The following is a 56,176-nucleotide window of genomic DNA, read 5'->3' on the forward strand; positions in this document are numbered from 1 at the left end:
GCCTTCGTGGAGTGCGTAGCCGAGGGCGAGCGCCTCGCTCACGCGGCGGCAGAACGTGGCGTCGTCGGGGCCGGTCAGGACGCGGTAGACGGGCAGTCCGTCCGGGGGTGCGCTCATGAGGGGAAGGATTCCAGATGGGTCCGGCCGCGGTCCGGTGGGCCGACGTGTCCCGAATCCACCGCTTGCGAAGCCGCTACGGGAACGCCCCGGCCCGCCGTGCCCTCTCCCCCTCCGTACGGCCCATTTCCCCGACGGGAGGAGCTGATCCGGATGGTGCGTCGCCTACGCGCGCTGTTGCTGACCGCCGTGTTGCCGGTGACCGGGACGGTGCTGGCGGCCACACCGGCCGCCGCCGTCATCGGCGGGACGCAGAGCACGTACGGGCCGTGGGCGGTGCGGATGCTCGTCGACGGGAAGCCGGAGTGCACGGGGACCGCGGTCGCCCCGGAGTGGATCCTCAGCGCCTCGCACTGCTTCTACGAGCAGGCGCAGCCGATCGCCGACCGGCGGATCACGTTCCGGGTCGGCGACCTCGACATGCGCAAGGGCACCACCGTCCACCCGGTGCCGGGCGCCCGGAAGGGCGCCGCGGCGGCGGACATGATGCTGGTCAGGGTCCCGAAGATGAAGATCCCCACGGCCCGGCCGGCGACGAAGCCGGTCGTGCCGGGGCAACTCGTCCGCCAGTACGGGTGGGGCGCGACCTGCACCGGGGACGAGAACACCTGCCAGTCCCCGCTGCTCAAACAGTCGGACCTGCGCGTCGTCCGGCCGGACGATCCCCGGTGTGACGGGTTCAGCGCGCCGGGCGGCTCCGACTTCTGCATGGAGAAGGTGACCGGGGTGCCCGCCGGCGGCGACTCCGGCGGCCCGGTGATGAGCACCGCCCCGAACGGCACCGCGACCCTCCTCGGCGTCTTCGACACCTCCGACCGGGAGCGGATCGCCGGGGCGGGCGAGATCGCCGGGCAGCTGACGTGGATCCGGTCGGTCATCGGGACATAGCGGGGGAGCGGTGCGACCCCGGGCCGTCAGGCCATCCCGCCCCGCCTCATCAGGCCATGTGCCCCGAAGAACACCCCCGAGGGCGTGACATACCGCCTGGTACGCACCGAGAATCGCAGCGAGCGTCACTACTCGCCCGTAACAAGCGCCCGCAGCAGCGCCCGTACCACGCGGAGGCACCCGGTGTTCAGCACGATGCAGGACGTACCGCTCACGGTCTCGCGGATCCTGGAGCACGGTTCGACCGTCCACGGATCGTCGCAGGTCATCACCTGGACGGGCGGTGAGCCGCACCGGCGGAGCTTCGCCGAGGTCGGGGCGCGGGCCGCGCGGCTCGCGCACGCGCTGCGGGGCCTCGGCGTCCAGCGGGAGGACCGGGTCGCGACGCTTCTTTGGAACAACGCCGAGCACCTGGAGGCGTACCTCGCCGTCCCGTCCATGGGCGCGGTGCTGCACACCCTCAACCTCCGGCTCGCCCCGGAGCAGTTGACCTGGATCGCACACCACGCCGAGGACCGCGTCCTCCTCGTCAACGGCAGCCTGCTGCCGCTCCTTGTACCGCTCCTGCCCCACCTGCCGCTCCTGGAACACCTCGTCGTCACCGGCCCCGGCGACCGCGGCGTCCTGGACGGCGTCCGCCCCACCGTCCACGACTACGAGGAACTGCTCGCCGGGCAGCCGGAGCACTACGACTGGCCCGAGCTGGACGAGCGCGAGGCCGCCATCCTCTGCTACACCTCCGGCACCACCGGCGACCCCAAGGGCGTCCTCTACAGCCACCGCTCGCTCTACCTGCACTGCCTCCAGGTCAACACCACCGAAGCCTTCGCGCTCGGCTCCGGCGACCTGGCGCTTCCCGTCGTCCCGATGTTCCACGTCAGCGCCTGGGGCATGCCGCACGCCGCCTTCATGGCCGGGGCGTCGCTGCTGATGCCGGACCGCTTCCTCCAGCCCGCGCCGCTCGCCGAGATGATCGAGAAGCTGCGGCCCACCATCGGCGCCGCCGTCCCCACCATCTGGCAGGGCCTCCTCGCCGAACTCGACGCCCACGGGCGGGACGTGGCCTGTCTGCGGACCGTCATCATCGGCGGCTCCGCCTGCCCGCCCGCCCTGATGCGCGGCTTCGAGGAGCGGCACGGCATCCGCGTCGTCCACGCCTGGGGCATGACCGAGACCTCCCCGCTCGGCACCGTCGCCCACCCGCCCGCCGGCGTCACCGGCGACGAGGAGTGGCGCTACCGCACCACCCAGGGCCGCTTCCCCGCCTCCGTCGAGGCACGGCTGATCGGCCCGGACGGCGCCCGGCTGCCCTGGGACGGCACGTCCGCCGGCGAGCTGGAGGTCCGCGGCCCGTGGATCGCCGGCGCCTACTACGGCGGCGCGGACGGCGCCCCGCAGCGCCCCGACGACAAGTTCAGCCCCGACGGCTGGCTGCGCACCGGCGACGTCGGCACCATCACCCCGGACGGCTTCCTCACCCTCACCGACCGCGCCAAGGACGTCATCAAGTCCGGCGGCGAGTGGATCTCCTCCCTGGAGCTGGAGAACCACCTCATGGCCCACCCGGACGTCGCGGAAGCCGCGGTGATCGCCGTACCGGACGACAAGTGGGGCGAGCGCCCGCTCGCCGCCGTCGTCCTCACCGACGGCGCCACCACCGGCCACGACGAGCTGAAGACGTTCCTCGCCGAGCGCATCGCCCGCTGGCAGCTGCCCGAGCGCTGGGCGCGGATCGCCTCCGTCCCGAAGACCAGCGTCGGCAAGTTCGACAAGAAGCTGCTGCGCCGTCAGTACGCCGACGGCGAGCTGGACGTCACCCACCTGGGGTGACGCGGACGCCGACGCGCCGGAGCCCCCGCAGGGTCCTGCCCGCGGGGGCTCCGGCGCGTACCGGCTAGTTCGTCCCGATCTTCGCCAGCAGGTCGACGATCCGGGCCTGCACCTCGGCGGTGGTCGAGCGCTCGGCGAGGAAGAGCACCGTCTCACCGTTGGCGAGGCTCGGCAGCTGCGCCGGGTCAAGGTCGACGGAGGTGTAGACGACCAGCGGGGTGTGGTCGAGCAGCCCGTTCGACCGCAGCCAGTCGACGATCCCGGCGCGCCGGCGACGCACCTGCATCAGGTCCATCACCACCAGATTCGGCCGCACCTGATGCGCCACCGTGACCGCGTCGCTGTCCGCAGCGGCCCGCGCCACCTGCATCCCGCGCCGCTCCAGCGAGGCGGTGAGCGCCCCGGCGACGGCGTCGTTCTGCTCGATCAGCAGCACCCGCGGCGGATGCTGCTCACTGTCCCGCGGCGCCAGCGCCTTCAGCAGCACCGCCGGGTCCGCGCCGTACGCCGCCTCCCGCGTCGCCTGCCCCAGACCGGCCGTGACCAGCACCGGAACCTCCGCCGCGCCCGCCGCCTGACGCAGCGACTGGAGCGCGGTACGGGTGATCGGCCCGGTCAGCGGATCGACGAAGAGCGCGGCCGGGTACGCCGCGATCTGCGCGTCGACCTCCTCGCGGGAGTTGACGATCACCGGGCGGTAGCCGCGGTCGCTGAGCGCCTGCTGCGTGGAGACGTCCGGCGCCGGCCAGACCAGCAGCCGCCGCGGATTGTCCAGCGGCTCCGGCGGCAACTCGTCGTCCATCGGCGGCTGCTGCGGACCGAGCACCTCCACGGCGCCGTTCGGCCCGTCCAGCGGCTCCGGCCCCTCACTGCCCTCGTCCGGCGCGGAGACCGCGAACGCCCGGCCCTCGCTCGCGTCCAGCAGATGCGGCTGCGGCGCGCCCTGCCCGGACGGCGCGGCCTGCCGGCGCCCGGCGCCCGCCTCCGCGCGCGCACCCTCCTGCGGTGCGGCGAGCTTACGGCGACGACCGGAACCGGCGGCCGGGGTGCCGCCGGGCGGCGTGCCCCCGGCGGCCGGACCCTGAGCCTGCGGATCGGCCAGCTGCTGCGCGAACGGCACGCCCTGCCCGAGCGTGCGGACGCTGAACGCCCGGCCGTGCGACTGCCCCGGCCCGGGAGCGCCGTCCTCCTCCGGCCGCTGCTCCGCCTCCGCCTCGGCAGGACTGGGCCGCCCCCGCCGCCGTCCGGTCGGCGCGGGCGCCTCCCCGTCGGCCGGCACGGCCCCGGGCGCGCTGCCGTGCGCCGCCCGCGTCGGCTCACTGGGCGGCACGGGCGCACCCTGCGGCGGCACCGGCTGCCCCGGAGCGCGCGGCGGCACCGGCTGCCCCGCGCCCTGCGGCGGTACGGGCCCGCCGTGGACCGGGCGCTGCTGCGGCACCTCCGGGCGGGGCTGCTGCGGCCCGGACTCCTCGGGACGGCCGTGCTGCCCGTGCTTGCCACCCGGGCGTACCGGCTGCTGCCCCTGCTGCTCCGGGGCGCCCGGCTGCGGGGCGCCCGGCGCCGCGGCGCCTTCGGCCTCCTCGCCGGACTGCGCCACCAGCCCCTCGGGGCCCGCCACGAACATCCCGGACGTCTCGGAATCGGCCATCGCGGCCGCCGCCCGCTCCTCCGCCGCGGCCCGCCGGGCCCGCCGACGGCCGGTCGGCTCGTCCTGCCACTCACCCTGCGGAACCCCGGCGTTGACCGCCGGCTCAAGACCGGGCGGGCCCGCCGGGGCCTCCGCGGGCTGCGCCGGACCGTTCGCCACCGGACGCCGCGCCCGGCGCCGCCCGGTCCCCTCGGCCTGCGCGGGCGGCTGCCCGGCCACCGCGGGCAGCGCCGGCAGCGCCGACCCCGGAGCCCGGCCGGCGGTCGCGGAGCCCGGCGCCCGGTCGGCCGCCGCCGGCGGCAGCGCGAACGGCGACCGCCCGCCGCCCGCCGCCTGTTGCTGACCGGCGCGCTCCGGCGCCTCCGCCAGCGCCCGGCGCGCCCGCCGCCCGGAACCCTGCTGCGCGCTACCCGCCGACCGGGCATCCGGCGCCTGCTGCGGCTGCCCCGGATGCCCGACCGGCGTCAGCTGCGCCGCGCCCGTACCGGCCCCACCGGGCAGCGCCGGCAGCGCACCCGGCGCACCGTCCGGCTGCGGCGCCCGCCGCCGCCCGGAACCGTCACTCGCCTCCGCACCGCCGCCCGGCCGCCCGGCCCCGGGCCCACCGGACGTGCCGTCCGCCGTCCCGCCGTCACCGAGCGCGCGCCCGGCACCGTCCGAACCGGCCTGCTCCGTACCGCGCGCCCGCTGCGCCGGGACCGGCATCACCGTCGTCCCGTCGCGCTGCGCCTCCGGCGCCCGGCTGCCGCCCGCGGGCACCGTGCCGTCCGCCGACACCGGCAGCTCCAGCACCCACGCACTGCCACCCGCGCCCTGGCCGCCCGGCACCTTGTGGGTCTGCATCAACCCGCCGTGCTGCCGCACGATGCCCCGCGCGATCGGCGCGTGCACCGGATCGCCCCCGGCGTACGGACCACGGACCTCGATACGGACGACATCGCCGCGCCGCGCCGCGGCCACCACGATCGTCGAATCCTGCGCCACCGGGCCGCGGGCGCCCGCGCCCCGACCCGCCGTCTCCGCGGCCGGCATCCGGCCGGTCGAGTCGACGCCCGCCACATCCGCGATCAGATGCGACAGCGCCTGCGCCACCCGCTCCGCGTCGACCGTCGCCTCGATCGGCGGCGCATGCACCGCGAACTGCGCCCGGCCGGGACCGATCAGATCGATCGCGCCCTCCACACCGGCCGCCACGACGCCGTCCAGCTTCACCTTCTTGCGCCGCAGCTTCTCCGCCCCGGCGTCCAGCCGCTGATAGCTGAGCACGTTGTCGACCAGCGTCGTCATCCGCGCGTGCCCGGCCGCGAGGTGGTGCAGGATCTGGTTGGCCTCCGGCCACAGCTGCCCCGCCGGGTCGGACGCCAGCGTCCGCAGCTCCCCGGTCAGCTCCTCCAACGGCCCGCGCAGCGCCTGCTCCAGCACCGCGAGCAGCTGCGTGTGGCGCGCCGCCAGCGCGTCGTACGGCCGCCGGTCGGTGAACGTCATCACCGCGCCGACCAGCTGATCGCCGTCGCGCACCGGAGCCGTCGTCAGATCGACGGAGACCGACTTGCCGTCCTTCGCCCACAGCGCCTGCCCGCGCACCCGGTGCTTCCGCCCGGACCGCAGGGTGTCCGCCAGCGGCGTCTCCTCCCACGGCAACGGCGAACCGTCCGCCCGGGAGTGATGCATCAGCGGATGCAGCTCCTTGCCGCCCAGCTCACTCGCCCGGTAGCCGAGGATCTGCGCCGCCGACGGGTTGACGAGCACGACCTTGCCGTCCGCGTCCACCCCCACGACACCCTCGGCCGCGGCCCGCAGGATCATCTCGGTCTGCCGCTGCTGGCGCGCCAGCTCCGTCTCGGTGTCCAGTGTCCCCGTCAGATCCCGCACCACCAGCATCAGCAGTTCGTTGCCGGTGTAGCCGTTGCGGTGATCCGCGTACGCCGCCTCGAAGGCCGACTCGTACGGGGTACGGCCGTCCTCCAGGTTGGCGCTGGTCACCTCGACGAGCAGCTCGGTGCCGTCGGTACGGCGCGCCACCATCCGCGTCGGCTTCGTCCGCCCGCCCTCGGTCTCGGCGTCGTGCCGCCGCATCGAGCCGGGGATCCGCTTGGAGTCGAACGACGGCAGGAGGTCGAGCAGTCCGCGCCCCACCAGGGCGGTACCGGGCGCCTCGAACGTCTCCAGGGCGATGGTGTTGGCGTTGACGACCGTGCCGTTGCAGTTGACGAGCAACAAGGCGTCAGGAAGGGCATCCAGTATGGCTGCGAGGCGAGCAGCGCCTCGGGATGGCCTGCTGCTCACGACGACGCTTCCTCCCTGTTACCGCACAGTGCCGGCCCGGCTGGGCGGGCCGCTGGACAGGAGTCTACGGGCAGTTCCCGTGGACGCCGAGGCGGATGAGGGGGAGGTGATGTCAGGGCCGTGCGCGACTCGCCGCACGCCCGACATGTGCCCCGCGTCCTGACCTGACCGCCCACTCCGCCACGAAAGGGCTCGGGCATCGCGTCATGAACCGGTCGTCGGGAGCAGCGGCTCGAACCGGTCCCAGCGGGCGATCTCACAGCCGTTGGTCCGCCGGAACTCGGCGTCCACCGGCCGCCCGGCCCAGTAACCGGAGACATGCGCGGTGACCGGACCGCCGTACATCATCGTGCACTTCGCCGCCTGCGGAACGGCCGCGAAGGTGTCCTGCCCCCACCGCGTCATCCCGTCCAGCCGCTTGCACGCCCCCGCCGGGTCGAAGTGGTTCCCGCCCTCCGGGTGGCAGAACAGCTCGTACCGCCCGTCGACCCCCGCCGCCCCGGACCGCGTCACCGTCACGGTCAGATGATCCGCCGGCCGCAACCGCCCCGCGCCGCGCTCCGTGCCGTCCGTGTCGTCCGTGCCCTCGGTGTTCCCGTCCTCCGTCCGCGTGACGGGCCCCGCCAGGCCGGAGACGCCCCGGAGGTGACGGTGCCCGGTGGGCGGCCGCAGCCCCGTACGGTCGAGGACGCCGGCCGGACCGGTGGGGTTCGGCGCCGCGGCGCGCTCCCCGGGCAGCGGCAGCGGGATCGGCGCGCCCGAGGCGGCGGGCGCGGCCAGCGCCAGCGCGGCCGCGGCGGCCACCACCGGGGCGACGACGGTGAGCAGGGGCTTCCCGAGATACGGCATCGCGGCTCCAGACATGAGAGCGGAGCGGGCGCGCGGCACGCACCCGCCGGGGCACCCGCGGCCACGCCGCACCCGGCCCCACCCCCACTAACGCGCCTCCCGCCCCGACGTTTCGCTGCAGGAACGTCTTTGCCCGACGGCTCACCCGCCGGGTACCGTAGGGGGCGATTGGTGACAGCACCCTGAGCTGTGCCATCATCTGGTCACGCCGCGGCGCTCACGCGCCGGTGCGTGGGGAGGCGTCGCCTAGTCCGGTCTATGGCGCCGCACTGCTAATGCGGTTTGGGGCTTACCCCCCATCGAGGGTTCAAATCCCTCCGCCTCCGCTTCCGACCTCCGGGCCCTTTCCTTCAGCGGGAAAGGGCCCGGAGGCGTTTTTGCGTACGGCAGAAACGGGAGAATCGGGGGAGACGGGAAAGCCGGGAATCGGACCTCGCCGCGTCGCCGTGGATCAGGGCAGCGCGCCGCGGTGGCGTTTTCCCGGCGCCGATCTTCCCCGCCCTCGCGGGAGCGGTGCCGGGCCGTCCGCCGCACGGCACCGCCCACAGGTGTTTCCGCAGCTCAGAGGCGGTACGGGCAATGGATTTCGTGTCCCGGCGCGGTTCATGTAATGTTGTCCCCGCAACGCCGACCGGCAAGAAAAGCTGCCGGAAAGCCGAGCGCTCGTAGCTTAACGGATAGAGCATCTGACTACGGATCAGAAGGTTGCAGGTTCGAATCCTGCCGAGCGCACAGCAAGCCGGAGGCCCCGTCGAGAGATCGACGGGGCCTCCGGCGTTTGTGTGGATCGCGCCCTCCGGGATGCCGGTCGTGGTGTCGTCGTCCGACAGCGGAGAGCAAAGGCCGCGCGGCGGCCGGCGCCGGGCCGGTCGAGCGGGCGCAGCTTTTCACTTCGGGGGCTTCGGGGGCTCCGAGGGGTCTCCGGGAGATCCTCGGGAAGCTCCGGGGGATTTTCGGGGATCTTCGGGGAGTCTTTCCCGCAGCTCCGAGAGGTGCGGGAAGAGCGTTGCGGCGCGGGTCATGTAATGTTGTCCCCGCACGCCGACCGGCAGGAAGATCGCCGGGAAGTCGAGCGCTCGTAGCTTAACGGATAGAGCATCTGACTACGGATCAGAAGGTTGCAGGTTCGAATCCTGCCGAGCGCACAGCAGGCCGAAGGCCCCGTCGAGAGATCGACGGGGCCTTCGGCGTTCGGGCCGCCGGGCACCGGCGCCTGACGAGGGCGCCCGCCGGCGGCCGGCGCTGTGCCTGCCCTAGCAGGGTCGGCATTCCTTCCTCTTGCAGCGCGCTTCCGCTCCGTGACCTTGGCGGTGGCCTCGGCCGGATCGGAGCGGACGGAGCCGTTGTCGGCGGCCACTCCATCGGCGTCCCGTTCCTCAGAGGGAAGGGAATCCGTCGATTTCCCGGCACGAGTTCCCGGCGCGAGCGGGCGGCGGATGCGTAAGGGCCCGTATCGGCCTTCAGGAGAAGTCGATCGCCGCCAATACGGGCCCGGCAAAGGCCAGGGCGTATTGCGCGGCGACGGTGCGGCGTCGCGCGGTATCGCTCATCGCGGCGCTGGGGAGGCAGAGCGCCGACAGCCCCGTGACGGCGGAGAGGGCCAGGGACCACTGGGCCGCCCCCGTCAGCGGACCGGCCGCGCCGTCCCCGGTGTACGCCTGCCGGAGCACGACGACGGCGAACGCCACGTAGGCGACGCCGAGGAGCAGCAGGCCGATCCCGGCGAAGACGCGCACCGCGGTGGGGGACGGTGCGAAGGGGTCGGGCGTCGCGGGCGGGGTGGGGGTGGGGCCAGGGGTGGGCGTGGTCATGGCGGTCACCTTGGTGCGTACGGGTGTGCTGCGCATCGTGGGGCGTACTCATGCGGGGCGGGGGCTCGTACTCAGAGGTCCGGCGGCGGGCCCGGTGGCGGGGCGGCCGGGGCCGGGGCGGGCGAGCGGCCCCGGCGCGTGGGCTGCCCGGCTCGCTCAGGACGGCTGCCGGGGCACCACCACGATCTGGTCCGGGTCCTCGTAGACGACGTGGCCGGGGGAGTGGGAGTGGAGGCGGTGGCAGGGGATGCGGTGGGTGCGGAGGATGGCGAGGTAGCCGTCGACGCGGGTGATCAGGTGCGGGGACGTGGACTTGAACCAGGCGGCGGCGCCGGGGTGGCGGGTGCGGTCGTAGACGGTGGGGTCGACGTCGGCGGGGTTGGTGAAGTGGGTGTCGTACCAGTCGTTGGCGGTGCGGCGGAAGCGTTCCTGGTCCGGGGTGAGGAGGCCCTCGCGGGCGAGGCTGTTGACCAGGGCGAAGACGCCGGGGAAGTAGCCGTGGCTGTTACGGGTGGCGCCCTGGAAGCGGACGTAGTGGGGGACGGGGGCGGTGTGGCGGTGCGGGGGCACGGGGCTCCTGTGGGTGGTGGGGCGTTGGGCGGGCGGCTCTGCAGGTCCCCGGGTGGGCGCTTCGGTGGCGCCTGGGGCGGGGTGCGCGGGGCCGGGGGACGCGGGCTCGTGGCCCTGGGGGCGGGGAGGCGGACGAGGTGGTCGGGGGCGGGTGAGGAAAGGATTAGGCATTGGTGCGGAGTTCGCGTACTGTTCTGTTCACCGACGCGGGGTGGAGCAGCTCGGTAGCTCGCTGGGCTCATAACCCAGAGGTCGCAGGTTCAAATCCTGTCCCCGCTACTGACGCCGTAGGCCCGGTGGATCCGTCCACCGGGCCTACGGCTTTTTCGTGCGCGTTATGCGCCCGCGGCGGCTCATGGGGCGGGCGGTGCCGGTGGGGTCGTGTAGTGGGCCGCGGGGCCGAGGTGGCGTGGTGCTGCCAGGTGGGTGCGGAGAAGCAGGTCGTCGTCGTAGTCGTCGGAGTTCTGGCGCCGGAAGGCGAGCGGCGGCGTGGTGGCGAGGGTGCGGAGCCGCTCGCGGAGCCGGTCGGCGGCGGTGGCGTACGTGTCCGGGGTGAGGCGGTCCGCGCCGGGGATGAGGAGCGGCGGGAGGACGGCCATGCCGGTGTACCAGAAGGTGTTGTGCTGGAGGGGGAAGAGCAGGTCGTTGAGGTCTCCGCTGACGCCGCGTGGCCCGAGGGTGGCGGCGCGGGCTCCCGCGGTGACGACGACCATGGCGCGTTTGCCGGTCAGCGGGCCGTCGCCGTAGCGGAGGGGGCGGCCGGTGGCCGGGTCGTCGAAGCCGAAGGCGAAGCCCTTGACGAAGACCCGGTCGAACCAGCCCTTGAGCTGCGCCGGCATCCCGTACCACCAGAGCGGGAACTGCACGATCAGGGTGTCCGCCCAGTCGATTTTCTCCTGTTCGGCGCGGATGTCGGGGCTCAACGTCCCGTTGCGGTAGGCGCGTTCGGAGGCCGTTCCGACGTGGAGGCGGTCGGCCGGATCGTGGGCGTAGTCGGCCGCGTCGACGACCGGGTTCCACTTCATGGCGCGCAGGTCGGAGACGCGGTGCTCATGGCCGTACGCGTCGAGGGCGCGCAGCCCGTCCGCCTGGAGGGAGGCGTTCAGGGAGCGGGCGTCGGGGTGGGCGGAGACCCAGAGGACCTTCAGGGGGCGGGTCTTCGGGGGCTGCGGTGCGGCTGCCGCGTCGGTGGGGCTGGTGGAGCCGGTGGTGAGGTTTGTGGCCATGGGGCAACTGTCGGGGGCGGTCGCCCGGCGGGACGAGTGGCCTGATGGTCGTGATGCGTGAGGATCGGGCCAGGGGCGGGGCGGCGTGGAGGGGGGCTTGCGGTGGGTGGTGTGCGCCGGGGGGCGTACGGGCTCCGGCCAGGGGGGAGCGCGACGGGATGGCGGCGCGGGGGTGCGGCGTTGGGGGTTGCGGCAGGCGTTCCGGGCTCGGTGCGAGGACGCGGCCCCTGGGCGGCGCGTACGGCGGAGAGGCGACGGTTGTGGTGAGGGAGACGGGTGGGGTGCGGGCCTTCGCAGGGGGTGGGGTGCGGCACCGGGTGGCGGTGTTGGTGCGGGACGGGATGCTGCCCATCGAGGTCGGCATCGTCCACCGGATCTTCGGGGAGGCGCGGTCGGAGGCGGGGGAGCCGCTCTACACGGTCGTGACCTGCGCGCCGGTGCCCGGGGAGGTACGGACGGACGCGGACTTCACCGTGAACGTCGCCCATGGCCCGGAGGCGCTGGAGGAGGCGGACACCGTGGTCGTCCCGGCGTCCGCGGCGGACTACGCGGACGGTGGCGGGGGCCGTGGAGGGGCGCCGGGCGAGAGCGGCGCGGACGGCCCGGGGGCGGCGCGCGGTCCCGGGAAGTGCGCCGTAGGGGGAGCGGGTGCGCCGGGGCCGTCCTCGGCGGCTGCGGTGGCCGTCGGTACAGGTGGGGAGCGTGCCGAGGTGACGGAGGGCGCCCCGGGGACGGGCCCGGAGGCCGGTGCGCCCAAGGAGGCGGCCGGGCGGCCGGCGGAGGCGGAGCGGGCGGCGATGGCGCGGGCGTTGCGGCGGATGCGGCCGGGGACGCGGGTGGCGTCGATCTGTACGGGTTCCTTCATTCTGGCGGCGGCGGGCCTGCTGGACGGGCGGCGCGCGACGACGCACTGGAAGTCGGTGGACGACTTCCGGCGGCTCTTCCCCGACGTGGCGCTGGAGCCCGATGTGCTCTACACGGACGACCGCGGGGTGCTGACCGCCGCCGGCGTCGCGTCGGGGATCGACCTCTGTCTGCACATGGTCAGATGCGATCACGGGGCGGCGGTCGCGGGCGATGTGGCGCGGCGGACGGTCGTCCCGCCGTACCGGGAGGGCGGCCAGGCCCAGTACATCCGGCGGCCCGTACCGGCGCCGCGGGTCTCGTCGACGGTGGCGGCCCGTACCTGGGCGCTGGAGCACCTCGACCGGCCCGTGACGCTGCGCGAGCTGGCGGAGTGCGAGGCGATGAGCGTCCGCACGTTCACCCGGCGGTTCCGGGAGGAGATGGGCGTCTCGCCGCACCACTGGCTGACCCGCCAACGGGTCGAGCGCGCCCGTGAGCTGCTGGAGGAGACGGACCTGACGGTGGAACGGATCGCTGCGCAGGCCGGATTCGGCACGGCGGCGTCGCTGCGGGCGCATGTGCAGGCGGTGTTGGGGGTGTCGCCCAGGGAGTACCGGCGGACGTTCCGGGGGGTGTGAGGGCGCCCGCCCCGGGGTGGTGCGGGGGCCGGTGGCGGACCGGCGGGCCGGGGCGATGTCAGTGGGTGGCCGTACGCTTGCGGGGTGTGGCGATGTACGGGTCCGCGGTGGTCGTCGGAGGGGGAAGCAGGAGAGGAGCGGGGGTTTCGGCAGGGGCTCGGCTGGTATTCCGCCGAGCGTGGCGCGGAGCGCGTCAGCGCGCTGCCCGCGGGCAAACGGCTGGCGTTCTCCGTGGTGGGGGAGCGGCGGTGCCTGGGGGTGCGGCGCGGCGGGCGGTGGATCGTCTGCCCGTATGAGGCGGTGATCACGGGGACGGCTGCCCGGGATCAGTGCGAGGAGTGCGCCCGGCTGGACCGTTCGCGGTCGGTCGCGGCGGACACCATGGCCGATGATCCGCGTCCGTACGGCGTCTACCTCGCGTATTTCGGTCCCGGTCTGGTCAAGGTCGGGATCACGGCGGCCGAGCGGGGTGCGGCGCGGCTGGTGGAGCAGGGGGCGGTGGCCTATGCGTGGCTGGGGCGTGGGCCGCTGATGGCGGCGCGGCGGGCGGAGGCGGTGCTGGGGAGCGCGCTCGCGGTGCCGGACCGGTTCGCCAAGGAGGCCAAGCGGGCGGCGCGGGGGGTGTTGCCGGCGGTGGCGGAACGGTCCGCGGAGTTGGCCGAACTCCATGCGCGGGCCCGTGGGTTGCCCGGGTGGCCGGAGACGCTGGAGCCGGTGGACTTCGCGTTCGGCGATCACAGCGAGCTGTTCCGGCTGGACCGCATCCCGGCGGACGCCGCCGAACTGGGGGCGCTGACCGCGGGCGCCGAGGTCGTGGGGGAGGTCCTGGCGGGGGCCGGGGCGGATGTGTATGTGCGGACGCGGACGGCGGGGGCCGGTGAGGTGGTGGCGGTGCTCGATGCCCGGCTGCTGTCCGGGTGGGTGCTGGGGCCTGCGCGGGGCGGGGTGACGACGGTTCCCGTACGGAAGGCCCCGTACGGGAGAGGGGCGCGTCGGGGCGGGACGGAGGGGGAGGGCGAGCAGGAGGGGCTGTTCTGAGGATTTCCGAGGGCGTTCTGAGGAGGGGGCTGTGCGGCTTCGGAGGCTCTTCCCGGGGGGAGAGGTCGGGGCCTGTGCCGGAGGCCGGGGGCGGGCGCCGGAGCGCGGGGGAGTGCGTGCGGGAGCGTCGTCGGGGCAGGCGGTGGCTCCGGGCTCCCGGGGGCTGCTCTCCGGGGAGCCCGGAGCCGGAGCCCAGCGAGGGAGCCGGAGACGATGGCGGGGGCCGTGCGCGAAGTGGGCGGTCAGGTGGTTGCCGTCGTGGCCGCTGTCGCCGCCGCTGACATCGATGCTGTTGCCGCTGCCGTGAGGGCGTGGAGGGCGGTGCGCAGGTCGTTCAGGGTTGCCTCGTCGGTGACGCGTTCGGTGGCAGGGTCGATCTTCGGCCCGATGGCGGGGATTTCGCGGCAGGCGTCCGTGACGACCTGTCCCGTCATCATGCGGAGCACTTCCCGAAGTTGCGCGTTGGCGTGGTCGCCGCCGGTGGGGAACGGCGACGCGGTGATCACGGCCACCGGCTTGTCGACGCATTCGCCGCTGCTGACCAACCAGTCGAGCGCGTTCTTGAGGGCGCCCGGGACGCCGTGCGCGTACTCGGGGCTGACGATGAGCAGCGCGTCCGCGGCGGCGACGGCGGCGCGGAGGGCGGCGACGGGCTCGGGCGGCGTCGCGTCCTCGCCGTCCAGGTCGGGGTTGAAGTGGGGCAGGGCGGCGATGTCCGCGGTGGTGGCCGGTCCGTCGAAGAAAGCCAGCGCGGAGCGCAGCACGGCACCGTTCGAGGAGCGGGCACGCAGGCTGCCGGACAGGGCGACGAGTCTCATGGGGTGACCGTACGACGAGGGCTGGGCCGGCGCGCGGGGAGGGCGGGTGGCCGGAGGGCCTGATGCCGCGGTTGTGGTGCCGGGGCCGGCTGCCGGTTCCTGGGGCGGGCCGAGGGTCAGGCGACATCCGCGGGTGGCCGGTGGGGGGAGGCTGCCAGACGCGGATGGAGCGTCAGATCGTGGGGCATGGGGCGTTGTTGCAGGTCAGGGCGATTGTCAGTGGTGGGTGAGAAGGTGGGATGCAGTGATCGGGGTGGGCCGTGCGGGGGGGCGGTCCAGCTCGGTCGTGCCCGGGGTGTCGGTGACGGGGGAGTCGACGAAGGGGGGCGGAGAGAGGACGAGGCTCAAGCGGGGAGACGGGCGGGGAGCGGCGCGCAGGTTGTGACGGACCTGAGCCGGGAGGGCCGGCGGGCGCCGCGAGGGATGGGGCGGGCTACGGAGATCGTTGGTGGAGGGGGAAGCGGAGCGACGGTAGGCAGGAGTGAGGGCGGGGGCGCGGTAGCGGGTCTCGGGGGGGGGGCTTGTTGCCGGCCCAACGGCAAGGGCAGGCAAGCAAAGGAGGCCGAGCGGCCGAGCGGCCGAGCGGCCGAGCGGCCGAGCGGCCGGGGATTCTCAGGGGATTCACAGAAAGGGGAAAGGGGGCTCTCACGGGGGAGGGGCACGTTCGGAGCATGACCGTGACTTCATCGCCGTCGGCTGTTTCCGCGGGGCCTTCGGGTGCCCGGCCGTACCGGTCCGCCGTGGGGGGCGGCGGGGAGGCCCGTGCGCCCGGTGGGCAGCTGGGGGTGCGGCGGGCCGACGGGGGTCCGGTACGGGTGCTGGTGGTGGACGACGAGTCCTCGCTCGCCGATCTGCTGTCGCTGGCGCTCCGCTACGAGGGCTGGGACATCAGGGCCGAGGGCGATGGTGCCGGGGCGCTGCGGTGTGCCCGGAGTTGGCGGCCGGACGCGGTACTGCTCGATGTGATGCTGCCGGACATGGACGGGCTGACGGTGCTGTCCCGGCTGCGGCGTGAACTGCCGGATGTTCCCGTGCTGTTCCTGACGGCCAAGGACTCCGTCGAGGACCGGATCGCCGGGTTGACGGCGGGTGGCGACGACTACGTCACCAAGCCGTTCAGCCTGGAAGAGGTGGTGGCCCGGTTGCGGGGGCTGTTGCGCCGGGCGGGGGCCGCGGCGGCGAAGAGCGCCTCGGTGCTGACGGTCGGCGATCTGACGCTGGACGAGGACAGCCATGAGGTGACGCGGGGCGGTGACGACATCCGGCTGACCGCCACCGAGTTCGAGCTGCTGCGCTACCTGATGCGGAACCCGCGGCGGGTGCTGAGCAAGACGCAGATCCTGGACCGGGTCTGGAGCTACGACTTCGGGGGGCAGGCCAACGTCGTCGAGCTGTACATCTCGTATCTGCGACGGAAGATCGACGCCGGACGGGAGCCGATGATCCACACCCGGCGCGGCGCGGGATATCTGATCAAGCCGGCAGGCTGACGCGGCCACGGCCACGGCCACGGCCGCGGACACCGGCGCGCGTACGGACACGGATACAGGTACGGATACGGGCGGTGGCGTCGGGGCGGGTGAGAGGGAGCGGCAGAGGGAGCCGGGGACGGCGGCACGGCGCAGGAACGTCGAAGCGCCGATGCCCGTGGCCCTGCTCTTGCCGATACCCGTGACCCTGCCGGTGCCGGTGCCGGTGCCGGTGCCGGTGCCGGTGCCGGTGCCGGTGCCGAGGCCGCTGCCGAGGCCGGGGGCGAGGCGCGTCCTCGCGGCGGTGTTCTCAGCCGTAACGCTCCGACCCGAAGCGCCGAGCGGCCTGCGCACCGGCCCACAGGCCGCTCAGGGCGGGCCCGCCCAGGCTGCTCAAGATGGCGCGCCCAGGCTGCTCAAGGCGGCGCGCCCAGCCCGTCAAGGCACCCCGCCCAAGCCCCTCAAGGCGGCCCGCGTCCTCGAACTCGCCCCGTAGGTATCCCGTTTCGCGTGAAGCGGTCACCCTCGGACGGTTTCACGTGAAACCGTCCGAGGGTTTTCGTATCGGCTCGCAAAAATGTGTTGTACACCGTACAGGTCACCCTCGTACGCTCTACGACGCCGCCGCGGGCCCCACGCCCCACCTCGGCGTCCGGCGCGGGCAGGTCCGTGCCGGGCGACCGCACCGCTCCACCGGCGCCGGGCAGTTCGGACCCCTCCGGACCCCGGGCGCCGGCCCGGACCGCGCCTCCGCATCACCACGGGCCCCGGCGGCACGTCCCGTTCCGCTCACCATCCGCCCGGAGCCGCACATGCCTCCTTCCGCCCATGACGACGCCGCGCCCTCGCCGTCGTCCGCCCCGTCCTCCGTGCCACCCGCACTCCCCGGCCGTTCCGGCGCGCGGTGGCTGATCCTCGGGGTCATCTGTCTCGCGCAGTTGACCGTCATCCTCGACAACACCGTGCTGAGCGTCGCGATCCCCTCCCTCACCGTGGATCTGGGGGCCAGCACCGCCGACGTGCAGTGGATGATCAACGCGTACTCGCTCGTCCAGTCCGGGCTGCTGCTCACCGCGGGGAACTCCGCGGACCGCTACGGGCGCAAGAAGATGCTGGCCATCGGGTTGGCGCTGTTCGGGCTCGCCTCGCTCGGCGCGACGCTGGCGACCTCGCCGGGGATGCTGATCGCCGCCCGCGCCGGGATGGGGGTCGGCGGCGCACTGCTGGTCACCACCACGCTCGCCGTCGTCATGCAGATCTTCGACGACGCGGAGCGGCCCAAGGCCATCGGCATCTGGAGCTCCGTCAGCTCTCTCGGGTTCGCCGCCGGTCCGCTCATCGGCGGGGTGCTGCTCGACCACTTCTGGTGGGGCTCACTCTTCCTGGTCAACCTGCCGGTCGCGGTCCTGGCACTCTGCGCGGTGGTCGCCCTCGTGCCGGAGTCGAAGAGCCCGGGCGCCGAGCAGCCCGATCCGCTCGGTGCGGTGCTGTCGATGATCGGCATGGTCGGGGTGGTCTTCGCGATCATCTCCGGGCCGGTCGACGGCTGGCTCTCCGGCAAGGTGCTGGTCTCCGCCGCCGTCGGGGGCGCCGGTCTGGCGCTCTTCGCGCTGTGGGAGCTGCACACCCCGCATCCGATGCTGGACATGCACTTCTTCCGCAACCGCCGGTTCATCGGTGCCGTCTCCGGCGGCATCCTCGTCGCCTTCGGCATGGGCGGCTCGATGTTCCTCCTCACCCAGCACCTCCAACTCGTCCTCGGCTACGGACCGTTGGAGGCGGGCCTGCGGATGGCGCCGCTCGCCGTCACCGTCGTACTGATCAACTTCACCGGGCTCGGCGCCCGGTTGCTGCCCCGCCTCGGCACCCCCGGGATGATCGTCTCCGGGATGTCGCTGCTGGCCGCGGGCCTCGTCCTCATCGCCACGCTCGGCGGTTCCGGCTACGGCGGGATGCTCACCGGGCTGATCGTGATGGGCGCCGGGGTCGCGCTCGCCATGCCGGCCATGGCCAACGCGGTCATGTCGGCCATCCCGCCGGCCAAGGCGGGCGTCGGCGCCGGCGTCAACGGCACGTTGATGGAGTTCGGCCAGGGGCTGGGCGTCGCGGTGCTCGGCGCGGTGCTCACCGCGCGCTTCCAGGCGCTGCTGCCGGCGGTCGCCGCCGGGGCCGGTTCGCTGGCCGCGGCGCTGGCGCGGACCGGTGCGGAGGCGGAACGCACCGTCGTGCACGACGCGTTCGCCGCCGGTATCCGCACCGGTCAACTGACGGGCGCCGTCGCGGTGTTCCTCGGGGGGCTGCTCGCCGCGGTGCTGCTGCGGCGGGCGGAGCGGGTGTCCGGGGAGCCGTCCGGCCCGGCGGCGGAAGGGGCGGTCGCCGCGGCGGAATAGCATCGAAAGCGGAGCACGTCCCGCTCGGCGGGAGGCGAAGCGCGAGGGGAGAGGCGTCATGGCAGCGGCAGCAGGGGGCGGTGGGAAGCGGCCGAAGAGCGTCTGGCTGGCCGGGCGCCCGCCGCTCAAGCGGAAGGCGGACCAGCCGGACGGGCTGGACCTCGACAAGATCGTCGGGGCGACCGTCCGGCTGCTGGACGCCGACGGCCTGGCGAAGTTCTCGATGCGCCGCCTCGCCGCCGAGCTGGGCGTCACCGCGATGTCCGTCTACTGGTACGTCGACACCAAGGACGATCTGCTGGAGCTGGCCGTGGACGCGGTCGCCGGGGAGATGAAACTGCCGGACGAGGACGGCGGCGCGGACTGGCGCGAGCAGCTGCGGGCGCTCGCCACCGCCTACCGCGACATGCTGCTGCGCCACCCGTGGGTGGCCCGGCTGCTCGGCGAGTACCTCAACATCGGCCCCCGCTCCATGGCGTTCTCCCACGCCACGCTGCGGGTGATGGGCCGCAGCGGTCTGGGCCCCGAGCGGGCCTCCGGCGCCCTCGCCACGGTCTTCCACTTCGTCTACGGCTTCGCGACGATCCGGGCGCTGCACGAGGCCCGCTGCCGGGCCGCCGGGGTCTCCCTCGACGACTACTTCGCGCAGGTCGCCGCCGCGATGGCGGACCGCCCCGAGTACGCGGAGACCCGCGAGCTGTCCGCCCGCGCCGGGTACGCCCGCCAGGGCCAGGGCATCGTCGAGATGCTCGACCGGGAGTTCACCCTCGCCCTCGACCTCCAGATCGCGGGCATCGAGGCGATGCGGGACCGGGGCGCGGGCGGCTGACCCACGGACCGGCCCGGGGCCGGCCCCGTAGGGGATGCCCCGCGGAGGACGCGCCGTCGCTCCCGTAAGGGCTCACCCGCGGAACGGGACCGGGCCGGGCACGCGCACCCCCCAAGGTGCCCGCGCCCGGCCCGGTCCCGTACGCCGTCCGTCCCGCCGCCGTGCCGCTCGTCCTGTCGCCGCGTGGCGGCCCTGCTCAGCCCGCCATCGGCAGCGAGTCGCCCTGCACCGCCTGGATGTCGAGCTGGACCCGCAGGGTGGTGCCGATCGCCGCGATACCGGCGGCGACGACCTGGTTGTAGTTCATCTTGAAGTCCTCGCGCCGCAGCTCCGCGGTGGCGCTGAACGCCGCCCGCACGCCGCCCCACGGGTCGGGGCCGGTGCCGAGGTAGCTCAGGCTCAGGTCGACGGGGCGGACCACGCCGTGCAGCGACAGGTCACCGTGGACCGTCCAGCGGTCCGGTCCGGCCGGCTCCAGGCCGGTGCTGCGGTAGGTGATCTCCGGGAACTCCGTGACGTTCAGGAAGTCGTCGGACCGCAGATGACCGTCGCGCATACCGTTGCCGGTGTCGATCGAGGACGCCGCTATGACCGCCTCGACCGCGGACTTCTCCAGGTCCTCGGCGATCTCGATGCGCCCGCTGAACTCGGTGAACCGGCCGTGCACGCTGGTGATGCCCAGGTGCTGCGCGGTCGCCGCGACCGTCGAGTGCATCGGGTCGATCGTCCAGGTGCCGGGCGGCGGCAGCTCCGCGCCGCCCTGCCGCGCCAGCACGACGGTGCCCACGTCCATCCGGCCGCTCGCCGTCACGATCGCGCTGGAGGCGACCGGCGCGTAGCCGACGGCCGTCACGATCACCGTGTACGGACCGGGCCGCAGCGGCTCGGTGTCGCGGATGGCCCCGTCCTCGTCGGCCGTGGCGCGCAGCATCTGCGCACCCGTCATGTCGGTGACGGTCAGCACGGCGTGCTGAACCGCCCAGCCGTCCCGTGTGCGGACCTGTGCCCGTACGCCCGCAGGTCCCGCGCCCGTCGAAGTCATTCCCACTCCCGTTTCTTGCCTGGTACGTGTGCGGGCTCCGGCAGCGGCCTGCAGGCCGTCCCCTGCCTGTGCGCAGCGCCGCTGCCGGAGCCCTGGGGTCCGGTCCGGGGCGCGTCTCCGCTCAAAAAGCGCGCCCCGGTCCGGGGTCTGTCGTCGTCCGGGCGGGTGCCCGGACGGCGGGTCATTCGCCGGGGTGGGCGAGTTCGACGTCGTAGCCGTCGACCCCGCGGGCGTCGACCGCAAGGCCGTTGGCGACCGGCGGGTAGCCGCTCGCGATGACCGTGTAGTCGCCGGCGTCCAGGTCGGTGAAGGCGTACGCGCCGTCCTCACCGGTGGTGGAGGTCGCCACGACGTTGCCCGCCGCGTCGACCAGGGTGACACGGGCGTCCGGCAGCGGCCGCCGCGCGGAACCGGCCCGCACGACGCCCTCCACCTTCGCGCCGGAGAGCAGTTCGACCTCGATGCGGGTGGTGCCCTGGTTCCCGACCTCGACCGGCAGGGCCGTGGGGCGGAACTCCGCGGCGTTCACCGCGACGGTGAAGGAGCCCGACGCCAGCTCGTCGAAGGCGAAGTAGCCCTCGGGGCCGGTGACGCCGGTGGACAGCACCTCGCCGCGCACATCGGTGACGACGACCATCGCGCCCGCCACCGGCTGCCCGGTGACCGCGCTGCGGACCTGGCCGCCGAGGCCGCTGGTGCCGCTGAGGAGGATGTCGTAGCCGAGCGGCTGGTCGCCGACGATCACCGTCGACGCCTGCGGCTGGTGCCCGTCGGCCGCCGCGATCAGCACGTACGAACCGGCGCCGGGGGCGGTCAGCTCGTACGCGCCGTTCGCCTGGGCGGCGGCGCGGCCGAGCTGGCGGCCGCTGAGGGAGATCAGCGTGACCGCGGAGCGCGGCACGGGGTGGCCCTCGGGGTTGCGGATGAAGCCGGTGATCGACGGCCCGGCCGGGACGTCACCGCCGCCGGCCGACGCGAACGCCGCCAGGGGCTGGGTGGTGGCCGCCGCGGCGGGCTGCGCCCAGGAGGGCGTGTGCTCGTCGGTGGGGGCACCCGCGCCGACGAGGGCGGGCTCCCGCTCGTCCGCGGCCGCTGCGGCCGCCGGGGCCGGGGTGGCCGCGGGGGTGGCGGCCGGGGTGGCCGCCGGCTCCTCGCCGTCCGCGTTCTGGGCCAGTCCGCCGCGAGTCTTCAACGGGACCTCCTTGATGAACAGGGTGAACAGGAAGGCCAGCAGGGCGCACGGGGCCGCGATCAGGAAGATGTCGGCGACACCGTGCCCGTAGGCGCTCTCCATGACGGTACGGAGCGGGGCCGGGAGCGCGTCAAGGTCCGGGATGCCCCCGCCGCCGCCACCCTGGGCAGCGGCCTTGGCCGCCTTCGGGCCCAGCTCGGCGAGGCCGTCCTTCACGTAGTGGGTGACCCGGGTGGCCATCACGGCACCGAGCGCCGAGACGCCGACCGCACCGCCGAGGGAGCGGAAGAAGGTGACGACGGACGAGGCGGAGCCGAGGTCCTGCGGTGCGACCTGGTTCTGCGTGCAGAGCACCAGGTTCTGCATCATCATGCCGATGCCCAGACCCATCAGGGCCATGAAGATCGCGACGTGCCAGTAGGCGGTGTCGTAGCGGATGGTGCCGAGCAGGCCCAGACCCGCGGTGACCAGGGCGCCGCCGGAGACCAGCCACGCCTTCCACTTGCCGGTCTTGGTGATGATCTGGCCCGACACGGTCGAGGAGATGAACAGACCGCCGATCATCGGGATCGTCATCACACCGGACATCGTCGGCGACTCGCCGCGCGCCAGCTGGAAGTACTGGCTGAAGAAGACGGTGCCGGTGAACATCGCGATACCGACGAACAGCGAGGCCAGCGAGGCGAGGGTGATCGTCTTGTTGCGGAACAGCCGCAGCGGGATGATCGGTTCCTTCGCCTTGGACTCGACGAAGACGAAGAGCGCACCGAGGACGACGGAGCCGCCCACCATCGCGGCGGTCTGCCACGACATCCAGTCGTACTTGTCACCGGCCAGCGTGACCCACACCAGCAGCAGCGAGACCGCCGCGCTGATGAAGAAGGCGCCCGCCCAGTCGACCTTGACGCCCTCGCGCTTGACGACGGGGAGCTTCAGGGTCTTCTGCAGCACGATCAGCGCGATCACCGCGAAGGGCACGCCGACGTAGAAGCACCAGCGCCAGCCCATCCAGCTGGTGTCGGTGATGACGCCACCGAGCAGCGGGCCGCCGACGGTGGCGACGGCGAAGGTGGCACCGAGGTAACCGCTGTACCGCCCGCGCTCACGCGGGGAGATCATCGCGGCCATGACGATCTGCGCCAGGGCGGAGAGACCGCCGACGCCGATGCCCTGGACCACCCGGCAGGCGATCAGCATCCCGGCGTTCTGCGACAGACCGGCGATGACCGAACCCGCGACGTAGATGATCAGCGCGATCTGGACCAGCAGCTTCTTGCTGAACAGGTCGGAGAGCTTGCCCCACAGCGGGGTGGTCGCGGTCATCGCCAGCAGCGATGCCGTGACGACCCAGGTGTAGGCGGACTGGCCGCCGTCGAGGTCGTGGATGATCTCGGGGAGCGCGTTCGACACGATGGTCGACGACAGGATGGCGACGAACATTCCGAGCAGCAGCCCGGAGAGTGCCTCCATGATCTGACGGTGCGTCATGGGCGGCTGTCCGGAGGCGGGTATGCCCCCGTGCTTGGCGTGGCCGCCCCGCACACCGGCTGGTGTGGTCGTAGCCATGTGGTTCCTTTTCATCCTGCGGGTGTACGGGTGGTGGAGTCGTGATGCGCCCGGGTACGGCAGTCGCCGAAGCTCGTACGGAGTCGCGTGAGCAGTTCGACGAGGTGGCCGACGTCGCTGTCGGACCAGTCGTCCAGGTACCGGGCGAGTGTGTGGGTGTAGCGCTCGGAAAGCTCCGTCAGGAGTTCCTTGCCGCTCGGGGTCAGACGCAACAGACGCGACCGCTTGTCCGCCGGGTCGGGCTTGCGCTCGATCCAGCCGCGGTCCGCGACGTGGGCGACGTGCCGGCTGGTCACCGACATGTCGATCGCGAGCAGCTCGGCCAGCTGGCTCATCCGCATCTCGCCGTGACGGTCGAGGAGGGTGAGCAGGCCGGCCGAGGCGGGCGGGCAGTCCTGGGGCAGGATGCGCCCCATTTCACGCTTGACGGCTCCGATGGCGCTGAGCTGCCTGGCCAGTTCCTCGTACTGACTCTGGGCGGCCATGGGCTCCTCCACGCGGTTTTGTTGCTTGAGGCAACCATAGGGTCGGTTGGTTGCTGAAGGCAAACGAATAGGTGGCCCCTACGGTAAAGGGGAGGGCAAGGTGATCTCAGCCCGGGGTCAAGGGAATTGACGATCACCGGGAAGTCGCAGGTCAGCGCCGCCTGTCCGCGGTGTCCGGGCGGCTCCGGAATGTGGGCAGCGTCACGTGGGACGTCCAGGCGGGCGCTCCGGGCGCCTCAGTGGCGCCGGTGGCGGTGTGCGAGGCGGCGCCCGGGCCGCCGTTCCGCGCCTTCCGCCCCTCACTGCCCCCTCTGCCACAAAGGCCCCTTTGCCTCTCCCTTCTCCCCTCCTCTCCGTTACGTACCGGGAGGGCGCGGCCTTCGGGCGGGGCAGGGGCGGTCGGGCGGCGGGTGCGTGGTGCCGGCCGGCCGCTTCCGGGGGCGTTCCGGCGCCGCCTCGCGCACGGTCCAGGGGTGCTCCGAAGAGCGTGGTTCGCTAGGGTCCTTGCCCATGGCGACCAACCCGCAGAACCAGGCCGAGGGCAACTACGACCCGGCGGGCAGCACACAGATGTTCCGCGCCTTCGTCGACGAGGGCGGCACCCCGCAGGCCGGCGGCCGCCGCGCTCCGGCCCCCGAGCAGTCGGCCGGCCCCCGCGTCGGCCTGATCGTCGGCATCGTCGTCGCCGTGGTGGTCGTCGCCGCAGCGGTCTGGCTCGCCTTCGCCTGACCCCGGCACCACCCCTCACCCCTCCGTACAGCGCGGGGCCCGGAATCCTTTCGGGCCCCGTTTTCGCGTGCGGGTGCGGGTGCGGGCTCGCTCATCGGGCCTCGGGCCTCGGGCTGAGGGCGAGGTCGGGGGCGGCCGGTCCGTCCCCCGGTTCGTTACCCAGGTTTCCGTTGTGCCTTCTGTGCCTTCTGTGCCTTCGTCGCGGGGGCGGTGCCGGGCCCGGAGGCGGGGGCGTCCCCGGGGTGGCGGGTCCAGTCGAAGGTGACATCCTTGGTGTCGATGTGCATCCCCAGCGGGACCCGCCAGGCGTCCACGCAGATCCGGTACGAGGCGGTGCGGCGGGCGCCCGGTGCGAGGGGCAGCGGGAGCTTCCGGGTCGAGGTGCGGGTGTCCCAGTCGATGCCGAGGGCGCCGATGATGTGCGTCCCGAACGTGACCGTGCCGACGGTGACCGGCTCCGTACCGGTGTTCACCACGGGGAACGTGACCTTCTCGCACCACCGCTCCCCGCCGTCCGCCCGTTCCGGCTTCCCGATCACCAGACCCGCGGGCGCGCCCTCGCCCGCGGGGAGGGTGGGGGAGGGGAGCCCGGGAGGCGACGGCGTGCCCGGGTTGCCGGGTGAGCCCGAAGGGTCCGGTGTGCCGGGCGTCCCCGGCCGGGCGGGCGGCGAGGCGGACGAGCCGGCCCCGCCCGGTGCGCCGGCCCCACCCGGCATATCGGCCCCGCCCGGAGCGTTGGGGATACCGGGGATGCCGGAACCCTCAGGGTCCTTCCCTGAATGATCCGGAATGCCGGAACCCCCGCTGCCGGGCGTGGAGTTGGCCGGATCTTTGCCCTCGCCGGCATTCCCGGTTGCGTCGCCGCCATCCCCGCCGGACGAGCCGGATCCGTCCAGCGGGGTCAGCTCGACGCCCTTCCCGGAGGGTGTGCCGGACGGGACGCTCGCCCCGGCGGCGCCGACCGCCGCGTACCCCTGACCGGCTCCGCTTCCGCAGCCCACGAGTGCCGCGCCGCCAAGGCAGCACACGGCGACCGCCGACGCGGTACGGGAGGGGCGGAGGCGGCGGGGGGCCGAGGCGGGCCCCGGTGGGCGTACGGCGCCGGGTGCGGGGTGCGAGGGCGTGTCACGGGCGGCCGGGCGGGGTGACTGTCGCATCGGCCCAGTGTTGATGACGGGCCGTCAGATTCCTAGACCTCGGCGGGCGCCATCACCGAGGGACCGCCGGAGACCGGCGCGTCGACCCGGGGCGCGACCGTCAGGTGAGGGGAGAGGCCGAGGCGAGGAGCCGAGGGGCGTCAGAAGAGCCGCCACGGTCGAGAAGAGCCGCCAAGGGGCGCGGCGGAACGACCGGGCCCGGAGACCCGGGAGGGAGTCCCGGCGCGAACCCGGGAAGAGAAGCCCCGGTACGAACTCTGGGACGAAGCCCCGGTGAAAGCCCCGGGGCGCAATGCGGCAGGCGAGGGAGGTGACCGGGAAGAGAGGCGACCGGCTGACGGAGGTGTCGGGCCGATGGTTCTCTTCGCAGTCCGCCGAGTGGTGCGCATCGTGTGAACGGTGGTGCGCGTGGTGCTGGTGGTGCGATGACGCGGGAGGTCAACGACCGCTCGGCGGACCCGTCCTCATTCGGCGATCAGCCCTTCCCGCAGCTGGGCGAGAGTGCGGGTGAGAAGGCGGGAGACGTGCATCTGCGAGATGCCGACCTCTTCGCCGATCTGCGACTGCGTCATGTTGGCGAAGAAGCGCAGCATGATGATCTGCCGTTCCCGCGCCGGCAGCTTGGCCAGCAGCGGCTTGAGGGACTCGCGGTACTCCACGCCTTCCAGCGCGGTGTCCTCGTAGCCCAGGCGGTCCGCGAGCGAGCCCTCGCCGCCGTCGTCCTCGGGGGAGGGCGAGTCGAGCGAGGAGGCGGTGTAGGCGTTGCCGACGGCGAGACCGTCGACGACGTCCTCCTCCGACACCCCGAGCGCGCGGGCGAGTTCGGGGACGGTCGGCGAGCGGTCGAGCTTCTGTGACAGCTCGTCGCTGGCCTTGGTGAGGGCGAGCCGCAGCTCCTGGAGGCGGCGCGGGACCCGCACCGACCAGGAGGTGTCGCGGAAGAAGCGCTTGATCTCGCCGACGACCGTTGGCATTGCGAACGTCGGGAACTCCACTCCGCGTTCGCAATCGAAACGGTCGATCGCCTTGATCAGACCGATCGTGCCGACCTGGACGATGTCCTCCATCGGCTCGTTACGGCTGCGGAACCGGGCTGCCGCGTACCGCACCAGCGGGAGGTTCAGCTCGATCAGGGTGTCGCGGACGTACGTACGCTCCGCGCAGTCCTTGTCGAGCGTGGCCAGCCGCAGGAACAGGGAGCGGGAGAGCGTGCGGGTGTTGATGGCGTCGTCGTCGTGCACGGGTGACGCGGGCGCGGGAATCGCGGGAATCACCTTTGAGCTGTCCAGTTCTACGGACATGCCACCCCCTTGAGGTCGCGGGTCGGGTCGCTGCGGCGTCCCCGGACCGAGGCGGACCGGAGAGTGATACCTCCACCTGAATACCGGAGGCGGCGCCGCGGCAAACGCGGTTCCAGCAGAATGTCACATGTCGGCAACGCGCTGTAGCGTCATGTCGACATATCTGCGCAGGAACGCGGGGTCCCGTGTCGCCCCTGCCGGTTAGACCTCGATCCTGTTTGCGGATCTCAGCCGGGCGAAGCTCCGTGACAGTAGCCGCGAGACATGCATCTGCGACACCCCCAGCTCCGCGCTGATCTGAGATTGCGTCAAGTTGCTGTAGTAACGCAGCAGCAGAATCCGCTGTTCGCGCTCGGGAAGCTGGACGAGCAGATGCCGGACGAGGTCGCGGTGTTCGACGCCGGCCAGCTCGGGGTCCTCGTAGCCGAGCCGGTCGAGGAGTCCGGGAAGGCCGTCGCCCTCCTGGGCCGCCTCCAGGGATGTGGCGTGATACGACCGTCCGGCCTCCAGGCAGGCCAGTACCTCCTCCTCGCCGATCTTGAGGCGTTCAGCGATCTCGGCGGTGGTCGGGGAGCGCCCGTGGAGCACCGTCAGGTCCTCCGTCGCGCCGTTGACCTGCACCCACAGCTCGTGGAGGCGGCGCGGTACGTGGACGGTGCGGACGTTGTCGCGGAAGTACCGCTTGATCTCGCCGACGACGGTGGGCATCGCGAAGGTGGGGAACTGCACGCCCCGGTCCGGGTCGAAGCGGTCGATGGCGTTGATCAGGCCGATGGTGCCGACCTGGACCACGTCCTCCATCGGTTCGTTGCGGCTGCGGAACCGAACGGCGGCGTACCGGACGAGCGGGAGGTTGGCCTCGATGAGGGCGGCGCGGACCCGGGTGTGCTCGGGGGTGCCGGATTCGAGCCCGGCCAGTTCGGCGAAGAGCACCTGGGTGAGCGCCCGCGTGTCCGCGCTCCGGCTCTCGCGGGATGGCGCCTTGGGCGCAGTACGGGCCGTCACGGTCACGCCACCCTTCACAATGCATGTATCCGGCAAAGCGGTCATAGCATCACAAGACATGCGCAGTGTGTGCAAGTACCGCATTACTCCGTGTTGACCGGCGAGTTGACCGCCGTAACGCGGTGCGTCGCTGCCCGGTGGGAGGGCCCCGAACGGCGTACCGTCGCGCGCGCCGGGCGCCCGCGCGTACGCCGGTACCCGTGCGGGCGTCCGCAGGTGGGCGCGGCCCGTGCCCCGTTCGCCACGTGGGCACGGAAAAGCCCCCCGCCCGGCGTCGGAGCCGGGGGCGAGGGGCGCGTCAGGGGGTGCCGGGGGCGCTCAGAATTCGTAGTCGGCGATCACCCAGGTGGCGAACGCGCGCCACTGCGCGGCGGCGTCCTGGTGGGCCGGGTGCGCGAGGTAGCGGGCGAGGGCGTCGCGGTCGGCGACGGCGGAGTTGATCGCGAAGTCGCGGGCGATGGGCCGGTCGGTGATGTTCCAGCCGCACTCCCAGTGCGTCAGCTCCGGGATCTTGTCGCCCAGCTCCATGAAGGCGCGGGCGGCCTCCTGGACGCGCGGTTCGTCCGGCGAGACGCCGTCGTTGAGCTGGAACAGGACCAGGTGGCGGATCACTGGGGCCTCCGTGCGGCGGGCGGTGCCTGGCCGGACCGGCCGGCGGTGCCGGGGGCGGTCAGCTGACCAGCTGCGTCATGAACTCGCCGACGCCCTTCGCGGCGGACGAGACACCTTCGAAGCCTATCTTCACCAGGTCGCCGGCCCGGTCGGGGGAGGTGATGATCGTGTACAGCACGAAGACGATGAGCACGTACATCGCGATCTTTCTCGCCTGCGCCATCGAACCCGTCTCCCCCTGGGCAGTGCTGCCCGCTCCCCTGTGCGACCGGGCGAGTGTAACCACTCCGGGGCCCGGCGTACCGGGCGGAAGGCGGTTCCGCGGTCCGGGCTCCGGCCGCCCGGGGCCCGCCCGCCCCGCGCGGACGGGACCAAAGGCCCATCGACGCAGGCCCTTTGGCGGACCGCGGGGGCGCCGGGCGGGGGCAGCATGGAGGTGCGCCCCGGAGGGCCCGGCAGGAGTCCCCGGGGTCGAGCCGGGCCTCACTGCGGGGCCGGTGCCGCGTACACCCCCGAACGCGGCACCGACTCGGAGGCCCGGCCCTCAGGGAAGCGGCCGGCGAACCCCGCCCGGCCGCTTCCCTTTCTTCTTCTCCTTACGGAGGCGTCTCCTTACGGTGGCGTCCCCTCACGGAGGCGTCGCCCCGGGCGGTCCGCTCCCCTCGGGTGTGCGGCGCCGGGCGGTACGGTGCGTGCGCGCGGGCCGAGCGGGTGTCCGCGCCGCCGATAATGGCGTACGCCGCGGACGGTCTCCGGGTCGCGGCCCAGCGTCCGACGCACGCCCGAGGGGGATCACACCATGGACAGGGACATACGCCGCGCACCGGGAACCGGCGTGGCCGGGGGGACGGCCGCGGAGGCCGGTAACTCCGCACTCCGTAAGGGGGGTTCGCGCAGCGCCCGGCGCCGGGCCGCGACGGTGCTCGCGCTGCTCTTCGGTCTGCTGGGCGCGGCCGCCGGGCCCGCGACCGCCGCCGTGGCCCGTCCGGCCGCGGTCGTCGTGCACCACGCCGGGGCGGCCGTGGACGGGACGAAGTCCGGTGCGGATGCCGCCGGTTCACCGCGTCCGGTCGTCGCGGCTGCGGCCACGACCGGGGAGGCGGGGAACGCCACCGTCGCCACCGCTTCGAAGATCAAGAAGGTGCACTACGCCCACGCGAAGTCCGGGAAAAAGAAGAAGGGCTTCTTCAAGAAGCTGGGCATCTTCCTGATCGTGCTCGTGGTGATCTTCCTGCTCGTCGTGGTGCTGGTGATCTGGCTGATCGTCCACTTCGTGCGCAAGGCGTTCCGCCGCGGCCGGAGCTGACCGCCGCACCGCCGTCACGCCGACGTACCGCCCGCCGCCCGGAAGTGTCCGGACGGCGGGCGTTCGCGTTGGCGCAGGTCGGAGAGGTGCGGAGGGGCATTGGGGTGAGGAGGCGCGGGGTGGGCTTGCATGAAAATTCTAAACACTGCATACTCTTGCTATGTCCAAGGTCCTTACCTCCCTCCCCGTCGGTGAGCGCGTCGGCATCGCCTTCTCGGGCGGCCTCGACACCTCGGTCGCGGTCGCGTGGATGCGCGACAAGGGCGCGGTCCCGTGCACCTACACCGCCGACATCGGCCAGTACGACGAGCCCGACATCGCCTCGGTGCCCGGCCGCGCGCAGACCTACGGCGCCGAGATCGCCCGCCTGGTCGACTGCCGGGCCGCCCTGGTCGAGGAAGGTCTGGCTGCGCTGACCTGCGGCGCGTTCCACATCCGCTCCGGCGGTCGCCCCTACTTCAACACCACACCGCTCGGCCGCGCCGTCACCGGCACGCTCCTGGTCCGGGCGATGCTGGAGGACAACGTCCAGATCTGGGGCGACGGCTCCACCTACAAGGGCAACGACATCGAGCGGTTCTACCGCTACGGTCTGCTCGCCAACCCGAACCTGCGGATCTACAAGCCCTGGCTGGACGCCGACTTCGTCACGGAGCTGGGCGGCCGCAAGGAGATGTCGGAGTGGCTGCTCGCCCACGACCTCCCCTACCGGGACTCCACCGAGAAGGCGTACTCCACCGACGCCAACATCTGGGGCGCCACCCACGAGGCGAAGACCCTGGAGCACCTGAACGTCTCCCTGGAGACGGTCGAGCCGATCATGGGCGTCAAGTTCTGGGACCCGTCGGTCGAGATCCTCACCGAGGACGTCACGATCGGCTTCGAGCAGGGCCGCCCGGTGACGATCAACGGCAAGGAGTTCGGCTCCGCCGTCGACCTCGTCATGGAGGCCAACGCCGTCGGCGGCCGCCACGGCATGGGCATGTCCGACCAGATCGAGAACCGGATCATCGAGGCCAAGAGCCGCGGCATCTACGAGGCGCCCGGTATGGCCCTGCTGCACGCCGCGTACGAGCGCCTGGTCAACGCGATCCACAACGAGGACACCCTCGCCCAGTACCACAACGAGGGCCGCCGCCTGGGCCGCCTCATGTACGAGGGCCGGTGGCTGGACCCGCAGGCCCTGATGGTCCGCGAGTCGCTCCAGCGCTGGGTCGGCGCCGCCGTCACCGGCACGGTCACCCTCCGGCTGCGGCGCGGCGAGGACTACTCGATCCTCGACACGACCGGCCCGTCCTTCAGCTACCACCCGGACAAGCTGTCCATGGAGCGCACCGAGGACTCGGCGTTCGGTCCCGTCGACCGGATCGGCCAGCTCACCATGCGCAACCTCGACATCGCCGACTCGCGCGCCAAGCTGGAGCAGTACGCCGGCATCGGCCTCATCGGCACCACCAGCCCCGCCGTCGGCGCCGCCCAGGCCGCCGCGACCGGCCTGATCGGCTCCATGCCCGAGGGCGGCGCCGAGGCCATCGCCTCCCGCGGCGAGGTCTCCGCCGAGGATGAGGCCCTGGACCGCGCCGCGATGGAATCCGGCACGGACTGAGCATTCCCCTTCGGCGGGCCCCGTGGACTCCGGTCCGCGGGGCCCGCCGCGCGTGCGGCCGGTACGCGCCCGGCAGGCGCCCGCCCCGCGGCCGTCGGCACGCCACTCTCACCCCTTCGTCCCCACACACCCCACTCGCCTCCAACTCCCTCGTGGATAAAGCGAGTTGACGCCCACTTCACCCCCCTGCGACTACGCTGGAACGATGGTGTGACGCGGGGGACGGGGGCGGAGCAGTGGAGATGCTGGACGCTGTCATCGGGGTGATCAGCGGGGCCACCGCCCTCGCCTCGACGTACTTCGGATACGTGGCCGTGCGCGGACAGCTCCGCCGACGGCGGCCACCGGCACCGGCCGAACCACCGGCACCGGCCGAGCCCCCTGCGCCCGACCCCGTATCCGCCTACGACGTCTTCGTCTCGTACGCCGACGCGGACGCCGGCCCGGCCCGGCGGATCGCCGACCGGCTGCGGGAAGCGGGCCTCGCGGTCTTCCTCGACGCATGGATCGGCCCGGGGCTCGTGGCGTCGCTGGAGAAGGAGCGGGCGCTGCTCGCGACGGCCAACGGCGTGCTGCTCTTCAGCCGCGCCACCATGGCCGACCCGGCGATCCGCGACGAGTACGCGGCGCTGTTGCAGCGGGCCCACACCGGCGGGCGGCGGTTCGTCCCCGTCCTGATCGACGACGTTCCGCTCCCGCCGTTCGCCCGGATCCGCCGGCCGCTCGACCTGCGGGCGTCCGGCGCCGACGGGTGCGACGCGCAGTTGGCCGCCCTCGTCCGCGCCGTGGGCGGCGGCGCCGGGCCCGACACCGGCGGAGGCCGCCCGTGAGCGAGGTGTTCCTCTCCCACGCACCCGAAGACACCGCATGGGCCACGGAGTTGGCCACCCGCCTCACCGCCCACGGTGTCCAGATCTTCCTCGACGCATGGCAGCTGCTCCCGGGCGACGTGGTCGTGCACCGGCTGGAGGCGGAGATCCGCGCCGCCACCACCGCCCTGGTGCTGATCAGCCCGGCATCGGCCGCCTCACCGCGCGCCCACGAGGAGTACGCCGCCCTCGCCACCGCCGGGGCCCGCGGGGACCTGCGGTTCATCCCGCTGCTCCGCGGCGACGTCACCGTCCCGCCGTTCGCCGCGAACCGCACCTGGCGCGACTTCCGCGACCTCGGCGCCCAGGAGTACGACGCCAAGGTCGCCGAACTCGCCGCCGTCATCCTCGGCCACGCCCCGGACCCCGCCACCGGCCACGCGGACAGCCTCGCCGCGGCCCTGCCCGCCCCGCCCCGGCCGCTCACCCCGCCCGAGGAGCCCGGCGTCGTCCTCTGCTACGCCGCCGCCGACGCCGCCTACGGGCAGGCGCTCGCCGCCGCGCTGCGCACAGCCGGGCTCCCCACCTGGTCCGTCGGGGACCTGCGGCCCGGGGACGCGCACTTCTGGACCATCCGGCAGCGCCTGCGGTACGCCACCGCCGTCGTGGTCCTCATGTCCCCGCAGTCCCAGGACTCCGACGACATCACCCGGATGATCCTGGAAGGGCTGCTGCACGACCGGCCCTTCTTCCCCGTCCTGCTCCACGGCGACCGCAACTACCACCTGGCGCACACCTGGTACCTCGACGCCCGGGACGGACGGCTGCCCGGAGCGGACCACGTCGCCCTGCTGCGGCGCCTGCACGACGCCCACGGCGAGGGCCGTCCGCTCGGCCCCGCCGACATCCTGCCCGCCCCGCTCGCCCGGCCCCCGGTCCGCGCCGTCCGCATCCCGGCGGTCACCTCCCTCGACGGGCTCGCCCACGCCCTGCGGCAGGGCGAATGGGCCCACGCCGACCTGCTGACCACCTCGCTCCTGCTGGAGGCCGCCGGCCGGCTCGACGACGGCTGGCTGCGCGCCCGCGACGCCCGGCGCGTGCCGTCCGGCGTGCTCGCCGGCATCGACGCGCTGTGGGCCGGCCACACCCACGACCGTCAGGGCTTCACCGCCCAGGCGCGGACGGCGACGGTGCGCGGCACCCGGCACGCGGAGTTCCTGACCCTGTCGGTGGCCTGCGGCTGGCGCGGCTCGGAGACGGGCGGCGTACCGCGCTCCTACCGGGAGTTCACCGCGGCGGCGGGGCCCGGTGGCCGTCCGGGCTTCTACCCGACGCTGCGCAACCCGCAGACCGAGCGGTTCCCGGACTGGTACGACCAGTGGACGGCGACCGTACTGGCCACGCATCTGCACTTCCACCACGAGGGGGCTTCCCGCTGATGGCATGGTTGCTGATCCCGGTACTGCTCGGTGCCCTGGCCGGTCTGGCGTGGTACGGCCGCGTCGTCGTCCCACCGGACAAGGTCGGCATCGTCACCCGGCGGTACGGGCGCGCCGACGCGGAGTTCCGGCGGATCACCCCGCGCTCCTCGCGGGGCATCTGGGCACGCACGCTCCTCCCGGACCGCTACATCTGGATGCTGCCCGGCCTGTACGACGTCACCTTCGTCGACCGGGTGCGCATCCCGGTGGACAGCATCGGCGTGGTCACCGCCCACGAGGGACGCAAGAAGCCGAAAGGGCGGACCGTCGGCCGGGCCGTGGAGTGCGACTTCTACCAGGACGGCCAGGCGTTCCTGCTGAACGGCGGCGAGCAGGGCGTCCAGGTCGTCACACTGAGCGGCGGTCACACCTACGACCTCAACACCGAACTCTTCAGCGTCGAGCTGGCCCCGCGCACCTACGTGGGCTCCGGAACGATCGGCCTGGTGAGCGCCAAGGACGGCGGGAACCGGCAGCTGGACCGGTTTTTCGGCCCGCATGTGGAGTGCGACAACTTCCAGGACGGGGAGGCATTCCTGGCCGGCGGCGGGGAGCAGGGCCGGCAGATGGCGGTGCTGGCCGGTGGCTCGTACTACGACATCAATCCGGCGCTCTTCGAAATCGTCACCACCGACAACGTCACCACCGACCGCTTCCGCGGCAGCGGGCTGACCGTCCACCACCTCCGGGAGATCACCGTTCCGGTCGGTTTCACCGGTGTGGTCGTCACGCTCGACGGCGCGGATCCCGAGGAGGACGCCGACGACGAGCTGGGGCCGCGGGTGCCGGGGCACCGGCGCTTCCAGCTGCCGTGGGTGTTCCTGGAGAACGGCGGGCGCCGCGGTGTGCAGGAGGAGACGCTCGCCGAGGGGCCGGTCTACACCCTCAACCCGTGGTTCGTGCGCGTGATGCTGGTCCCGACCCGGCTGCTGATCCTGGAGTGGATGTACAAGACCGCGTCGGCGTCCCGGAACTACGACGCACAGCTGCGGCAGATCGTCGTGACCGTCCAGGGCCACCGGCTGTCGGTGGAGATGAGCCAGACCCTGGTCATCCCCCGGAAGGCCGCGCCCCGGCTGATCCGCGAATTCGGCGGCACCCAGACCTCCGTTCTCGGCGGGCTGGAGAACGATCCGATCCCGGTGCAGCGGTTCGTCGAGCGGGTGCTCGGCGCGACCGTCGCCTCGTACTTCAACGAGATCGCCGCCGCCTCCACGGTCTCGGAGTTCCTGAGCACCTACGCGGAGACCCGGACCGACCTCGCCGCGCAGGTACGCACCGCCCTGGAGGCCGCGGGCGTGGAGGCGCGGCTGACGACGCTCGGTGAGTTCCGGGCCGAGGACGAGTCGCTCAACGACGCCCTGAAGCGGACGTTCGAGGCGGAGCAGCGGGGCGAATGGCTCGCCCACGAGAAGAAGAACGCCGAGGCCGAGCTGGAGATCGAGGAGCGGCGGCTGATCGCCGAGCGGCGGCGTGCCGTGCTGGAACTCGACGGGGAGATCGAGGCGCTGGGCCGGGACAACGTCGCGATGATCCGCATCATCAAGGAGATCTCCGGTATGCAGGTCCCGCAGTACATCGGCGGCGGGGACATCTCCACCTACATCGACGCCCTGCCGATGTCGGCGGTGGCCCGGATGATGGACCGGGTCAGGTCGCTCCGCTCGGAACAGCAGCTGGGCGGGGCGACGGAGGCCCCCGTACTGCCGGAGGGGCGGGGCGCGGCCGTCGACGCGGAGACGCTGGAGGACGTCGAGGCGGTGGAGGCCGACGAGACCCAGAGGTGAGGCGTCGCCCGGCGGGCCGCGGTGACCTGTGCCGGCGGCCCGTAGGGGCTCATCGACCGCTCGCGCCTACGGGCTCACCGACCGCCAGATCCGCTCCGGCATCTCCCGTACGGCCGCGTCCAGGTCGACGTCGCCCAGGGAGAGCCAGCGGCGGGCGAGCCCCGTGACCGGCCCCAGGATGAGGGATTCGAGGACGGGCAGGGGGAGTTCGGCCAGTTCGCCGGCCTCCTGGTGGGCGTGGAGCCAGGCGGCGAGGGGGGCGAGGCGGGCCTCCTGGGAGCCGCGGAGCTGGGCGGCGCGCGCCATGGCCTCGCGGTCCACGGGGGCCGAGTGCATGAGCCGGGACGCGTCCGGGTGCGCCTGGATGAAGCGCAGATAGACCCGGACCACCGCCTGGACGCCGGCGCGCGCGTCGTCCACCTGCGCCAGCGCGGCGGTCATCTCCTCCAGCAGCCGCGCCAGCCAGCGCTGCGCCAGCGCGGTCAGTACGCCCGGCAGGCTGCCGAAGTGGTGGTAGATGCTGCCCGCGCTGACGCCGCTGGCCGCGGTGATCGCGCCCAGCGTGAGGCCGGCCTCACCGTCCGCCGCGTAGATCTCCAGCGCGCGGTCGAGGACCTGGGCGGCGGTGGCCGCGCCGCGTTGCTGCTTCGGACTCATCGCCGCCGCCTCGCTCCCGGTTCGGGGTCCGGCGCCCCGCGGGCACCTCGGGACCAGCATAGGAGAATTTTCTAGAATTTTTTCCGGAAGATATTCCGGAAAACCGCTGTGTGCTCCACACTGCGGTGTGCGGACGCAGCGCGGCGGGGGGCCCGGCGTCCGCATCGGGCCCCCGGGCCGTGCCGCACGTTCCTGCCCGTCCGCCGGGCGGCGGCGGGAGCGTGCGGATCACCTCGGCGCCGCGGAAACCCGCGGCGCCCCGAGGGCGTCTCCTACTGCACCGCTCCACGACAACATCTCCCCCCACCGATCCGGCGGCGGGGACGACCGGGGGATCACACGGCCATGACCGACGTCCACAACGGCGTGCACGAGGACAGCGACGGCAGCGAAGGCGGCGGCGGCGGCGCCCCCGACGACGGCCTCACCCCGCTGACCGCAGCCGACCCCGCCCGCATCGGCCCCTACCTGCTGCTCGGCAGGCTCGGCGCCGGCGGCATGGGCCGTGTCTTCCTCGCCCGCTCCGCCGCGGGCCGCACCGTCGCGGTCAAGGTGGTCCACGAGGAACACGTCGCCGACCCGCAGTTCCGCGCCCGCTTCCGCCGCGAGATCAACGCCGCGCGCCGGGTGAACGCGCGGTACACCGCCCCCGTACTGGACGCCGCCCCCGACGAGCCGCTTCCCTGGGTCGCCACCGGCTACGTCCCCGGGCTCTCCCTCGACCAGGTCGTCCGCGGCCACGGCGCGCTCCCCGCCGCGTCGGTGCTCGCCCTCGCCGACGGACTGCTGCGCGCGCTGGACGACATCCACGGCGCCGGCATCGTCCACCGCGACCTCAAGCCCTCCAACGTCATGCTCACCGCCGACGCCCCCAAGGTCATCGACTTCGGCATCGCCCGCGCCGTCGGCACCTCCGTGGAATCCCTGCTGACCAGCACGGGAATGGTGATCGGCTCCCCGGGCTTCATGTCCCCCGAACAGATCCTCGGCGACCCCGCGGGCCCCAAGAGCGACGTCTTCACCCTCGGCTGCGTCCTGACCTACGCGGCCACCGGCGCCCTTCCGTTCGGCCGCGGTGTCAGCAACCAGCACGCGGTGATGTTCCACATCGTCGAGAACGCCCCCGATCTGGACGAGGTCCACGACGCCGGACTACGGCGGCTGATCGGCCGGTGCCTGACGAAGGACGCCGGCCAACGGCCGTCCGTGGCCGAGCTGTTGGCGGGAGGGGTGGCTGCCGCCGGGGGCACCGCCGACCCCCGCTCCACACCTCCTTCCGGCGCGGACCCTCGTGCCGGTTCCGCTTCCGGCCCTCGCAGTGGCTCCGCGTCCGGTCCCCCGGCCGGGGCGTCGTGGCTGCCGCCGGAGGTGCTGGGCCGCCTCGCCCGCCAGTCGGCCCGGCTGCTGGACGCGGAGGCGGCGCCGGTACGGGAGACGGCCCCGGACCGGGAAACCGTCGGCCTGCGTCCGGCGGCACCCGTCCCGCCGGGCGCGGCGCCGGTACGGGAACCGGGAGAAGGGCCGGCCGGGGACGGAGGGGAGGCGCCCGCCGGAGAAACGCACGGGGAGCCCGCCGGAGAGAAGCCGGACGAGGCGGACCGCGCGGAAGCGCCCGCCGGGGAGACGCGCAGGGAGGCTGCCGGGGAGAAACCCGACAGGGCGACCGCCGCGGCGGCTCCCACCGGCGGAAAGAACGGGAAGCCCGCCGACGGGGAGCCTGCCGACGGGAAGCCCGCCGACGGGAAGCCTGCCGATGGGAAGCCCGCCCCGGAGCGGCGGCGCCGGCGGTGGATCGTGTCCGTGCCCGTGGTGCTGGTCCTGGGGGTGGGCGGCGGAACGCTCGCCGTGCTCCAGCCGTTCAGCCGTACCGCCACACCGCCGCCCACGGCCGGGGCGCCGCACGCGAGCGCCCCCGTGTCCCCGTCCGCACCGAGCGGCGACCCGTCCGGCCACGGCACCCACTCCGAGGCGCCCGGCAAGGACGACGACGGCAAGACCGGCGGAACGAAGGGCGCCGACGGCAAGGACGGCCGCGACGGGCACAACGGCCGTGACGCGGAGGGCGGTTCGGGCTCCGCGGCGGGCGGCGGCACCGCGGCGGGCGGCGGCTCCGGGTCCGGCGGCGGGTCCGGCTCGTCCGGCGGCGGAGGCGGCAGCGCGACCGGCGGCAGCGGCTCCGGCTCCTCCGGCGGCACGAGCGGCGGCTCCGGCGGCGATACCGTCCCCGCGCCCTTCGTCGGCAACTGGACCTACGGCGACCCGTACAACCCGGGGCAGCCGGGCTCCATCCGGATCTCCCGCTCCGGCACCGTGAGCCTGAGCGACTTCCCGTACAACAGCTGCCTGTACGAGGGCCGGGTCACCTCCCGGACGAGCAGCCGCATCAACGTCGGCGCCGCCCGGCGCGTCGGCCCCAACCCCGGCTACTGCTACGACAGCCTCGACGCCTCGTACTTCACCGTCAACGGCAGCGGCATCCAGCACAACGTCGGAGCGGCCAGCGGCAGCGGCTACTACTACAAGCGCGCATGAGGCCGTGCGGTGACCCGACCCGGACGCTACCGGTGCGGGTCACCGCGGGCGCCCACCGGCACCGACGGCGTCGCGCCGGGCCGCGGCAGCCATTCCCCGCTCGATCCCCGCGCGCCAGATCTCGCCGGTCGTGGTCACCCGCGCGGCCAGCCGGTCATACGTCTCAAGAGCGCTTTCCAGCCCGCTCGGCGCCCATCTCCGGCGCGGTATGACCTGGGGATACCGGCGCCGCCACACCTCCAGTGCCTCGATCGCCCCGGCCGACGTGTACCAGCACGCCGCCCGGACCTGGTTTTCCAGTACCGCCGGCAGCCGCAGCGGCAGCTGCTCGGGGAAGCCGCCGTCCGCCGACCCCGGCCACCGCCCGAGGCCGCGGGCCTGCGGCGGACAGGCGGGCCAGGGGCGGTCCCAGCCCCGGTCCGCCACCTCGCGCCGCACGCCGAGGGTGGCCAGGGCGTCGAGGGAGTCCAGGAGCAGACCGCGTTCCCTCATCGTCGCCAGTTCCTGTCGCCAGGCGGCGCGTACCGCGGATGCCTCGCGGCGGTTCAGCCCTCTGGTGTTCCACCGTTCGCCGGCCGCCAGTTCGCGTCTCCGGCTCCGTTGAGCGCACAACACTTCACGCAGTCGTGCCCGGGTGCCGTACGCCAGGCGCACGGTCACGGGGACGGTGCCCGCACCATTCATGACGTCATGACCTGATCAGCGAAGACGTAGTTTGCAAATTACGCTCACCAAATACCTTGCAGTAGCGTGGAGTTGGTCGACATGCGGCGTGTTCGGGGCGGATGCATTCTGGGCGGGAGGTCGGAATCACCGGCACCCCGAATTCGCCCGGTCGGGCATGGAGGAGGAGATCTCCATGACGAATACCCCATCGGTGATGGAGAGTCAGCTGTCAGTTTTCTCTCCGGATCAGGCACGTCAGGAGTGGAATCGCGTGGCCGCGGAAAACCCGGAAGTTTCCCGCACGCACAGCGCGCTGGTGGACCATCTCGGCCTGAGCAGCGCCGCCGAACTGTCCGATCCCCAGCATTTCGGCACCAGCGGAACGTTCAAACTCAGCAGTGCCGTTCCTGTGCCCCAGGAAGTGGCCAACCCGCCCGCCCAAGAGGTCCTCACCATCGAGTCCAGCCTGACGGTGCAGTCCCACACCGCCCAGGATCAGCAGGTGGCGGAGTGCGTGGCCTCGCTGGTGGGCAGCCCCGCCGGCCTCAGGGTGGACCGTGTCTTCACCCTCAGCACGACGAGCGACCAGTTCGTCTCCGGCGTGAAGGAGCACGTCACCGGCAGCAGTGGGCAGCTGGTGACCGTGGACGGCTGGTGGGACGCGTTGAAGTCCTGCCTCAGCTCCTCGGACTGCGGAGGCCAGTGCATCACCGCCGCCCTGACCTGCCCGCCGGCCACCTGGGCCGTGTACCTCGCCTGCCTCGCGGGGCGGTGTGGCCTGTGCGTTGTGAAGTGCGCTGCCTGTGCCACCTGCGACTGCACGTGGTGGTGCCGGATCGGCGCCGGATGCTGCAACAACTGAACGGGAAGAGAGTCACGTGAGAACCATCCACTGGCTGGAAGTTCCGATTCAACCGCCGACCGGCGGGAACCTCGCGGGGGTGACGAAGTACGAGGTCGGGAACGCGGTGCTCGTCCACGGGACACGGACCGCGTATGTAGGGATTGCGGATCAGCGCATGAGGCAGCAACTTCTCGCCCATCCCGACGTACGGGAGTTGAGCCCGAGCGAGCGGGAGCGCATACAGCCCGTCCCCGGCCTGCCGCTGACCTGGGAGGGGCTGGAGGGCCAGATCCCGGAGGCGGGTGCGCGGCGGAGCCGCCGGCACCCGGTCGGTCTGGGAGACGCGATCGCGGCTCTGACCCGCCGTGCCCGTATCCAGGAGTGCGGCAGCTGTGCACGGCGGCGCCGGGGGCTGAACCGGATCACGGTCTGGGGCTGGTGGCGCACCCATCCGGACCGGGCCCGGCAGAGGCGGAGCGTCGGCTCGGAAGCCGGATAGTGGTCCGCGGATCCACCGCCGCCCGATCGGGCGGCGGTGGATTTCATCCGTGTGTGCGGGCGGGACGGTCGCGTCCCCGCCCGCACACCTGTGTTCCGGGGCCGGACGCGGAGACCGGCCGTGGGGCCACCGGCCACCCCCGGATCGGGTGAACAAGCATGATTTTCCGCTCAGTTGGCGTGACAGGGGCGATAGACGTGGCGTGAGCCCGCGGAAGAAGCGGGATCGGCGTGTCCGAAGGAAGATCATGCGAGCAATCACGGTGTGCCTGATGGCGGCGGCAGCGGCGCTGGGAGCGGCGGGCCCCGCGTCCGCGGCAGGCCAGGAGCCCGGGGAGGTGGTCGTCTTCTCCACCGAGGCGCAGCCCCTCAGCGTCTACCGCGATCCGGAGGGGTGCCAGGGGCTGCCCACCACCGCCCACGTCCTGTCGAACCTCACCGACCGGCCGGTGAAGGTGTACGGGAACCCGTTCTGTCTGGGCCCGTCGGTGGTGGTACCGCCCGGTCACGGGACGCACGTACCGGGTGGCGCGGGCTCGTTCTCGGCCTGACGCGACCGGCGGCCCGCACGGCCCGCGCCCGCACGTCGGGCCCGGGGCGCGCGGGCCGCTCCGCGTTCCCCGGGCGGCGCACCGTATCGCGGCTCCCGGGGCCCGCGCGCCCCGCTGCGGTCGCGGCGCCGGGGGATTGACGCGACGCTGTGAAGAGAGCGCGGCTCGCCTCACACAGGCCGTGTGCGTCGGTGACCGCGCCGGACAGGGAGGCAGCGGCATGGCAGGAATGCCGGAAACGGGGCGGCAGCGGAGTACCCACGGCGGCGACTGGGCCATGCACGGCGGCGCCGTGTTCGCCGGGGTGGCACTGACGGTGAGCGGCTCCCTCAGCGTCCTCCAGGGCGCGACCGGGATCGCCAAGGACAGCCTCTTCTCCCCGCCCGGGTACGCCTACCGCTTCGACCTCCCCGCATGGGGCTGGATCCACCTCGTGATCGGCGTGCTGCTGCTCACCGCGGGCATCGGGGTCCTGCTGGGCAAGGCATGGGGACGCGGAGGCGGTATCGCCTTCGCGGGGAGCAGCCTGATCGCCCAGTTCATGTTCGTTCCGTACTACCCCGTGTGGTCGATCATCGTGATGGTCTTCGACCTCCTCATCGTGTGGAGCCTGAGCAGAGCGTTCCATCCGGCGACCGGCAGCGGCGGCTGAGCCGGGACCGGTGCGTCGCCGGGCGCCGTGGGGGTATGGCGGCGCGCCGGGCGCGCGCGAGCGGTGCGCGGTGACGAGCGGCTGCCGGATGTCCTCACGTCCTCCGGGGATGGCGCCCCGGGAATCGGAGCCACGGCGTTGTACGCCGTGGCTCCGTGATGCCACGTGGTGGAGCCATGCCGCGACACGGAATACCTGCACACGAATTCGGCCCCGAATGTGAGAGGGGGGAGGGGGCCGATGACGGTCGACGGTCGGAAATGTGAAGAAGCGAAGCGGCGGCTCCCGCTCGGTGTACATGCTGAAGCGTCCGTTGTCCGGAACAGCGGATTCGGCTTCCCGTGCAACTTCTTCGTGCAGCGTTCCGATTTCCCTGAGGTGACGGCAGTGGTGGATGCGATCTTCTGCCAAAAATCGCGGCGCTCGGGGCAGCGGCAGCAGCAGTCATGGCGCTCGGCGGAGGGCCACCCGCCCGGTCGCCCGGTAGCCGAAATGCTGCCCGAATTCTGAGGCATGGAGAGGAAATGCCAGCGGTGCCCGCCGCCCGGCGACCGCTTTTCGGTGACGCTGTCATTGCAGGTGGGAGCCGGTAAAGCGACGGCTTTCCGCACTTGAGTGAAGACCGGAGGGCTGTGTGAGTGGCGCCGGGATGAGGCATGTGGGCCGCGTGGCTTTTCGGCTACGTCTTACGTCGGACCGCCTCAAATCTGCACAGTGCATGGCCTGCGCGGGTTCCGAGGCATGGAACGACTGCCACGAAAACTGCCACGAAAACTTCGAAAGGTGAGTTCGGATGAAGAGGAGTGGGAAATGCGGTGGGGGTAGGGCCGCTTGGGTGGTGGGGCCGGTGATGGCCGTGCTGGCGGTGGTGCCCGCGCAGGGGGCGGGCGCACACGGGCACGGCGGCCAGGCCAAGGTCTCGGTGAGGGCGTTCCCCTCCCTGATGACGAGCCGGGCGGGCGGCGACCACGGGAGTAAGGGAGGTGCCCTGGCGGGCTCGGTGATCACCTACTCGGTGGTGCTCAACAACCCGGGCGGCGAGCCGCTGGCGGACTACCACTGGGAGGACGACCTGACCAAGGTGCTCGACGGAGCGGTCGGCGCCGGCAAAGGCGGCGATCTGCTGATCACGGTCGCCTCGGACCCCAAGGGGGCAGAAGTTCCCCGGCCGACGCTGAACGGCCAGAAGATCCAGTGGACCGGCGACGTCCCGGCGAGGACGAAGCTGACCTTCACCTACCGGGTGCGTGTCAAGGACCCGCTGACGGGCGGCGACCATCATCTGATCAACGCCGTGACCGCGAAAGACTCCAACTGCGCGGTCGGGAGCACCGATGCGAAGTGCCGGACGGACATCACGGCCAGGGATCCGGCCGTCCGCATGACGAACACGGCGTCCGTGAAGGACGGCGCCCACCTCAAGCCGGGCGATGAGGTCACGTACACGGTGACCGCGAAGAACCGGACCCGCGCCACGAAGGATGCCCGGACCTGGTCGGTCGATCTGAAGGACGTCGTCGACGACGCCGAGTTCCTGCCGGACAGCATCACGGCGCGGCGGGGCGATGACCCCGGCGTCACCCCGAAGCCGGTGTACAGCGGCACGGCCGGAAGCGAGAAGATCGCGTGGACCGGGGACGTACCGGCGGATGCGACCCTGACCTTCACCTTCCGCGTCAGGATCCTGAACCCCGGCTCCCGGCCGCGGAGCAACGGAAAGCTGTTCGACGTGGTCCAGCAGGCCGACACCAACTGCCCGGCCGGCACCACCAATCCGGTGTGCAGAACGCCGAAGGATCCCACGGACCCGCCCATCGTCGTCGGACCGTCCGTCGACATCTCGAAGACCGGGGTGATCTCCCCGTAAGCCCTGTGGCCTCGCACAGGACGCACGCGCGGGGCCGGGTCGCGTTGCGGCGCCGGCCTCGCACTTTCACGGGGCAGACCTGTCCCCAGGTTGACGCTCCTGGCGCGGGATCCGTCGTGCAGGGAGACGGGAACGTCACACCGGCCGCTGCCGGGGGCCGTGGGCGGCGATCCCGCGTTCTCAGTTCACGTCCTCTCTGGCGGACGGCAGCGTGGGACGGCGGCACAGCCAGCCGTTGACGGCGAAGCGGCTGTCCTCGGGCCTTCCGCTCGGGCAGGCGACCTTGCGGACTTCGTGCCAGACGGTCGGGCGGAAGAAGACGATGCTGTCGTGTTCGGGTTCGTAGTCCCGCCATGTGCAGCTCTCCCAGGTCGGAGCCTTCTCCGGGTCGACCGGGTGAAGCGCGTCGAACACGCGCAGAGCGCCCCCCTCGAAGGGGCGTGGTGTGCGGTGCAGGTAGTAGACGAAGGTGAGCAGGCGGTCGGAGCATCCGCGGCCGTCGGTGTCCTGGTGGGCCCGGTAGAAGTCGCCGTCGTTGTGCACGTTGAGGCAGTAGCTGGGCTCGGTGTCGTGGCAGGAGACGTGGAGCGTGTTCTCGACGACCTCCAGCACCTCGTCGATGGCCTCCAGCAGCTCCGGCGCGCCGAACCACGCGGAGCGGGAACGGCGCACCTCCGGAATCACCAAGCTGCCGTCGATTGTGGAGGGCGCCATGGTGCCGCCGGCTTCCGCGACGACCCGCTCCAGCAGCGCGGCCGACGCCTGCTTCCCCAGGAAGTCGGTGATGCGGCAGACCGTCACCGGAAGGCGCCAGACCGCGTCCGCGGACACGCGCGGCGGCTGCTCGTCCGTGGAGGATGCCGCTGTCTCCAGATCTCGTACTGTCATCGTCCCCTGCCTCCGTGATCGTCAAATGGTTCATACGTGATGAACCGGACAGATCCTAGGGGGCGTGAAGGTGCCGACGAGCGTGAGGGCGTGCCCGCAAGTCGCCTTCCAGGCAGTCGAATTCCCCCGAACAGGCGGACTTCTCATACCTTCCGACAGTTAATCCAATTTGCTTGTTAATAGCGTGTTCAAGGGGAAGGAACTTATCAAAAATGGGCGAAACGCTCACGCTTGCTCTCACGTTCGGGAACGCGCCCGAAACGGTTCATGAACGGAGTACCTGCGTGAGTCCTGAGTTCAAGTCGCCTCCACCACCCGCCCCGCCGCCCCGGGACAGGTGCAAGAAGGCCGGAATGATCGCTTCGCTCGCGCTGGCGGTGGTCACCGGGGTCGCTCCCCCGGCTACCGCGGCGGCGCGCGGCCTGTCCGTGAATCCGGCCACGTGGCACGGCAAGGGGCCCCATCGCGGTGGCGACGGCTGCGACGGGCGGCACGGACCTGCCGGGGGCGGCCACGATCACTCGGGCGGAAAGGGGTGCGTGGGCCCCACGGGACCGGCGGGACCGGCAGGCCCGGCGGGTCCGGCGGGTCCGGCAGGTCCGGAGGGTCCGGCAGGTCCGGCAGGGCCGGGGGGTCTGCCCGGCCTTCCGGGAGAGGCGGGTCCGGCCGGACCGGAGGGCGTGCCGGGCCTTCCTGGAGAGGCGGGTGTGCCGGGCCTTCCGGGAGAGGCGGGTGTGCCCGGCCTTCCGGGAGAGGCGGGTGTCCCGGGCCTTCCGGGAGAAGCGGGTGTGCCCGGCCTTCCCGGACCGGAGGGTCAGCCCGGCCTTCCCGGACCGGAGGGTCAGCCCGGCCTTCCCGGACCGGAGGGCCCGGCCGGTCTGCCGGGGGAGATCGGTCTTCCCGGCCTGCCCGGGGCCCCGGGACCGCCGGGACTTCCCGGGACCTCGGGTCCGACGGGGCCGCCCGGGTTCCCAGGTCTGCCGGGTCAGACAGGAGCGCCCGGACTCCCGGGGCAGACAGGAGCGCCCGGGCTCCCGGGGCCGGCGGGTGCGTCCGGATGTTCCGACATCGACGCGACGCAAGACCTGGGGAACTACGAACTCCGCTCCGTGGTGTCCAACGGCGGTCAGACGTATGTGGGCATCCGCACCGACACCGGCGACGCAACCGGTCCCTTCACCTGGACCAACCTCACCTCTCACCCGGGCTATCCGGGGAGGAACGTCGTCTGCAGCGCGTCGATCAACGAGACCAACGCGTTCACCGGACAGCCGCACCCGGTACGCATCAACGTCCTCACCACGGGTGGGCAGGTCTACGAGACCACATGTACCGCGAACCCCTCGGCGCCGGGCGGGCCTTCGCTCGACTGCGGCAACAACCCGTGGGTGCCGGTGGTCTCGCCCGAGCCGTAAACGGGCCGCTCACCGGGGATCCCGGAGCCGGGCAGATTGCCTCAACATGCCGCATGCGCCAGGGGAGTTAAGGGCGGCTGCGGAATCTCGGCGAGCGCTGTGCAGGGACGGATCTCACCGCACGTCCAGCGAGCAAAAACCCCTCTGATCGCGTTTTCGCAGATCAGAGGGGTTTTTGTGAGCGGCAGCGGTGGGATGTGAACCCGTCAAGGTGATGGAAACCCTCTGTCAGCTGCGGGAAGAGGGGTGGCCGGGCGAGTCGGACGGCCTGGCGCACCTCTCGCCGGACCCGGCCGGCTCACGCCGCTCGTAGACGCTCACCCGGCGGCCCCGTTCGACACGGTCCGCACAGCGTACGAAGTGTGCGTCCAGGGTGTGCTGCTTGGTGCGGTCGGCCGTCGAGTCGTCCAGGCGGGGCCCGGGATCGGTGACGAGCACTATGCGCCGAGCGCCCAGTATCGCGCGCTCTATGTCGTGCGGCCCGGCCTCTATGCCCTTCAGGGTTCCTGACTCCACCGGCCCCTGGGCCAAGGCCAGATCCCGCAGGCCCGCGAACGCGTGAGGTGAGACAAGCGCGGTGTCGCGGCGCGCGGCGGGAATGTAGAGCACGCCGTCGGCGGCGCCGCGGACCTGGTCGACGGTGGCTGCCGCGGTGAGTACGTCGTCGACCCGGTTCTGTTCGGTACGTACACGGAGCTCGATCGGGAGAAGCGCCAGGAAGGCCAAGACGAGAGTGGCGGGGAGCAGTACGGCGGCGGGGGTGCGCAGTCGCGTCGCGAGGACGGCGAGAAGGGCACCTATGAGGAGAGCGAGACCCGCATACGTGAACAGCACATAGCGCGTCACGTAGAGGGGTTTGATCAGGGAGATCAACACCAGACCGACCTGGGGGACCGCACAGAGCGGGAGTCCGACGGTGGCCAGGTTCACGCGGGTCTGCGGTGCGTGCGCGCGTATGCTCCCGGGCATGCGCGCGTGCGCCAGCCGTGAGCAGAGGGCGGCGATCACCACGGTGATCAGCACGGTGAGGAGCGTCGACGAGCCGGTCGGCTTGATCCAGGAGACCTGCGAGGCCTGGGTCCGGCTGGCCAGGATCAGCGGCAGGGCCGCGACGACAGCCCCGGAGGCGGCAACCAGCCACCCGACCCGTCGAGCGCGGTCCGGGCGGCCACACGCCACCGTCACACCGTGCGCGACCAGCGCGGACAGCGAGAACCAGTTGAGCAGCGCGGCGATCAGAACGGCCACCGCGTACCCGGCCCACCGCCGACTGCTCGGCCGCTCCAGGGCGCTGACGAGAAGCCAGCTGGCGAGCACCACGAAGGCGAGGACAAGGGCGTACGAGCGGCCCTCTTGGGCGAACTCCTGGACTGCCGGAATGACCGCCAGGGCCAGCCCCGCCCCTGCCCCGGCCCAGCGGTCCGAAAGCCGGGCGCCGAGGAGCGCCGTCAGCCCGCACGCGGCGGCGGTGGCGAGGACGGAGGGCAGCCGCAGGGTGACCAGACTGTCGCCGAAGAGGGCGAACACCCCGTGCATCACCGCGTAGTAGAGGCCATGGACGATGTCGGCCTGGCCGACGAGGTGCCCTATCTCGGCCAGCGACCGATGCGCCGCCTGCCACGTCGCCGCCTCGTCCCGCCACATGCTGTGTTCCCGCGTGATACCCCACAGCCCCAGAGCGAGCGAGAGGACGGCCGGGCCGAGGAAGACGGCCACGCCGCCGAACCGCACTGCGCCCCGGAACTCTCGCCCGGTGCCGTGCGCCGTCCGGCCCGTTGGTCCCAACTCCCCTACGGTGTCCGGGCTTTCCGAACCGTCCTGCTCGGCACCGGCTCCGCCGTCTTCCGGTGCTCCTCGCAGGACCCGCTGGTCACTCGCCATACGGACACTCCTGCGACGACTGGAGCTGCGTGGCACGGGAGCCCCGCCACAGGGTCGGTACGGCGAGCGTGGCGAGGGCTCCCGCCGTCGCGGCGAGCGTGGCGAGGGCTCCCGCCGTCGCGGCGAGCATCCCGCCGGCCGGCGGCAGGGCGTCCCTCAAGAGCTGGTCGATCCCCGCCTCGGGACGGTTCTCGCCGTCGGATGAGGCCGGCGCGACGGTCCGGGGAGCGCTGTCCGTACCGGTCGGCAGCACAGGCCCTCGCCGTGCCGCTATTCGTTCACCGCCAGGGCTGTTCCAGCGGACGGCTTCGGCGCTCCGCTGGTCGGCGCCGCCCGCGGGGGCGGAAGCGGGCTCCCGTGAGCAGGTGAGTTGTACGGCCTGGAGCGCCGGACACTCGCGCTGGAGCCGAACCGTGGGCCCTGGAGCCGGATCAGCAGCCGCCGGGTACGGCGCGATCACCGCCGTTCCCGGCGGGAAGCGCCGGACCACCGTCTTCCACTGGTGCCGTGTCAGGCCGTCGGTATCGAGGTGCATGAGCAGCATGCTGGTGCCGATCCTGTTCACCGTGGCGTGCGCGGCTCGCGCGCTTTCGCCGTGTGGGGAGTTCTTCAACCGGTCCTGGCTCACCAGGACCAGCGCGATGCCGACCCCGGCGACCAGGCGGGAGACCACTCCTGGGTGCGCCGACGCGTGGCGGCCGGCGATGAGGGCGCCCGCGCCGCCGGTGCGCCGCGTGGAGCGGGCCGGCCGAGCGCCGGGAGCGGCGGTACCGACCGCGACCGCGCACGGCAAGGTCGCCATGGCGGCCACCACGCCGGTGTCGCACGGCTTCATTCTGACATCCGAACACCGGGCAGGGCCGAGCTGAGCCGGTCCCCGGACGCTGCCGACCGCCCCCAGCAGCGGGCAGGCAGGAGCAGCACGGCCGCGGCGGCGCATCCCACCACCGGAACCGCCCACCACCGGAACCGCCCACCACCGGAACCGCCCACCACCGGAACCGCCCACCACCGGAACCGCCCACCACCGGAACCGCCCACCACCGGCGTTGCGGGTCGGCCGAGGAAACCCAGCAGTTGAGCCAGGGAAGCCGGAGGTGGCCCGCGGCCGTAGCGCACAGGCCGGGGAGCGCGCCCAGGGCTGCGCCCGCGCCGTTCCACGTCAAGCGGCCGCCCTGCGCGGCTGCTTGACACTCCCACGGAGGGAGAGCCGAGGGTGGAGAACATGCGCGGGGACGACGGGCCGGGGCCCACGTGGAGCATCGGGGCCGTGGCGCGGCAGACCGGGCCGCCGGTGAAAGTGGTCAGGCACTGGTCCGACGTGGGTGTCGTGGCGCCGGTCTGCCGGACCACCGGCGGCTACCGCCGCTACGGCACCGCCGGTGTGGCCCGGCGGCACATGGCCCGCACCTTGCGGGACCTGGGGATGGGGCTCGGCGAGATCCGGGCCGCCCTGGACCGCGAGGACGGGCTCATCGAGGTGGCCGCCGCACACGCCGAGGCTCTGGAGGTGTGGATCCGCCGCCTCCGGACCCACCAGGCCGTCCCGCGCACCGTCACCCGCCGTACCACCCGCGAAGGACTTGCTCTCATGACGCGCACCGCCCACATGTCCCCCGGCGAACGCCGCAAGCTGGTCCACGACTTCCTCGGCCCGCCTTCGCATCGAACGCCTGGTCCGCGGTCGTGACGACCTCCCCGCGCGACGTCCGGCCTGTCAGGTCTCCGCCGCACCTGGCTCGGACGCCTCCTGGAACGTCGCCAGCATCTCCGGCGACCAGGTCAGGCTGCCGTCCCGCACATCGCTGATCACCCCTTGCAGCCAGCGTTCCTCGGCGTCGAGGACGGCGAGCAGGTACTCGTTCTCGATCAGTGTGATGCGTGGCAGGCCGGGCGGTGCATCGGTGGACTGGCGCTCCAGGGCGGCACGTCGGGCGGCCACCTGCTCCGCCCGCTTTTCCAGGATGGGTGCCACTTCGTCCGGGCTGAGCAGGAGCATGTTCGACAGCGCCGCCGGGAACACGGGGAACTCTGCCTTGGGCGTCGCCAGCATCTGTTCCAGCCACTCGCGGGTGGCTGCCCGGCCCTCCTCGGTGACCTCATAGACGGTCCGCTCGGGGTACTGCTGGTCGCGCTCGGTCTGCCGGACGGCGATCAGCCCGCCTGCCTGCAGCCGCTCGATCGTGCGGTACAGCCCGGTCCGCTGGCCGACGTTGACGACCTGCTCCTTGCCCCACTGCTTGAGCAGCCGCTGGATGCCGTAGGGGTGCAGTGGCCGGTGGTGCAGCAGTGCCAGCACGGTCAGACCCAGCGGCGAGCTTTTCACGGTGGCGGACACACGGACATCGTAGTCAATCCGAAATCAGTTGCACTGAAACTAGTTGTTCTGCAACTATCTCCGTACTGGATCGACGCATCCACATGACTCATGGGAGGGGTTATGAGCGACGACGACGGCCGCGACTCCGGAGTACGGACCGCACTGGTCATCGGGGGCGGTGTGGCGGGCGCGGTGACGGCACTCGCACTGCGCAAGGCAGGTATCAGGGCGACGGTCCACGAGGCGTACCCCACCGCCGCGGACGGGGTGGGGGCGTGGCTGGGCCTGGCGCCCAACGGCCAGGCGGCGCTGGCGGCGGTCGGTGCCGACGCGGCGGTGAAGGCTGCCGGGCAGCCGGTGCCCGGCGTGGTGATGGCGGACGGCGCCGGTAATCACCTGGCCGGCTTCGGGGGTTTCCCCGAACTGCCCGCGACGCTGACGCTGCCTCGCGAACGGCTGTTCCGGGTGCTGGCCGATCATGCGGCCGCCGAGGGGGTGCAGTTCACGTACGGCAAGCGCCTGGTCGCCGCCGAGGAGTCGCCCGACGGCGTCACCGCCCACTTCGCCGACAAGACCTCCGCGACCGCCGACATCCTGATCGGAGCCGACGGCATCCGCTCCACCGTCCGCACGGTGATCGATCCGCAGTCACCCGTCCCCGAGTACGGCGGCGTACTGAGCATCGGCGGCTACGCGGCGGTGGGCAGTGAGACCGGAGCCGAACCGGGCACCATGTACTTCGCGTTCGGCCGCGCGTTCATGGGCTACTGGCAGGGCCCGGACGGCCGGCTGATCTGGTTCGCCACACTGCCCGCGGACACCCCGCCGAGCCCGGCTGACGTGGCGCGAGTGCCCGCCGCCGAGTGGCTGAGCCGGCTGCGCGAGGTGTACGCCGGTCACGTCCCGGGCGAGCGGCTGCTGCGGCACACCGACCCCGACGCGCTGATGGTGGTCGGCCGGATGGAGCGCATGCCGTCCGTACCGCACTGGTACCGCGGCCGGATGGTGCTCGTCGGAGACTCGGTGCACGCCCCGTCCTCCAGCTCAGGGCAGGGCGCCTCGCTCGCCATGGAAAGCGCGGTCGAACTGGCCCGCTGCCTGCGCGATCTGCCCACGCCCGGTGAGGCGTTCGCCGCCTACGAGGCCCTGCGCCGCCCGCGCGTGGAGGCGATCGGCCGCAACGCGGCAGCCGTCAACGAGGTCAAAGCCGGGAAGTCCGACACCACCGTGCCGGCCTTCCCCGCCCTTGAGGACATGTTCCGCCCGCTCCACTTCCACCGAATCGACTGGGAGGAGAAGGTGAACGCCGGGTCGGCGTGACGGTGAGCGTCGCGGCCTGGCACCGGCGCTACTCGCGATGTGGAGGCGACGGCAGTGCTCGGTCGGCAAGGCGGTGCGCCCTCTCACTCTGACCACCGCACTCGAGGCGGCATCCACCATTGCCGGGTTACCGGATCGTCCGCCGCGTCTGATGCCCCGACCTTCCAGCACTGCCGCAGGGAAGGGGGCCGCGCACCGGCATACGGGAGCGTTGCGTTCGCCTCTGCGGGACTCCGGGGGGTGTGGGTCCCGCAGAGAGATGCTCCAGCTTCCTTTGCGCGCAGGAGTTGAGGACAGATACGGCCTGGCCGTGAGCGGTAGCGGTGGGATTTGAACCCGTCAACATGATGCTTCTCACCTGGGATTTTTCTGAAAGGCCAGGTGGGAATGGGTGTTTCGGTGCCGTTGGGTGGCGTTGCGTGCCGTTCGATGACGGGTTTCGCTGCATGTGCAGCGAGCTCCGGCGGGCTTTCCAGCGCCTCGGATGTGCTTCTCGCCGAGGCGCCGGGAAGTGGGCTTCGGTAGCTCGCCGGTGGAGGGATGGAACTGCCGGGCTTTTCTCGTGACCCTCTGGACTCTGACAGGGAGGGACTGTTCAAGGGTGTGGGGAGCCGCTTCGATGTAGGTACAGTCGGTAGCCGAATTCCTGTCGGGGGAAGAGCCTCGTCCCTTCCTGGGAGCGACCGAGGGTGGGCCTGGTGGTACGCAGAGTGCTGCATTCCGGCATGGTCCACCTCTTAGGCGTCATCTCATTCGGTTCAGTGGGCTGTTGCCATGGTGAGGGTTGTTTAGCGGCTGGTGCCGGACGAGTTGTGGGAGCTGTGCCAAGCTGCACCGCCTGGTCCTCGACGAACTCGGCGCCCGCGGCGACCTGGACTGGTCCCGGTGCACGGTCGACTCGGTGAACATGCGGGCCCTGAAAAGGGGGCCTGATAGGTCGGAACGGAATCCTGTCGACCGGGGCAAGTACGAATCGAAGATCCACCTGATCACCGAGCGGACCGGCCTGCCCCTGTCCGTCGGAATCTCGGGTGCCACCCTCCACGACGGCCAGGGCCTGATCCCGCCCGTGAAAGGCATACCGCCGATCCGATCCCGTCAGGGCCTTCGTCGGTGCAGGCCCCGGCAAGCTCCACGCCGACAAGGGTTACGACTACCGCCACCTGCGGCGATGACTGTCGCAGCGAAGCATTTGGCACCGCGTCGCCCGCAAGGGTATCGAAACCTCACGGCGGCTCGGCTGGCATCGTTGGGGCACGTCCTGGCTCGCCGGCTGCCGCCGCCTCCACCGCCGCTACGGACGCAAGACGACGGCTTTCTCGCCTTCACCGGCACCCCCCTCATCTGCTACCGCAGACTCGCCAAATGAGATGACTTCTGAGGTGGCCCCGTAACTAGTGGACGGAGGCCAGAGCGCGAACGCTTATGCAGCTCGAATAGCCATCTAAATCCAGCCACTCCTCCAGGGGAGGCTGCGGTGATGAGCGCAGCGGCGCGGTGACGGTGGCAGTTTCGGCGAGTGAGCGAGCGGCCGGGCTGCGCCCGCCTGAACTGTCGAAATGGTGCGAATCGCTATCGTTTTACTCGAATTGAATGATGGCCGAAATTAAGTATTCCTGTTGACTGTGGCGCTGCACTCTTTGGGGTATAGGGTATATCTTGCTGGTTTGGCAATGAATTGAGTCCATGTGGCGAGCGCGGGGGTATTTAGAGTGCAGGATGGGTTTTTTGTGGACCTTAATGCGCTACGCAAGGCCGCATCTGGGATCAGAACCACTCTGGATGCGATGGCCACCAAAAAGGTGAGCGAAGTCGATGCCTCCAAGGGGGATTTCGGGCACGATGAGCTGGCTGCGGCGGTTAGCGATTTTTGTGATCGGTGGGATATCGGTGTCTCGCACCTGGCCTCTGACGGTGCGGAAATATCTGACCGACTGAACCACTGTGTCAAGAATTATGAAAGGGCTGAGCAGTATATTCAACTCTCGGTGCAGGGGATCCTTGAGAAGCCTTCCGGAGGCGATCCGGGGGCACAATGATGCCTGAACTCGGCGAAACATCGAATCCCCGTGACCTTGTCCCCGGCGCGCTTGGTCCTCTGACCGAAACTGCACAGTCTCTGCTTGCCTATGGTGACGTACTCACAGAGACTGGAGCGGGGCTAAAAAAAATCGAAACCGAAGACGGATGGCGCGGTAAAGCTGCTGATGCCTTCCGTGATCGTTTCCATGGCCAGCCAGCAAGATGGACCGAGGCGGGCAAGAATTTTCACGCTGCCGCGAACGCCATGTACGAGTACATACACGCACTGCGGGCAGCCCAGGAGCATGCCGGGGACGCTATATCGAAATTTGCACGCGGTGAAGCGGCCACTGCAACTGCTGAGAAGGCGCACTCTCGGCAAATTGATGAGGCGCGAAGTAGAGGTAGCGATACCGATATCCCTTTCCACGACCCTGGTGAAGCGGATCGTGCTGACGCCCGCGAGAATCTCGAAACTGCCCGAGGCAACGTGAAAAGTGCAGGGAATACCGCGGTCGCCCTAGTAAGGAAAGCCACAGCTTCTGCCCCGGAGCGCCCGGGGTTCTGGTCCAAGGTTGGCGACTTTTTGGGCGATGTGGGAGAAGGTGTGGTGGACGGAGGTAAGGCGGTCCTGACCGACCTGGCTTCGTTCGGAAACGCCATGATCCAGCATCCGGGGGATGCCGCGGCGTTGCTCGGCGGCACGCTCCTGGCCGGGGCCAGCGTCGGCGGTGAAGGGCTCGGAGTCGCTCTGGATGTCACGGGGGTCGGCGCCGTCGCTGGAGTTCCGGTGGGTGCAGTTTCTGCGGCCGGGATAGCTACCGGCGTCGGCCTGGCAGGCGCCGGTGCCGCGGACCTTGCGCAGCATGCCAAAAGTGACTCCGCGGTCGAACCTATGCAGAGGAACAGTGAAGGTCCTGGGGCTAGCGGATCCGAACAGCAGCAAGCGTCCGAGCTGATTAAGAACGGCCAGCATTACAAGGGCACTGGAGGTCGCGCAGGAAATAATCTGCCGGTGGAAGGAGGTCCGAAGAACGGAACCCTCTACAAGACAAATCCGGAGACTGGGAAAGTCAGCAACTATACAACTTACGATTCCGAAGGGCGTCCTTTGAAACGTGTAGACTTGGAGGGCGATTCACACGGTGGGGTGGAGACGCCGCATGTCGTAGAGTATTCACAAAACACGAATCCGAAGACTGGTCAAGTCTTCGTGCGCCCATCAAGGACGGTGCGCGCCGCATTCCCCTGGGAGATCCCGTGAGTAGCAGTAAACCGGCGTGGTCCGAGCGTGAATTGCCTGCGTTCTTCAGGAAATGGCGCACAGATTGGAAGGATGAGGGTCTCTCGCCGGACAACTACCTCGACTTCGAGGGTGGCTTGCCTTTTGTTCTGGCCGCAGCCTGGCTGTTTTGCCCCGAGACCGTCGAGTACCGCGGCTGTGTGTTCCTCAAGGAGAACTTCGGTCAAGGCACTGTCGACGACTGGTTCGTGAAGCTGGAGGGGGATCGGCGCCGCATGGAACTCGTCGTTAATCATGTCGAGTTGTGGAGCGTTTTCAGTAACACCCCCTTGACGGAGGGCGATCAGCTCGGGGAGGAGTTGCCCCAACTCGCTCTGGCCCTGGGGGAGTGCTGGCAGGGAGTCCTGTCTGCGCGCTACCCCGACCGGGAGGTCACGGTCGAGGTGAGTGATGAGGAGGACGGTTCCTATGGGCCGACAGTGTCCTTCTGGACCTCGCCAGTCATCTCAGCCTTCGGTTAGGAGTTGTCCGGGCGATCACGCGCGGAGCCCGATGGCGAGGCATGCGGCTGACGGCGAAAAAAGAAGACGCCCCGCATCTGGAAAAAGACAAGGGCCCGGCACCACTGCCCCCGACTGGCACAGCTTCGAAGACGGCCGTTCCCGCCTCCATGGCCCCGGGCCCTCGGCTCCAGGTATCTGCCGCCTTCGGACTCGTTGTCCGCCTGGCTCTGGCCGGAGTGGTTGTCGCAGGTCCGGCGCGGGATGGCGCCGGGCGCCGACCGGCAGCCGTACAGGTGCCCCGGCGAGTGGCACCGGGCAACGACGCTGCCCGAGGTCCGTGACGCTCGCAAATAAATTTACGGGGCCTGTGGGTGGCGACCCGACGGAGGGATGCTCCAGCTTCCCTTGTGCGAGGGGGAGTTGACGACAGTTACGGCCTAGTCGGGAGTTCTGTGCAGTGAATCTCGCTGCACATGCAGCGAGCAAAACACCCCCCTGACCGCGTTTCCGCAGATCAGAGGGGTGTTTGTGAGCGGTAGCGGTGGGATTTGAACCCGTCAACATGACCCTTCTCACCTGCGGTTTTTCTAAAAGGCCAGGTGAGAGAGGGCGTTTCGGTGTCGTTGGGTGGCGTTCGATGCCACTCAGCGACGGTTCGTGCTGCATATGCAACACGCCCAGTCGGCGCTGGTCAGTGTCGAAGGTGGGAGCCCTTGCGCTTCGCGTCTTTGCAAAAGTACACGTTGCTTTGTTGGTGATGGTGACTGCTCTCGCACTCCTGCGGTGATCGCGGAAAGTGACCAGTGGGACGAATGTGGGCTTCGTGATCCGCGGGTGGTGGTCAACGTTTGATGAGGTTGCGGATGGCGAGGATGCCGAAGCCGAGGAGGACGGGTTCGAGGATGCGGGTGGCCATTTCGATATAGGTGCCGGTGATGGCGAGGGTCTGGGCAGCGGTCGCCCCCACATGCGTGGGGAATCCGCCC

General features: G+C 71.8%; 48 protein-coding genes, 4 tRNA genes and 1 pseudogene (1 of these 53 running past the window's edge). 31 read left to right on the forward strand and 22 right to left on the reverse strand.

Going from position 1 to position 56,176, the window contains the following annotated elements; genetic code table 11:
• Positions 1-117, reverse strand: partial view of a DUF1737 domain-containing protein gene (locus tag ACF1BH_RS17240; protein ID WP_391643300.1) — the 5' portion only. It extends 78 nt beyond the left edge of the window; the window shows 117 of its 195 coding nt (coding positions 1-117); it begins with the start codon at positions 115-117; the stop codon falls past the left edge of the window.
• A gap of 153 nt (positions 118-270) precedes the next feature.
• Between ACF1BH_RS17240 and ACF1BH_RS17245 the strand changes: the two genes are divergently transcribed.
• Entirely contained in the window at positions 271-1,005 is a 735-nt protein-coding gene (locus ACF1BH_RS17245; protein WP_391643301.1) for a S1 family peptidase, read from the forward strand.
• A 183-nt stretch (positions 1,006-1,188) separates the two neighbouring features.
• The gene (locus ACF1BH_RS17250) at positions 1,189-2,835 is read left to right on the forward strand and encodes a long-chain fatty acid--CoA ligase (RefSeq protein WP_391643302.1); all 1,647 of its coding nucleotides are present in this window, start codon (positions 1,189-1,191) and stop codon (positions 2,833-2,835) included.
• A gap of 64 nt (positions 2,836-2,899) precedes the next feature.
• Here ACF1BH_RS17250 and ACF1BH_RS17255 read toward each other — a convergent pair whose 3' ends face one another.
• Both ACF1BH_RS17255 and ACF1BH_RS17260 read right to left on the reverse strand, forming a co-directional pair.
• The gene (locus tag ACF1BH_RS17255; protein ID WP_391643303.1) at positions 2,900-6,769 is read right to left on the reverse strand and encodes a PAS domain-containing protein; all 3,870 of its coding nucleotides are present in this window, start codon (positions 6,767-6,769) and stop codon (positions 2,900-2,902) included.
• A 204-nt stretch (positions 6,770-6,973) separates the two neighbouring features.
• Positions 6,974-7,618, reverse strand: coding sequence for an SSI family serine proteinase inhibitor (locus ACF1BH_RS17260; RefSeq protein WP_391643304.1), 645 nt, complete (start codon positions 7,616-7,618; stop codon positions 6,974-6,976).
• Positions 7,619-7,853: 235 nt separating this feature from the next.
• On the opposite strand from ACF1BH_RS17260, the gene ACF1BH_RS17265 reads away from it, so the two are divergent.
• The 3 genes from ACF1BH_RS17265 (at position 7,854) to ACF1BH_RS17275 (ending at position 8,763) form a co-directional block, all read left to right on the forward strand.
• Positions 7,854-7,944 (forward strand) — tRNA-Ser (locus ACF1BH_RS17265).
• A 333-nt stretch (positions 7,945-8,277) separates the two neighbouring features.
• Positions 8,278-8,350: transfer RNA gene (locus tag ACF1BH_RS17270), tRNA-Arg, on the forward strand.
• A 340-nt stretch (positions 8,351-8,690) separates the two neighbouring features.
• A tRNA-Arg gene (locus ACF1BH_RS17275) sits at positions 8,691-8,763 on the forward strand.
• Positions 8,764-9,078: 315 nt separating this feature from the next.
• On the opposite strand, the gene ACF1BH_RS17280 is transcribed toward ACF1BH_RS17275, so the two are convergent.
• Both ACF1BH_RS17280 and ACF1BH_RS17285 read right to left on the reverse strand, forming a co-directional pair.
• The gene (locus tag ACF1BH_RS17280; RefSeq protein ID WP_391643305.1) at positions 9,079-9,429 is read right to left on the reverse strand and encodes a hypothetical protein; all 351 of its coding nucleotides are present in this window, start codon (positions 9,427-9,429) and stop codon (positions 9,079-9,081) included.
• A gap of 156 nt (positions 9,430-9,585) precedes the next feature.
• Entirely contained in the window at positions 9,586-9,999 is a 414-nt protein-coding gene (locus ACF1BH_RS17285; protein WP_391643306.1) for a hypothetical protein, read from the reverse strand.
• A 205-nt stretch (positions 10,000-10,204) separates the two neighbouring features.
• Here ACF1BH_RS17285 and ACF1BH_RS17290 point away from each other — a divergent pair.
• Positions 10,205-10,278: transfer RNA gene (locus tag ACF1BH_RS17290), tRNA-Met, on the forward strand.
• A gap of 74 nt (positions 10,279-10,352) precedes the next feature.
• Here the strand turns inward: ACF1BH_RS17290 and ACF1BH_RS17295 are convergent.
• The gene (locus ACF1BH_RS17295; protein ID WP_391643373.1) at positions 10,353-11,147 is read right to left on the reverse strand and encodes an NAD(P)H-dependent oxidoreductase; all 795 of its coding nucleotides are present in this window, start codon (positions 11,145-11,147) and stop codon (positions 10,353-10,355) included.
• 419 nt (positions 11,148-11,566) lie between these two features.
• Between ACF1BH_RS17295 and ACF1BH_RS17300 the strand changes: the two genes are divergently transcribed.
• The gene (locus tag ACF1BH_RS17300) at positions 11,567-12,709 is read left to right on the forward strand and encodes a GlxA family transcriptional regulator (protein WP_391643374.1); all 1,143 of its coding nucleotides are present in this window, start codon (positions 11,567-11,569) and stop codon (positions 12,707-12,709) included.
• An 84-nt stretch (positions 12,710-12,793) separates the two neighbouring features.
• Positions 12,794-13,747, forward strand: a complete 954-nt coding sequence (locus tag ACF1BH_RS17305; protein WP_391643307.1) for a DUF2797 domain-containing protein — start codon at positions 12,794-12,796, stop codon at positions 13,745-13,747.
• Positions 13,748-13,989: 242 nt separating this feature from the next.
• On the opposite strand, the gene ACF1BH_RS17310 is transcribed toward ACF1BH_RS17305, so the two are convergent.
• Positions 13,990-14,565, reverse strand: a complete 576-nt coding sequence (locus ACF1BH_RS17310) for an NADPH-dependent FMN reductase (RefSeq protein WP_391643308.1) — start codon at positions 14,563-14,565, stop codon at positions 13,990-13,992.
• Positions 14,566-15,236: 671 nt separating this feature from the next.
• Here ACF1BH_RS17310 and ACF1BH_RS17315 point away from each other — a divergent pair.
• The 3 genes from ACF1BH_RS17315 (at position 15,237) to ACF1BH_RS17325 (ending at position 19,253) form a co-directional block, all read left to right on the forward strand.
• On the forward strand, positions 15,237-16,055 hold the full coding sequence (locus tag ACF1BH_RS17315) for a response regulator transcription factor (protein WP_391643309.1): 819 nt from the start codon (positions 15,237-15,239) through the stop codon (positions 16,053-16,055).
• A 791-nt stretch (positions 16,056-16,846) separates the two neighbouring features.
• Positions 16,847-18,424 (forward strand): MFS transporter, encoded by a 1,578-nt coding sequence (locus ACF1BH_RS17320; RefSeq protein WP_391643310.1) that lies wholly within the window; start codon positions 16,847-16,849, stop codon positions 18,422-18,424.
• A 58-nt stretch (positions 18,425-18,482) separates the two neighbouring features.
• Positions 18,483-19,253, forward strand: a complete 771-nt coding sequence (locus tag ACF1BH_RS17325; protein ID WP_391643311.1) for a TetR/AcrR family transcriptional regulator — start codon at positions 18,483-18,485, stop codon at positions 19,251-19,253.
• A gap of 196 nt (positions 19,254-19,449) precedes the next feature.
• Here the strand turns inward: ACF1BH_RS17325 and ACF1BH_RS17330 are convergent, their stop codons facing one another.
• From ACF1BH_RS17330 to ACF1BH_RS17340, 3 genes are all read right to left on the reverse strand, one after another.
• Complete coding sequence (locus ACF1BH_RS17330; protein WP_391643312.1) at positions 19,450-20,295, reverse strand: YceI family protein; 846 nt, start codon at positions 20,293-20,295, stop codon at positions 19,450-19,452.
• Positions 20,296-20,476: 181 nt separating this feature from the next.
• A complete protein-coding gene (locus tag ACF1BH_RS17335; RefSeq protein WP_391643313.1) occupies positions 20,477-23,053 on the reverse strand; it encodes an MFS transporter in 2,577 nt (858 codons plus the stop codon).
• 11 nt (positions 23,054-23,064) lie between these two features.
• Positions 23,065-23,538 carry a MarR family winged helix-turn-helix transcriptional regulator gene (locus tag ACF1BH_RS17340; RefSeq protein ID WP_391643314.1) on the reverse strand — a complete coding sequence of 158 codons (474 nt, stop codon included), beginning with the start codon at positions 23,536-23,538 and terminating at the stop codon, positions 23,065-23,067.
• Positions 23,539-24,048: 510 nt separating this feature from the next.
• Between ACF1BH_RS17340 and ACF1BH_RS17345 the strand changes: the two genes are divergently transcribed.
• Positions 24,049-24,267 (forward strand): hypothetical protein, encoded by a 219-nt coding sequence (locus ACF1BH_RS17345; RefSeq protein ID WP_391643315.1) that lies wholly within the window; start codon positions 24,049-24,051, stop codon positions 24,265-24,267.
• 155 nt (positions 24,268-24,422) lie between these two features.
• On the opposite strand, the gene ACF1BH_RS17350 is transcribed toward ACF1BH_RS17345, so the two are convergent.
• The 5 genes from ACF1BH_RS17350 to ACF1BH_RS17370 form a co-directional block, all read right to left on the reverse strand.
• Entirely contained in the window at positions 24,423-24,806 is a 384-nt protein-coding gene (locus ACF1BH_RS17350) for a hypothetical protein (protein ID WP_391643316.1), read from the reverse strand.
• Between the two features lie 1,082 nt (positions 24,807-25,888).
• Positions 25,889-26,725, reverse strand: a complete 837-nt coding sequence (locus tag ACF1BH_RS17355) for an RNA polymerase sigma factor SigF (protein WP_391643317.1) — start codon at positions 26,723-26,725, stop codon at positions 25,889-25,891.
• 201 nt (positions 26,726-26,926) lie between these two features.
• Positions 26,927-27,736 (reverse strand): RNA polymerase sigma factor SigF, encoded by an 810-nt coding sequence (locus tag ACF1BH_RS17360; RefSeq protein ID WP_030286018.1) that lies wholly within the window; start codon positions 27,734-27,736, stop codon positions 26,927-26,929.
• A 312-nt stretch (positions 27,737-28,048) separates the two neighbouring features.
• Positions 28,049-28,342 carry a Dabb family protein gene (locus ACF1BH_RS17365; RefSeq protein WP_391643318.1) on the reverse strand — a complete coding sequence of 98 codons (294 nt, stop codon included), beginning with the start codon at positions 28,340-28,342 and terminating at the stop codon, positions 28,049-28,051.
• A 58-nt stretch (positions 28,343-28,400) separates the two neighbouring features.
• Entirely contained in the window at positions 28,401-28,565 is a 165-nt protein-coding gene (locus ACF1BH_RS17370) for a hypothetical protein (protein ID WP_345078330.1), read from the reverse strand.
• A 576-nt stretch (positions 28,566-29,141) separates the two neighbouring features.
• Here ACF1BH_RS17370 and ACF1BH_RS17375 point away from each other — a divergent pair.
• The 5 genes from ACF1BH_RS17375 to ACF1BH_RS17395 all read left to right on the forward strand — a co-directional run bounded on the left by ACF1BH_RS17375 (position 29,142) and on the right by ACF1BH_RS17395 (position 35,331).
• Positions 29,142-29,648 (forward strand): hypothetical protein, encoded by a 507-nt coding sequence (locus ACF1BH_RS17375; protein WP_391643319.1) that lies wholly within the window; start codon positions 29,142-29,144, stop codon positions 29,646-29,648.
• A 160-nt stretch (positions 29,649-29,808) separates the two neighbouring features.
• Positions 29,809-31,254 carry an argininosuccinate synthase gene (gene argG / locus ACF1BH_RS17380; RefSeq protein ID WP_391643320.1) on the forward strand — a complete coding sequence of 482 codons (1,446 nt, stop codon included), beginning with the start codon at positions 29,809-29,811 and terminating at the stop codon, positions 31,252-31,254.
• Positions 31,255-31,496: 242 nt separating this feature from the next.
• The gene (locus ACF1BH_RS17385; protein ID WP_391643321.1) at positions 31,497-32,084 is read left to right on the forward strand and encodes a toll/interleukin-1 receptor domain-containing protein; all 588 of its coding nucleotides are present in this window, start codon (positions 31,497-31,499) and stop codon (positions 32,082-32,084) included.
• Complete coding sequence (locus tag ACF1BH_RS17390; RefSeq protein WP_391643322.1) at positions 32,081-33,502, forward strand: TIR domain-containing protein; 1,422 nt, start codon at positions 32,081-32,083, stop codon at positions 33,500-33,502. The genes ACF1BH_RS17385 and ACF1BH_RS17390 overlap by 4 nt, the downstream gene beginning before the upstream one ends.
• Complete coding sequence (locus tag ACF1BH_RS17395) at positions 33,502-35,331, forward strand: SPFH domain-containing protein (RefSeq protein WP_391643323.1); 1,830 nt, start codon at positions 33,502-33,504, stop codon at positions 35,329-35,331. The genes ACF1BH_RS17390 and ACF1BH_RS17395 overlap by 1 nt, the downstream gene beginning before the upstream one ends.
• Positions 35,332-35,397: 66 nt before the next feature.
• On the opposite strand, the gene ACF1BH_RS17400 is transcribed toward ACF1BH_RS17395, so the two are convergent.
• Positions 35,398-35,988, reverse strand: a complete 591-nt coding sequence (locus ACF1BH_RS17400) for a TetR/AcrR family transcriptional regulator (RefSeq protein ID WP_391643324.1) — start codon at positions 35,986-35,988, stop codon at positions 35,398-35,400.
• Positions 35,989-36,333: 345 nt separating this feature from the next.
• Between ACF1BH_RS17400 and ACF1BH_RS17405 the strand changes: the two genes are divergently transcribed.
• Positions 36,334-38,520, forward strand: coding sequence for a protein kinase (locus ACF1BH_RS17405; protein ID WP_391643325.1), 2,187 nt, complete (start codon positions 36,334-36,336; stop codon positions 38,518-38,520).
• A gap of 39 nt (positions 38,521-38,559) precedes the next feature.
• On the opposite strand, the gene ACF1BH_RS17410 is transcribed toward ACF1BH_RS17405, so the two are convergent.
• Complete coding sequence (locus ACF1BH_RS17410) at positions 38,560-39,012, reverse strand: hypothetical protein (RefSeq protein WP_391643326.1); 453 nt, start codon at positions 39,010-39,012, stop codon at positions 38,560-38,562.
• Positions 39,013-39,379: 367 nt separating this feature from the next.
• Here ACF1BH_RS17410 and ACF1BH_RS17415 point away from each other — a divergent pair, with 367 nt between their 5' ends.
• From ACF1BH_RS17415 to ACF1BH_RS17440, 6 genes are all read left to right on the forward strand, one after another.
• Complete coding sequence (locus ACF1BH_RS17415; RefSeq protein WP_391643327.1) at positions 39,380-40,048, forward strand: hypothetical protein; 669 nt, start codon at positions 39,380-39,382, stop codon at positions 40,046-40,048.
• Between the two features lie 157 nt (positions 40,049-40,205).
• Complete coding sequence (locus ACF1BH_RS17420; RefSeq protein ID WP_391643328.1) at positions 40,206-40,529, forward strand: hypothetical protein; 324 nt, start codon at positions 40,206-40,208, stop codon at positions 40,527-40,529.
• A gap of 247 nt (positions 40,530-40,776) precedes the next feature.
• The gene (locus tag ACF1BH_RS17425) at positions 40,777-41,079 is read left to right on the forward strand and encodes a hypothetical protein (RefSeq protein WP_391643329.1); all 303 of its coding nucleotides are present in this window, start codon (positions 40,777-40,779) and stop codon (positions 41,077-41,079) included.
• Between the two features lie 220 nt (positions 41,080-41,299).
• Positions 41,300-41,731: a hypothetical protein gene (locus ACF1BH_RS17430; RefSeq protein WP_391643330.1), complete on the forward strand. Its 432-nt coding sequence runs from the start codon at positions 41,300-41,302 to the stop codon at positions 41,729-41,731.
• 240 nt (positions 41,732-41,971) lie between these two features.
• A complete protein-coding gene (locus ACF1BH_RS17435) occupies positions 41,972-42,241 on the forward strand; it encodes a hypothetical protein (protein ID WP_391643331.1) in 270 nt (89 codons plus the stop codon).
• A gap of 325 nt (positions 42,242-42,566) precedes the next feature.
• Positions 42,567-43,598, forward strand: coding sequence for a hypothetical protein (locus ACF1BH_RS17440; protein WP_391643332.1), 1,032 nt, complete (start codon positions 42,567-42,569; stop codon positions 43,596-43,598).
• A 180-nt stretch (positions 43,599-43,778) separates the two neighbouring features.
• On the opposite strand, the gene ACF1BH_RS17445 is transcribed toward ACF1BH_RS17440, so the two are convergent.
• The gene (locus ACF1BH_RS17445; RefSeq protein WP_391643333.1) at positions 43,779-44,486 is read right to left on the reverse strand and encodes a 2OG-Fe(II) oxygenase; all 708 of its coding nucleotides are present in this window, start codon (positions 44,484-44,486) and stop codon (positions 43,779-43,781) included.
• Between the two features lie 1,109 nt (positions 44,487-45,595).
• On the opposite strand from ACF1BH_RS17445, the gene ACF1BH_RS17450 reads away from it, so the two are divergent.
• Positions 45,596-45,901 carry a hypothetical protein gene (locus ACF1BH_RS17450; RefSeq protein ID WP_391643334.1) on the forward strand — a complete coding sequence of 102 codons (306 nt, stop codon included), beginning with the start codon at positions 45,596-45,598 and terminating at the stop codon, positions 45,899-45,901.
• A 228-nt stretch (positions 45,902-46,129) separates the two neighbouring features.
• On the opposite strand, the gene ACF1BH_RS17455 is transcribed toward ACF1BH_RS17450, so the two are convergent.
• Both ACF1BH_RS17455 and ACF1BH_RS17460 read right to left on the reverse strand, forming a co-directional pair.
• Complete coding sequence (locus ACF1BH_RS17455; protein ID WP_391643335.1) at positions 46,130-47,782, reverse strand: glycosyltransferase family 39 protein; 1,653 nt, start codon at positions 47,780-47,782, stop codon at positions 46,130-46,132.
• Entirely contained in the window at positions 47,772-48,617 is an 846-nt protein-coding gene (locus tag ACF1BH_RS17460) for a hypothetical protein (RefSeq protein ID WP_391643336.1), read from the reverse strand. Before ACF1BH_RS17460 ends, ACF1BH_RS17455 begins: the two co-directional genes overlap by 11 nt.
• 435 nt (positions 48,618-49,052) lie before the next feature.
• Between ACF1BH_RS17460 and ACF1BH_RS17465 the strand changes: the two genes are divergently transcribed.
• The gene (locus ACF1BH_RS17465) at positions 49,053-49,472 is read left to right on the forward strand and encodes a MerR family transcriptional regulator (RefSeq protein ID WP_391643337.1); all 420 of its coding nucleotides are present in this window, start codon (positions 49,053-49,055) and stop codon (positions 49,470-49,472) included.
• 27 nt (positions 49,473-49,499) lie between these two features.
• On the opposite strand, the gene ACF1BH_RS17470 is transcribed toward ACF1BH_RS17465, so the two are convergent.
• Positions 49,500-50,120 carry a PadR family transcriptional regulator gene (locus ACF1BH_RS17470; RefSeq protein WP_391643338.1) on the reverse strand — a complete coding sequence of 207 codons (621 nt, stop codon included), beginning with the start codon at positions 50,118-50,120 and terminating at the stop codon, positions 49,500-49,502.
• A 102-nt stretch (positions 50,121-50,222) separates the two neighbouring features.
• Between ACF1BH_RS17470 and ACF1BH_RS17475 the strand changes: the two genes are divergently transcribed.
• From ACF1BH_RS17475 to ACF1BH_RS17495, 5 genes and pseudogenes are all read left to right on the forward strand, one after another.
• Complete coding sequence (locus ACF1BH_RS17475; protein WP_391643339.1) at positions 50,223-51,422, forward strand: FAD-dependent monooxygenase; 1,200 nt, start codon at positions 50,223-50,225, stop codon at positions 51,420-51,422.
• 823 nt (positions 51,423-52,245) lie between these two features.
• Positions 52,246-52,791, forward strand: a pseudogene (locus ACF1BH_RS17480) (transposase); the annotation flags it as partial.
• Positions 52,792-53,209: 418 nt separating this feature from the next.
• Positions 53,210-53,461: a hypothetical protein gene (locus tag ACF1BH_RS17485; protein WP_391643340.1), complete on the forward strand. Its 252-nt coding sequence runs from the start codon at positions 53,210-53,212 to the stop codon at positions 53,459-53,461.
• On the forward strand, positions 53,458-54,708 hold the full coding sequence (locus ACF1BH_RS17490; protein ID WP_391643341.1) for a putative T7SS-secreted protein: 1,251 nt from the start codon (positions 53,458-53,460) through the stop codon (positions 54,706-54,708). The genes ACF1BH_RS17485 and ACF1BH_RS17490 overlap by 4 nt, the downstream gene beginning before the upstream one ends.
• Positions 54,705-55,208: a hypothetical protein gene (locus ACF1BH_RS17495; RefSeq protein WP_391643342.1), complete on the forward strand. Its 504-nt coding sequence runs from the start codon at positions 54,705-54,707 to the stop codon at positions 55,206-55,208. Before ACF1BH_RS17490 ends, ACF1BH_RS17495 begins: the two co-directional genes overlap by 4 nt.
• A gap of 823 nt (positions 55,209-56,031) precedes the next feature.
• Here ACF1BH_RS17495 and ACF1BH_RS17500 read toward each other — a convergent pair.
• Positions 56,032-56,157, reverse strand: a complete 126-nt coding sequence (locus tag ACF1BH_RS17500; protein WP_391643343.1) for a hypothetical protein — start codon at positions 56,155-56,157, stop codon at positions 56,032-56,034.
• Positions 56,158-56,176: the final 19 nt, after the last annotated feature.

It is taken from the genome of Streptomyces sp. NPDC014733, from assembly GCF_043083385.1.
Taxonomy (GTDB): domain Bacteria; phylum Actinomycetota; class Actinomycetes; order Streptomycetales; family Streptomycetaceae; genus Streptomyces.

What these genes read in the sequence shown, in the direction of transcription:
- ACF1BH_RS17245 (WP_391643301.1), top strand. Translation starts at nt 271, where the DNA reads ATGGTGCGTCGCCTACGCGCGCTGTTGCTGACCGCCGTGTTGCCGGTG.
- ACF1BH_RS17260 (WP_391643304.1), bottom strand. Translation starts at nt 7,618, where the DNA reads ATGCCGTATCTCGGGAAGCCCCTGCTCACCGTCGTCGCCCCGGTGGTG.
- ACF1BH_RS17280 (WP_391643305.1), bottom strand. Translation starts at nt 9,429, where the DNA reads ATGACCACGCCCACCCCTGGCCCCACCCCCACCCCGCCCGCGACGCCC.
- ACF1BH_RS17300 (WP_391643374.1), top strand. Translation starts at nt 11,567, where the DNA reads ATGCTGCCCATCGAGGTCGGCATCGTCCACCGGATCTTCGGGGAGGCG.
- ACF1BH_RS17310 (WP_391643308.1), bottom strand. Translation starts at nt 14,565, where the DNA reads ATGAGACTCGTCGCCCTGTCCGGCAGCCTGCGTGCCCGCTCCTCGAAC.
- ACF1BH_RS17315 (WP_391643309.1), top strand. Translation starts at nt 15,237, where the DNA reads ATGACCGTGACTTCATCGCCGTCGGCTGTTTCCGCGGGGCCTTCGGGT.
- ACF1BH_RS17320 (WP_391643310.1), top strand. Translation starts at nt 16,847, where the DNA reads ATGCCTCCTTCCGCCCATGACGACGCCGCGCCCTCGCCGTCGTCCGCC.
- ACF1BH_RS17325 (WP_391643311.1), top strand. Translation starts at nt 18,483, where the DNA reads ATGGCAGCGGCAGCAGGGGGCGGTGGGAAGCGGCCGAAGAGCGTCTGG.
- ACF1BH_RS17330 (WP_391643312.1), bottom strand. Translation starts at nt 20,295, where the DNA reads ATGACTTCGACGGGCGCGGGACCTGCGGGCGTACGGGCACAGGTCCGC.
- ACF1BH_RS17335 (WP_391643313.1), bottom strand. Translation starts at nt 23,053, where the DNA reads ATGGCTACGACCACACCAGCCGGTGTGCGGGGCGGCCACGCCAAGCAC.
- ACF1BH_RS17340 (WP_391643314.1), bottom strand. Translation starts at nt 23,538, where the DNA reads ATGGCCGCCCAGAGTCAGTACGAGGAACTGGCCAGGCAGCTCAGCGCC.
- ACF1BH_RS17345 (WP_391643315.1), top strand. Translation starts at nt 24,049, where the DNA reads ATGGCGACCAACCCGCAGAACCAGGCCGAGGGCAACTACGACCCGGCG.
- ACF1BH_RS17355 (WP_391643317.1), bottom strand. Translation starts at nt 26,725, where the DNA reads ATGTCCGTAGAACTGGACAGCTCAAAGGTGATTCCCGCGATTCCCGCG.
- ACF1BH_RS17370 (WP_345078330.1), bottom strand. Translation starts at nt 28,565, where the DNA reads ATGGCGCAGGCGAGAAAGATCGCGATGTACGTGCTCATCGTCTTCGTG.
- ACF1BH_RS17375 (WP_391643319.1), top strand. Translation starts at nt 29,142, where the DNA reads ATGGACAGGGACATACGCCGCGCACCGGGAACCGGCGTGGCCGGGGGG.
- argG (WP_391643320.1), top strand. Translation starts at nt 29,809, where the DNA reads ATGTCCAAGGTCCTTACCTCCCTCCCCGTCGGTGAGCGCGTCGGCATC.
- ACF1BH_RS17385 (WP_391643321.1), top strand. Translation starts at nt 31,497, where the DNA reads ATGCTGGACGCTGTCATCGGGGTGATCAGCGGGGCCACCGCCCTCGCC.
- ACF1BH_RS17395 (WP_391643323.1), top strand. Translation starts at nt 33,502, where the DNA reads ATGGCATGGTTGCTGATCCCGGTACTGCTCGGTGCCCTGGCCGGTCTG.
- ACF1BH_RS17400 (WP_391643324.1), bottom strand. Translation starts at nt 35,988, where the DNA reads ATGAGTCCGAAGCAGCAACGCGGCGCGGCCACCGCCGCCCAGGTCCTC.
- ACF1BH_RS17405 (WP_391643325.1), top strand. Translation starts at nt 36,334, where the DNA reads ATGACCGACGTCCACAACGGCGTGCACGAGGACAGCGACGGCAGCGAA.
- ACF1BH_RS17410 (WP_391643326.1), bottom strand. Translation starts at nt 39,012, where the DNA reads ATGAGGGAACGCGGTCTGCTCCTGGACTCCCTCGACGCCCTGGCCACC.
- ACF1BH_RS17415 (WP_391643327.1), top strand. Translation starts at nt 39,380, where the DNA reads ATGACGAATACCCCATCGGTGATGGAGAGTCAGCTGTCAGTTTTCTCT.
- ACF1BH_RS17420 (WP_391643328.1), top strand. Translation starts at nt 40,206, where the DNA reads ATGAGGCAGCAACTTCTCGCCCATCCCGACGTACGGGAGTTGAGCCCG.
- ACF1BH_RS17425 (WP_391643329.1), top strand. Translation starts at nt 40,777, where the DNA reads ATGCGAGCAATCACGGTGTGCCTGATGGCGGCGGCAGCGGCGCTGGGA.
- ACF1BH_RS17430 (WP_391643330.1), top strand. Translation starts at nt 41,300, where the DNA reads ATGGCAGGAATGCCGGAAACGGGGCGGCAGCGGAGTACCCACGGCGGC.
- ACF1BH_RS17435 (WP_391643331.1), top strand. Translation starts at nt 41,972, where the DNA reads ATGACGGTCGACGGTCGGAAATGTGAAGAAGCGAAGCGGCGGCTCCCG.
- ACF1BH_RS17445 (WP_391643333.1), bottom strand. Translation starts at nt 44,486, where the DNA reads ATGACAGTACGAGATCTGGAGACAGCGGCATCCTCCACGGACGAGCAG.
- ACF1BH_RS17455 (WP_391643335.1), bottom strand. Translation starts at nt 47,782, where the DNA reads ATGGCGAGTGACCAGCGGGTCCTGCGAGGAGCACCGGAAGACGGCGGA.
- ACF1BH_RS17460 (WP_391643336.1), bottom strand. Translation starts at nt 48,617, where the DNA reads ATGAAGCCGTGCGACACCGGCGTGGTGGCCGCCATGGCGACCTTGCCG.
- ACF1BH_RS17475 (WP_391643339.1), top strand. Translation starts at nt 50,223, where the DNA reads ATGAGCGACGACGACGGCCGCGACTCCGGAGTACGGACCGCACTGGTC.
- ACF1BH_RS17485 (WP_391643340.1), top strand. Translation starts at nt 53,210, where the DNA reads ATGGCCACCAAAAAGGTGAGCGAAGTCGATGCCTCCAAGGGGGATTTC.
- ACF1BH_RS17490 (WP_391643341.1), top strand. Translation starts at nt 53,458, where the DNA reads ATGATGCCTGAACTCGGCGAAACATCGAATCCCCGTGACCTTGTCCCC.